This window comes from Bacillus sp. AY2-1 (assembly GCF_008368965.1).
Taxonomy (GTDB): Bacteria; Bacillota; Bacilli; order Bacillales; family Bacillaceae_G; genus Bacillus_A; species Bacillus_A thuringiensis_S.
In genome coordinates this window covers 1-57671 of record NZ_QPEL01000075.1, presented here as the reverse complement: position 1 = coordinate 57671, position 57671 = coordinate 1, and the positions used below count along the sequence as shown (strand labels likewise).

Below are 57671 nucleotides of genomic sequence, written 5' to 3'. Positions count from 1 at the left end.
GAAGGAGAAAGAGAAATTTACAAATACAAAAGCGATTATAGGTTCAGGTATGAATCCAGGTGTTGTTCAATGGATGGTTGTTGAACTTATGAAGGAACGACCAAATGAAAGGCCAAGAGCATGTTATATTGTAGAACATGACACGTCGTTTTTGAATGATACAGCGCTTATAAAGCCACATACACTTTATGCTTCATGGGCAGTAGAGCGATTTTTAGATGAAGCAATCTGGAGTTATCCGATGTATATGAGTCAACATCGCCCTCTTTACTTTTATGAAGATGTATATGCTTCAGAGTATAAAGTGAAGTTGGGAGAAAAAGAATTCTATGGTTGTTTAATGCCACATGAGGAAGTATTAATTTTAGGGAAAAACTTTAATATGGAAGTTGGTTTTCTTTACCGAATTAATGAGTATACAACAAATATAATTAGACAGAATTTAGACCAAGTAGAAGATTTATGGAACTGGAATCGTAAAGTGTTTAATCCAGCGGAAGAAGAGGTTGCTGGAGAGGACTTGGTCGGTGTGTTACTCGTTTATGAAAATAGTGAGACATATATGTATAATGTGATGAATAGTAGCCAAGTTTTTCGTAAATATAAAACGAATGCAACGTATTTTCAGGTAGGGTGCGGGATTTATGCGGGCTTGTCCAGTTTACTTTTAGATCGATTTGAACAAGGTGCTTATTACGTCGAGGAGTTGTTATTAAATACAGAAAGTAAGTACGGTGAGTATTTAAATTTATATATGAAGGATTTTGTAATGGGGCATAATAATTTTACTGATGGATTGTTACATGACAGGGTAAGATGGGTGTAATTTGTTACCAAAAGGAAGGAGAGATCTCCTTCCTTTTAGTATTATAAGGTTAAATATTGCCCTGAAAGCAATTTCATACTTATACTTTAAGGAGATAACAATGAAAGTTTTTTGTATCGATCAAGGGGAGTTTTTATATGAACAAATACAAGAGCTTGATTTATGAAGAAAGAAGAGCCTTAAAGGTATTTATATTATTATTCTATATTATATTCTTTTTATATGACGCTATATATTATTTTGTGTATCCTGCTATGAATATTAGTGGAACAGCGGTAGGTTGGCCAGAAGGTAGTCTTGGGATAGGTGTGCCTATATTTGTAATAGCAATATTTCCTATTTCTATATACCTTCAAAAAAGAGGGTATGTATATTCTGTAAAATATTTATTTTTATTTGGGTACATGTTTATCAATCTTGTTAATAATTTAATGATTTATTTGCGAACGGATAGACCTTTTGAACATGGTAGTATGGTAGAAATGTTATTAATTTTATTTGCCCCAGTTTTCGTGAATAGAAAATACTTTTATTTAGTTTCCTTTAGTGTAATTGGAAAGTACGTATTTTTCACATTGCTATTACAAGATTTAAAAGTGGTAATTCCACTTGTTTTATGTATATTCTATTTCATTATTTCACATTCTTTATTAAAACGGTTTCAATCTTATGTAAGAACAGTGGTTGAAATGATGAACAATATGAAAGAGACGGAAAATTTAGCTGTGATTGGAACTATGTCTACAACAATTGCCCATGAAATTCGAAATCCGCTAACAGCGTTAAAAGGGTTTACGCAAATGCAAAAAGAAAGAAATCCAACTGATACGATGAGCTACGACATTATGCTACAAGAAATTGAAAGAATTAATGGATTTGTTAGTGAATTGATGTTGTTAGGAAAACCAAAGCCAACAAATTATGAAAGGTGTAATATACGAGACATCCTTCTATATGTTGTGCATCTAATGGAAAGTTATGCAACGCAATATAGAGTTAAATGTCATTTACAAGTAGATGGGAATTTACCGGCTATAAACGGTGATGATAAGCAATTAAAACAAGTGTTATTAAATATCATTAAAAATGGAATAGAATCAATGCCAGAGGGCGGAGAAATTCATATCCGTGCATATCAAAAAACGCAAGGACATTTGTGTATTTCTGTTGAAGACCAAGGATTTGGTATAGAGAATGAAAAATTAGAAAAAATTGGCAAGGCGTTTTACACAACAAAGGAGACTGGTACAGGACTTGGATTAATGATTACATATAAAATTATTAAGGAACATCAAGGGAGTATCACGATCCAAAGTAGTCTAGGAGTAGGAACGAAAGTAGAAATTTTTCTGCCGACCGTTTAATGTATTGGGAGAAAAGATTTTTCAGAAAAGTGTTCTTGTTGTGTAAATATAAACATTTTATAAAATGTTTCAAGAAGGGTTTTTTTTATAAAATACTTCGTTTATAATGGAGGAAAATATCGACATGAGATTGATTGCTCATGTAACGGTTCAGTAGTGTTATGAAAAGATAAGAAGGGGTGCACGCGCATCCTTTTTTCTATGCAGATATTATGAAAGAGGTGGTATGATGGAATTAACATTAAATTCGACTGTATGTTTACACACGATTCAATTTCGAAAAGAGCAAAAGAATTATATTGTAAAAGATACAATTACAGGAGAAAAATATGAAATGCCGCCACTTTGGATTGATGCATTGGCAATGATGCGTGACGGTTTTTTATTGGGAGAAATTGAGGAGAAATTAAAAGAAGAGTATCCATCTGAAGAAGTGAATATGTTAGCATTCACGAGGCAACTGTTAGAACTAGAACTTGTTGAAATGGTAGATGGAGAAGAGATAGCTTGCACAAAGAAGAAAGAGATAGATTGTTTAGCTTGGGTGCGTCCTCGTGTGGAACAATTCTTTCTTAATTTAAATAGAAAATATAGAAGCAAAGACCAGTAGTGGCCTTTGCTTTTTTTAATCCCGCTATTTGCCGGGCCGTAAGACCCCCACTTCAAAATTCAGCGGAAGCAAAGAAGTTAGGTGTGGGATGAACAAAACCTCCACTGATTAAAGGTTCACTTTATAGGTTGTGTTTAAAATATAACAGCAAATGCTCTTGCGAAAGCACCGTCACTATTTTTAATTTTTAAAGGTGCTGCTGAGAAAAAGAAACGTTTTGCTTTGATAGCATCTAGATTTGTTAAGTTTTCAATTAAATAAATATTATTCCCTAGTAATATGTGATGAATCGGTGATGTTTCTGTTGTGACTTCATCAGGAGAAATGAAATCTAAACCGATAGATTTTACTTTTAATTGAACTAATTCTTCAGCTAATTCTTCAGAAAGATAAAATGCTTCTTTCTCATAAGCTTCTGTATTCCATTTGGTGGATAGATTAGAATGAAAAATAACAATATCACCTTCTTTTATGTCAGTATTATGCAATACTGCCTTAGGTAATTTTCGCTCTTGAATATGTGTTACATCTATAAGAACAGCTTCACCTACAAATTGATCCAGCGGTAATTGATCGATGGTCGTTGCGCCTGAAATAAAATGCGCAGGGGCATCACAATGCGTGCCAACATGAACGACAGAATGAAAATCTGTAACTTGATAGCCTGATTCTTCAACACTTGTAACAGCTTCTAGTTGTATTTTAGGTGTTCCAGGAAATTGAGACATATTATTTTCAAATGTTTGCGATAGATCAATTACTTTCATTTTACATACCTCCAATATATGTTTTTCAAATAATAAAAAGCTCATCCTTCAGTATCAAGAAAGATGAGCTTTACATGCTAGTTGAGTTTTATCTTCCAAAATGCAATGCATTTTGCAGGAATTAGCACCTATTCAGTTTGTATAAACTGAGGTTGCTGGGCTTCAAAGGGCCGGTCCCTCTGCCTCTCTTGATAAAGAAGTATTTAATTTTGAAATCGGAATTTTCCGATAGTTAAATTGTAATTCATTTCCTTTTTTCGTGCAATACAAAATAGGTATTCACCCAAATAAAGCTGCTCGCATATTGTAGCTTATGTAAATAGAATGCTGCGAAGGAGTGAGTGCAGTGACAGGAAATGTATTGAATTATTATGCTGGTGGTAATACAGCTAGGGGATTTCACAATTTATACGAAGAGAATTTAAAAGGATTAGACAGATTATTTATCTTAAAGGGTGGCCCAGGAACGGGAAAATCTTCTTTAATAAAGGCAATAGGTCGGGAATGGGTTGAAAAAGGATATGATATTGAATTTTTACATTGTTCTTCTGACAATAAATCGGTTGATGGTGTAATTATCCCAAAATTAAAAGTAGGAATTGTTGATGGGACATCGCCGCATGTTATTGAGCCAAAAATGCCAGGAGTTGTTGAAGAATATATAAATTTAGGAATTGCTTGGGACTCAAATAAACTAAGAAAGCAGAAGTTAGAAATTGAAAGATTTGTTTCAGAAGCAAGCAAAGCTTTTCAGTCTGCTTACGCACATTTTAAAGAGGCATTGGTTATACATGATGAGTGGGAGAAGATATATATTGATAATATAGATTTTAATAAAGCAAATGAACTAACCGATCAGCTAATCCAGAAATTATTTGCAGATAAAAGCGGGAGACAATCGCTTGTAAAACATCGTTTTTTAGGAGCTGCTACACCGAAAGGAGCAGTTGATTTTGTTCCTAATTTAACAGAAGGGTTACCACATCGTTATTTTATAAAAGGGCGCCCAGGCTCTGGAAAATCAACGATGCTCAAAAAGTTAGCTAAGGCAGCTGAAGAAAAAGGGTTTGAAGTTGAAGTATATCATTGCGGATTTGACCCGAATAGTCTTGATATGGTTATCGTAAGAGAATTAGGATTTGCAATTTTTGATAGTACCGCACCACATGAATATTTTCCAAGTCGCGAGGGTGATGAAATTATTGATATGTATGCCCTTATTGTTACGCCAGGGACGGATGAGAAATATGCGAAGGAAATTCGTGATGTCTCCATTCAGTATAAAGCAAAAATGAATGAGGCGATGTCTTTCTTAGCGAAAGCAAAATCGGTTCGTGATAAATTAGAACGAATTTATATTGCTGCTATGGATTTTTCAATAGTAGATGCATATAAAGAGGAGATTCAAAAAGAGTTTGAACGAATTGCTGCTACTGTAATTGAAAAGCAACAATAGACGTTTCATTAGGCTGTCAGTAATTTCTGACAGTTTTTTTAGTATGTAGTAAAATTAATAGTGTATTGTCGAATTTCCAAGGAAATAATCAAAAAATGGAGTTGTTATGAAATGAGAGAGAAAATCGAGTTGGAGTTAGAAAGAATTGAAAAAGAGAATGATGTGAAAATTTTATTTGCGGTGGAATCAGGGAGTCGTGCTTGGGGGTTTCCATCAAAAGATAGCGATTATGATGTTAGGTTTATTTATATACATCCAGTAGAATGGTATTTATCAATTCATGATAAACGAGATGTAATTGAATATCCAATTAGCGATGATTTAGATATAAGTGGTTGGGATATTAAAAAGGCATTGCAACTATTCGCGAAGTCGAATCCAGCTTTACTTGAGTGGATTCGATCACCAATTTTTTATTCGAAAAACTCTAATTTTCCAGAACTACTTCAACAGATGAGTGAGAAGAATTTTGATCCAAAAGCAACGATATATCACTATTTACATATGGCGTCGAAAAATTATCGTGAATTTTTGCAAGGTGAGAATGTAAAGCTGAAAAAGTACTTTTACGTATTACGTCCCATTTTAGCTTGTAAGTGGCTAGAAGAGAAAGCAACTTTACCTCCTGTAGAGTTTGATCGATTGATTACAGAATTATCATTAGAACGTAGCGTATTAGATGAAATTGAAAAGTTGTTAATAAAGAAAAAAGCAGGTACTGAATTAGATGTTGGATTGAAAATTAAGGTGCTAAATCAATTTTTAGAAGAACAAATTCATTACTATCAGGAATATGTAAAAGGAATTGAAAAGGGATCAGGAATCGATATTGAGAGTTTAAATACATTGTTTCGAGATATGTTGTTTGAAGCATATGAAAAAGAGCACAAGTAAGTTTGTGCCCTTTTTATTTTGTAGGAATGAAGAAAACAGATATAGCTGCGATAAGACCTGCAAAGGAGAATAAGTAAAAATTCCATGCTAAGTCATATTGCATTGTCATAATAATACCGACAAGAATTGGGCCAGCAATTGCACCAACTCGGCCAAGCCCCAGTCCCCAGCCTAAGGAGGTAGCTCGGATATGTGATGGGAAGTATTGTGTTACATATGCATTTAATATTTGAGTAATACCGACTGATCCAATACCAGCAAGGCCAATTAAAAGATAAATGATTGTAACAGATGGTTTGATTGTTAATAGTCCGATACATATAGCTGCCATAAGATAAGAGATGCTAATAACAATTTTTGCTCCTATACGATCAGCAATTGCTCCAGCGAATAATGCGCCGATAGCTGCGGTAATATTTAGCATAAGTAGAAATGACAGACTAGACCCAAGAGGATATCCTGCCTGGCGCATCATCTGTGGTAACCAAGTGTTTAAACCGTATATTAAAAACATTCCCATTATATAAGTGATCCAAAAAAGTAGCGTTGCTTTTATGTATTCTTTTGAGAATAACGTAGTAAATCCATTTTTCTTTTGTATAGTAGATGGAGCTTGATGAGTTTTATTTTTCACATGAAATTCAATTGGAAAACGATTAAGAATTTGGTTCACTTCTTCTTGGCGATTACGTGATAATAAAAATTGAATGGACTCAGGTAAATAGCGAATAATGAAAGGAATGAGGAGTAGTGGAATCATTCCGATACCAAACATAATTCTCCATCCGAAATCTTCTAACATAAATATAGACAAAATAGCACCTAACACGATACCTAAAGGATAGCCAGTAAACATAAGAGCATAAATAAAAGATTGCCTTTTTTTGGGTGAATATTCAACAGTAAGTGCTGAAGCTGTTGGGATAACACCGCCTAATCCGATTCCTCCTATAAATCGAGATAATCCAAATAACTCAGGAGAAGGAGCGATAGCCGCTAAACCCATTGTGATAGAAAAAAGTGCTAAACAGCATATAAGCGTCCATTTACGTCCAATTAGATCTGTAATCGTTCCAACTAGAATAGCCCCAATAAACATCCCAAATAAAGCATAGCTTGCAATTGTGCCAGCGTGCGATGGTGATAGCGCCCAGCTTTTGTCTTCTAGGAGCTTTGGTAGAACGGCACCGTAAATACCTAAATCATATCCATCAGCTAAAATGGCTAGCCAACAAATAAAAACAACAAGTTTTGTAATAGAGCTTGAAAAGATAGTTTCTGTAGATTCTAGATGAGGTGGAGCTGAAGGTTGCATAATATTCCCCCCCTTTTTAATTTGTAGATGAATATATTATTTCATTTAATGTTAATATTTTCCTCCCTGTGTTGAAATTTATCTGAAAAGGTTTTATAACAAATAAAGAAGTTCAACAGTAATTATGTTGAACTTCTTTATTTGTTCACTCATTATCAACTCGTTTTAACGGTTTATCTAATTTAGATTTTAAACAGGTTGAACTTCTTTATTTGTTCACTCATTATCAACTCGTTTTAACGGTTGATCTGCTGGACCTTCAAGAACGTCTCCTTCAATTGAAAAACGAGAACCATGGCAAGGACAATCCCAGGTACAATCACCATTATTCCATTCAACTTCACAGCCGAGATGTGTACAAGTTGTATCGACGATATGTAATTTTCCTTCTTTGTCCTTATAAGCACCTGCTCGTTTACCGTTAACATGTACGACAGATCCTTCACCAACTTCGAGATCTTCTGGCTTACGTAATGCGGTTTCGATCTTTCCTTCAATTAAATGTTTCGCAACATCAATGTTCTGGGAGAGGAACGTTTTTATATCTGGATTTGCATGGAAGCGTGATGGTGCATACAGTTCTTTATAGGGACTGTGGACTTTTAGGATGGAGTCCTTCAGTAGCTGAGCGGCAGCAGTTCCAGTTGTCATTCCCCATTTGCGATATCCAGTTGCAACAAATATATTTGGATTTCTTTCGTTAATATGTCCGATATAAGGAAGCTTATCTAGAGTGATTAAATCTTGTGCTGACCATCTATAAGGAACCTCGTCTATTCCAAAAGTTGCTTCAGCAAAAGAATAGAGTGCTTCATAATGAAGCATCGTATTTATTCCTTGTCCTGTTTTATGACTTTCTCCGCCAATTAAAATTAATTTCTCTCCATTGTTTGTTATATAGCGTAAGGAGCGCTTTGGATCATCAATACTTAAATACATGCCACCTGGATAATCTGTTTTGGCTTTTATTGCAAGAGCGTAGGAGCGTTCTGCGTACATTCGCGTAAAGAAAAAGCTATTCGCATCATAAAAAGGAAAATGTGAACAAGAGACAACATATTCACAAGTGATATGATGGCCCTCTTTTGTAATTATTTGTGGATAATCTCCCTTTTCCACATCCATAGCTGTTGTTTGTTCGTAGACCTTTCCACCCATCTCCACAAACTTTTCTAAAAGTGTTTTTAAATAAAGAAGGGGATGGAATTGTGCTTGATTTTTCATGACAAGTGCAGATTGTACTGGAATAGGAATCGATAGAGATTGAACATAATCACAAGGTATATTTAATTTTTGATAAGCTTCATATTCTTTCGATAAATTTCTTAATCCGTTATCAGTAGTTGTATATAAATATGAATCTTCATTTGAGAAATTACAGTCGATTTTATATGTTTGAACAGTTTCGTTTATGAATTGTAGAGCCTGATTATTTGATTCATAGTAAAGCCCGGCCTTTTCTACACCGAAGTGATTTATTAATTCATCATAAATAAGATCATGTTGTGCTGTTACTTTCGCTGTTGTATGCCCAGTCGTCCCGTTTAAAATACGACCAGAATCAATTAAAACAACATCGATGCCTTCTTTTGCAAGTAAATAGGCAGTAGTAATACCTGTAATACCAGCACCGATAATAGCAACTTTCGCCTTTATATTTTCGGATAAACGAGGGAAAGTAGGAAACTGAGCAGATTCAATCCAATAAGATAGCGGCAGTTGTGGAAATGTATCACTTGTCATTGCTGAAACCTCCTGATTTTAGAACAATTTTCCTTTTAATATTTCCATATTATATGAAATTCATGTGTGTTGTTTTAGAAGAAGTCTATTTTTATTAAAAGAGGTTATAAATTATTTTAATATAATTAATTAGGTGGGGCATTATGAAGAAGTAGGATTTATATAAAACTAAATTCAAGTGATTCTGTTTGTTGATTACATAGAGATTTATTGAATGAGATAGGGTCTATGGCGTTTAAGAAAATGTCTATAGATAGTGGGTAAATCCTTATGGAATCTATACATTTTCTTTAGTGAAATAAAGTATGATTATAAAAATATAACCAACTTTTATTACTAGGTCATAAAAGTTGTTGACAATATAGAAATTCTATTGTTATGATTCATCATGTGGAAAGGTTGATAGAGAGTAAAAAGAGAAATGTTTTTCATTGATAATAAAAGCGAAAAATAAGTGACGATAGAGTGAGTATATTTTCCTTATAATACATGCTTTTTGGATCATTTAGTAAAATCAATCTGGAAGCAAGAATTGATATATGTAAGTTGCGCAAGGCGCGGCATAAGAAAGGGGCAAAAGGATGAAGGAGCTTCATACATTTGGGTGGTATGCAGCACGTGTATCACCACATTTGCCGAAAAAAGCATTTAAACCAGTGCCTACTCGTTTATTTGGTGGATTGGCTTATTTGCTTGTGGCATTGTCGGGATTAATATCGATTGGTGTATTTGAATTGAATGTGTGGGCGAATCTAGGAATTGCGATTGTTCTTGGATTATGTTTTGCTTCACTAGGATTTTTAGGGCATGAAATTTTACATGGAACTGTTGTAAGAAAGGCATGGCTTCGTGACTTCTTAGGAGCGATTGCATTTATGCCATTATCAACAGGGCCAAAGCTTTGGAGAAAGTGGCATAATGCAACGCATCATGTTCATACACAGCATGAAGAGAATGATCCGGATGCATGGCCGACACTTGAGAAACTTAAGAAGAGTAAGTTTTTGAGTTGGGTATATCGTATGCCTCTACATGTACGTTCATTCTTTAGTTTTCTGTCACTAACAATTCAATTTACATTGCATTCGACTCGAATGTTCTTTCATTTTATAAAAGAGTTCAAGTCATCCAATCAAAAATCTGTATGGCTTCAACTTCTTTTGCCTTGGACAGTTTGGATTAGTTTATTGTTTATTATGGGACCTGGAAAATGGTTATTTGCATATGTCATTCCGTTGTTAATTGCTAACTTTATTGTAATGGCATATATCGCAACAAATCACCGCTTAAATCCAATTGTTCCAGTAAATGATCCGTTAGCAAACTGCTTATCAGTAACAGTGCCGCGCTGGGTAGACGTTTTGCATTTCAATTTCTCATATCATACAGAACATCATCTGTTCCCTGCTATGAGCTCTAAATACTATCCGTTAGTAAAAGAGAAGATTAAAGAAATGTGGCCGGAACGTTATCACGAAATGCCGATGACAAAAGCATTGGCAGCACTTTGGAATACACCACGTGTGTATTATCACGGAAGTGAATTAGTTGATCCGCATAGAGAGCATTTCTACGGTTCTTTAGGAAATGGCTTAGACCCTCATAATATTTCATATCGTGAGGAACATATAGAAGAAAAAGAGAGTATTAAAAAAATAAATCAGTAAAAATTAATATATTTTTGCAGTGAAAAAGCAAGCCATCTCAGGCTTGCTTTTTCTTATAAAGAAACTTCCTTTTTGTTCTTTTTATTGACTTGGAAGGAGTTAGTTTCTTTTCGTTGTAATCGTTTTTCTAAAAGATTAACAAAATAAGTAAATAGAAGAACAAGTACGAGATAGTATGCACCAACGATTATGTAAGTATCTAATTGTTGGAAGTTACCTGCTGCAATTGATAAACCCGATCCCCATAATTCGGACATTCCTACATAAGCAACAAGTGAAGAATCTTTTAATCCGATAATAAATTGGTTTCCTAGAGGAGGAAGAGACAGACGAAATGCTTGTGGTAATATAATTCGTCGCATAGCTAAAGGATAAGGCATGCCTAAAGAGCGAGCTGCTTCTAATTGTCCTCGGTCAACGGATTGAATAGATCCACGGAAAATTTCCGTAATATATGCACCGTTATGAATTGCTAAAGCGATTGCTCCTGCCCAAAAAGGGGTGAAAACAACAACAGATGTAATTCCAAAATAGAGAATGGCAATTTGAACAATTAAAGGTGTACCACGAATAATAGCAATGTAGACATGAGCGATACTATTTAAAACTTTATTGTTAGAGATTCGAAAGAAAGCGAATAATAATCCAATTAATGAACCGAGTACTAGGGAAGTTAATGTTAATTGTAATGTGACAATAGTAGCTTTTAAGAGTGTGGGATAGGAAGAGATAAAAATTTCAAACATGCGTTTCACCTCATATTGTATAGATTTTAGTAGAGAATGAAATGCCCCACATAAAATGAACACTTAATCAGTGGGGCACTGTTTATGAATCTTTTGAATGGCTAACTTACTTACTTCGTTTTTTCCTCTTCACCAAGAATATTACGTCCGAACCATTTTTTACTGATCTTATCATACGTACCATCTTTAATGATTTCATCTAACGCTTTATTTACTTTCTCAACCATTTCTTTATTATCTTTGCGAATAGCAATTCCCATTTCATCAAGATTTAATGGTTTTCCGGCTTCTTTTATATTCGATTTTCCTTCTTTTATCATACGTAGACCAACCATTTGATCCGTAATTACTGCGTCAACACGCCCAGGCTCTAAATCCATAAGAGCAGTAATATCACTGTCATATTCTGTGATTTGATCTGTATATTTTGCAACAAGATTTTTAAAGGTACTAGCTTTTACAACACCAATTTTCTTACCTTTTAAATCTTCTGGAGAAGAGATAGCGGTATTCTTTTTAGCTACAAAAATTTGGGCGCCAGAGCGATAGTACGGATTTGAGAAACTAACAGCTTTTAAGCGCTCCTCTGTAATTGCCATACTACCCAGTATTACATCATATTTCTTCGCTTGAAGACCTTGAATTAGCGTTTCCCATGGGTTTGTAACTGGCGTAGCCTTCATGTTCATCTTTTTAGCAAGAGCTTCACCGATTTCTACATCAAAACCGACAAGTTTGCCGTCATTTTCTTTATAGTTAAAAGGTTTGTATAATCCACTCATCGCATAGCGAAATTCTTTTTCACCATTTGATGAAGTAGTAGAACTTTCTTTGCTACAAGCTCCTAGTATGAAGGATGTACATAGTGTAATGCTCGCAACAATGGTTAATAGTTTTCTTTTCATAAAACCCCTCCTATATATTGATCATACGGATGGTTTTTTAGTATGTTATTGAAATATTTTATTTGGATGATTAGTTGTGCACCGTATGAATGTATTCCTTTTCGTTTGAAACAGAAGTTACATTATAAAACGTTGCGTAAAAATTGTTTCGCTCGTTCATGTGATGGAGCTGAAAAGAATTGTGCTGGCGGAGCATCTTCTACAATCTTTCCATCGTCCATAAAGATGACGCGATCAGCTACATCTTTTGCGAAATTCATTTCATGAGTAACAATAACCATTGTCATCCCTTCTTCAGCAAGTTCTTTCATAACTTGCAATACTTCTCCAACAAGTTCAGGGTCTAAAGCTGAGGTAGGCTCATCAAATAGCATAATCTTAGGGCTCATTGCAAGAGCTCGTGCAATGGCAATGCGCTGTTTTTGACCACCTGAAAGAAGATGAGGAGTTACATCCGCTTTATCTTGAAGGCCGACTTTTTGGAGAAGTTGATTTCCAATATCCTGTGCATTTGCTTTCTCTAATTTTTTTACATGAATAGGTGCTTCTATGATGTTTTCTAGTGAGGTCATATGAGGAAAGAGGTTAAAGTGCTGAAAAACCATACCGACATTTTCACGGACTTTATTTAAATTTGAATGCTTTGGATCAATTCGCTCACCTTGTAAGTGAATTTCGCCTTCATCGTACATTTCTAAAAAGTTAAGACAGCGAAGTAATGTACTTTTACCAGAACCACTGGCACCAATTAAAACAACAACTTCTTTTTCTTTTACTTCTAAATCAATTCCTTTTAACACATCAAGTGAACCGAATGATTTTACTAGATTTCGAACTTGAATCATACAAAACCCCCAGTTAAAAATATATTTTACAAATGTTGCCCCGTATTTCTGTTATTAGTCATAAATTGTCAGAATCCTTTATTTTTTTCGTGCAATTTGATATTCAAAGAAATAATATTTTTAAAATCTCTATATCCTTCTATAATGAAAATATGGATAATAATATATAGGTAGTATTTATATTGCTTATAAAAAGGGGGAAAGGGAAGATGGAAAAAGAAAGGAAAACATTTTCTTTTGGATTACGTACACAACTTATGCTATTCACTACAGTTTTAGCTTTTATTACATATTCAACAAGTATATTTTTTATTTACGTGATATACGATTATTTTCAAAGTTATGTAAGTCAAACTGTATATAATATTATCGTTATGTTATTAGGGGTAGTATGGTCTGGAATTTTAGCATATGGAGCAGCCGTATTTTTAATTAAACCACTTCGCAAGTTAGAGGAAGCGGCAAGAAAAGCAGCTGAGGGTGATATTCGTGAAGATGTTCCATTACCGAAGACAGATGATGAAATTAAATCTTTAAGTGTTGCATTTAATATGATGTTAGGAAACTTAAGGGGCATGGTAAAAAATATTGATACAACATTTTCTTATACAAACAATCAAGTACAGCAGATTAGAAAACAAACAGGAGAAGCAACGAGACAAGCGCAAGGTGTATCTGAGACTCTTGCAGAGATTTCTTCAGGCGCTGAGCAATCAGCAGCATCAATTCAAGCAATTGTTTCTGCTGTTGATACAACGACGTCTATTGCAAGTGAAGTAGAAGAAAAAGCGAAGCAGTCTGATACGTTGTCTTCAGAAATGGTTCAAGCTTTAGGGCATAGTACTCGTGTCTTTACGTCTTTAATTCAAGGTATTCAAACATTGGCAAAAGAAAATGAAGATTCAATGCAAAATGTACAGAAGTTAGAAGAACGAATGAAACAAGTAGAACATATTGTGTCTGTTGTGAGTGCGATTGCTAGCCAAACGAATTTATTAGCACTAAATGCTTCTATTGAGGCAGCTCGCGCAGGAGAGCATGGAAGAGGTTTTGCGGTTGTTGCGGAAGAAGTACGTAAACTTGCTGATGAAAGTGATCATTCTGCAAGAAACATATCTCAGTTATTACGGAATATGCAAGATGAAGTACAACAAGTTGCAATGAAAATGACAGAACAAGTGAAAATAGCTAAAGAAGAGGCGAAACGTGGGGAAGCTACGGAATTAATTTTAAAAGAAATGTCATCAAGTGTTATGGAAGTAGCCGATGCAACTCAGCAAATTAGTAGTTATATGAATGAACAAGTGAGCCACATTCATCAAACAGGAGCACAAACAAAAGCTGTAGCAGCAATTGCTGAAGAAACGTCAGCTGGTTCGCAAGAAGTGGCGCGTGTGACGCTACAACAGTCTAAAAATATGATAGTAATCGATCAATTATTAAAAGATTTAGAGAAGCAAGCAACTGATTTGAAACAAACAATTGAACGATTTTCAATGTAAAAGGAAGAACAGAATGCTGTTCTTCTCTTTTTTATTTAGTTTGATTTAATATTTACAGTTAAACTATGAACGTTTCCGCAACATTCTTTTCTCTCCCTTTCGGATGAAAATTATAGCGAGCTATAATATTAAAAGGGGTGTCTTTTATGAAAAAAGAAAAAAGACAACGGTTAATTAAACAATTTGTAAAGGAGTATGAAATAGATAAGCAAGAAAGATTAGTAGAATTGTTAGCAAAAAAAGATGTATTAGTAACACAAGCTACGGTTTCTCGCGATATTCGTGAGTTAAACTTAACGAAGGTACCTTCTCAAGAAGGATTAATGATATATAAAGTTTTCTCAGAAGAGCATTTACAAACTGATATAAAGTTAAAGAAAAAATTACGAGAAGTTGTTGTGAAAATTGATTGTGTAGATCAATTAATGGTTATTAAAACATTACCTGGTAATGCACATGTTATTGGTGTTTTATTTGATGAGTTAGATTGGAAAGAAAAAATAGGGTGTATATGTGGAAATGATACATGCCTTATAATTTCACAGTCGAAATCAGATAGGGAGATTATAGAAGAAAGATTAAATTTAATTATTTAGATGTAAAAATCCTGTTTTTAATAAAATTAAAAACAGGATTTTTGTTTAAATACGGAAGTTGAATATTCAACATATATGCGTAATATATGTGTTTTTTATTGAAAAAGCGAGAGAGTTTGTTATAAAAATACAAATTCGTATGATTTTAAAAAAATAACTTGTTTAATATTTCACAATGATAATGTGGATGCTTTCACAAAGATGAAAGTGCAGAGCATTTATTATGTACTTGTAAGACATCAAACATATTTAAAAGGAGGTACAACAAATGAAACATCCGATACATGTTACTTCAGAAATTGGGGAATTACAAACGGTTTTATTAAAACGACCGGGTAAAGAAGTGGAAAACTTGACGCCAGATTATTTGCAGCAATTATTATTTGATGATATTCCATACTTACCAATTATTCAAAAAGAGCATGATTATTTTGCACAAACGTTACGCAATCGGGGTGTTGAAGTTCTTTATTTAGAAAAACTAGCCGCTGAGGCGTTAGTAGATAAAAAACTTCGAGAAGAATTTGTTGATCGTATTTTAAAAGAAGGACAGGCTGACGTAAATGTTGCACATCAAACTTTAAAAGAATATTTACTTTCCTTTTCAAATGAAGAATTAATTCAAAAAATTATGGGCGGTGTACGGAAAAACGAAATTGAAACAAGTAAGAAGACACATTTATATGAATTAATGGAAGATCATTATCCGTTTTACTTAGATCCAATGCCTAATTTATATTTTACTCGTGATCCAGCAGCTAGCGTGGGCGATGGCTTAACGATAAATAAGATGAGAGAACCAGCGCGTAGACGTGAATCATTATTCATGGAGTACATCATTAAATATCACCCAAGATTTGCAAAACATAATGTACCAATCTGGTTAGATCGTGATTATAAATTTCCAATTGAAGGTGGCGACGAGCTAATTTTAAATGAAGAAACAATTGCGATTGGAGTGTCTGCTCGTACTTCAGCTAAAGCAATTGAACGTTTAGCTAAAAATCTCTTTAGCCGACAAAATAAAATTAAGAAAGTGTTAGCAATAGAAATTCCAAAATGCCGAGCATTTATGCATTTAGATACAGTATTTACAATGGTTGATTATGACAAGTTTACAATTCATCCAGCCATTCAAGGGCCAAAAGGGAATATGAATATTTATATTTTAGAAAAAGGATCAGATGAGGAAACTCTTAAAATTACACATCGTACTTCTTTAATGGAAGCATTAAAAGAGGTATTAGGCTTAAGTGAATTAGTTCTTATTCCATGTGGAGGAGGAGATGTAATTGCTTCTGCTCGTGAACAATGGAATGATGGCTCGAACACATTAGCAATCGCACCAGGTGTAGTTGTTACATATGATCGCAACTATGTATCCAATACGTTATTACGGGAGCACGGTATAGAAGTAATTGAAGTGCTAAGTTCGGAATTATCTCGTGGTCGTGGGGGTCCACGTTGCATGAGTATGCCAATTGTTCGTAAAGATATTTAGTATAAATAACGGAGAAAGTAGGGATGAAGTATGTTAATGACTAGACCAAATTTAAAAGGAAGAAGCTTTCTAGCAGAAAAAGATTTTACACAAGAAGAATTGTTATATTTTCTAGATTTGGCAGCAGAATTAAAAGAGAAAAAGAAAAATGGTATCCCGCATCATTATTTAGAAGATAAGAATGTAGCGCTCTTATTTGAAAAAACCTCCACTCGTACGCGCTGTGCATTTACAGTAGCATGTACAGATTTAGGGGCGAATCCTGAATATTTAGGGAAAGGTGATATTCAGCTTGGGAAAAAAGAATCCGTAGAGGATACAGCAAAAGTGTTAGGGCGTATGTTTGACGGAATTGAGTTTCGTGGATTTAATCATGAGACTGTAGAATCTTTAGCACAAAATTCTGGTGTGCCAGTTTGGAATGGATTAACAGACATGTGGCATCCAACACAAACACTAGCAGATTTATTAACAATTAGAGAACATGTAGGGAAGTTGAAAAATGTGAAGCTCGTTTACGTTGGAGATGGACGAAATAATGTTGCTAATAGCTTACTAGTTGGTGGAGCAATCGTTGGAATGGATGTACGTATTTGCACACCAGAATCTTTATGGCCTGCACAAGAAGTAATTGATTTAGCAAAAAAATATAATGAACAGGTAATGATAACAAGTAATGTGGAAGAAGCTGTTGCGAATGCAGATGTAATTTATACAGATGTATGGGTGTCTATGGGGGAAGAAGAAAAATTTGCTGAACGTGTCGAGTTATTGAGACCTTATCAAGTAAATATGAAAATGATTAAAGAAACAGGGAATGAAAACGTGATTTTCTTACATTGTTTACCTGCATTTCATGATGTTGAAACGATGTATGGCGAAGAAGTTTACGAGAAATATGGGTTGAAAGAAATGGAGGTAACTGACGAAGTATTCCGCAGTAAACATTCAAAAGTATTTGATCAAGCTGAAAATAGAATGCATACAATTAAAGCGGTTATGGCAGCTACTTTAGGAAACATGGAGTAAAGAAGAAAGGGAGTCTTCCTTTCTTCTTTCTCCTCCTTTAGACACTATCATTCACTATTGCTTTTGTATTGTTATTGCAATTAAAGAGAGGTGAGTGGAATGGGTGAAGATAAGAAATTAGGGTTGTTTACACTAACGGCTCTTGTAGTTGGGTCTATGATTGGCGGTGGAGCCTTTAATTTAGCGAGTGATATGGCAAAAGGTGCTGGTGCTGGAGCCATTATTATTGGCTGGGTTATAACAGGAATTGGGATGATTGCACTTGGATTATCTTTTCAAAATCTAACTGTAAAACGGCCAGATTTAGATGGTGGTATTTTTAGCTATGCAAAAGCAGGATTTGGTAATTTTATGGGATTTAATAGTGCGTGGGGATACTGGCTATCTGCTTGGCTTGGGAATGTAGCTTACGGTACATTATTATTTTCTTCATTAGGATATTTCTTCCCGATCTTTGAAGGCGGTCAAAATGTAGAATCCATTATTGGTGCAAGCGTATTATTGTGGTGTGTTCACATGTTAATTTTACGTGGAGTTCAATCAGCAGCACTTGTGAATTTAGTAACTACAATCGCAAAATTAGTACCTGTATTTGTATTTATTGTCATAGGAATCTTCGCGTTTCATATTGATACATTCTTAGATGGATTTTGGGGGCAAACTGGTTCTTTTTCATGGGGAGCAGTTGGCAGCCAAGTTAAAAGTACAATGCTTGTAACTCTATGGGTATTTATTGGGGTAGAAGGGGCGGTTGTTTTATCCAGTCGAGCAAAAAATAGAAGTGATGTAGGGAAAGCAACCGTTATTGGCTTAATTGGTACACTCATCATTTACATTTTAATCACATTATTGTCTCTTGGACTTATGCAGCAAGCAGATATTGCTGGTTTGAAAAATCCAGCTATGGCTTATTTATTTGAAAGTGTTGTTGGAAAATGGGGTGCTATCTTTATAAATTTAGGTTTGGTCATCTCTGTATTAGGTGCTTGGTTAGGTTGGACTTTGCTCGCTTCTGAAATTCCATATTTAGCGGCTAAAGATGGAGTATTTCCAAAATGGTTCGCAAAAGAAAATAAAAATAAGGCTCCAGTAAATTCATTATGGATAACAAATGGTTTAATTCAAATATTCTTGTTAACATTCGTCGTTTCTGATCAGGCGTATAACTTTGCATTCTCTTTAGCATCTTCAGCCATTTTAATTCCATATGCTTTTTCAGCATTTTATCAACTGAAGCATAGCTTAAAATCTGAAGAAGTAGATCGAAATAAAAATATAATAATTGGTTTGATAGCAAGTATTTATGGTGTGTGGTTAGTTTATGCAGCTGGTTTAGAGTATTTATTATTAACAATGACTTTATATGCGCCAGGTATTTTTATTTTTTACAATGTTCAAAAGCAAAAGAGTTCGAAGCAAATATTTACTCGAGTGGAATTAGCATCATCCGTAGCAATTGGTGCTTTAGCATTCTTTGCGATTTATGGATTAATTACAGGCAGTATTACTTTATAAAGCGCTGTGAAAGCGAAATGAACTGGAGGGCTGAAATATGGCACGAAGAAAAATTGTAGTTGCACTAGGGGGAAATGCGATACAGTCTGGAGAAGCTACTGCGGGAGCGCAGCAAGAAGCGTTGGAAAAAACGGCGGAACAACTTGTGAAAATAATGGAAAATGATGTGGATATAGTAATTGCGCATGGAAATGGCCCACAAGTGGGGAATATTTTATTACAGCAAAAAGCTGCAGAAACGGAAAAGACACCTGCAATGCCATTAGATACTTGTGGGGCAATGAGCCAAGGGATGATTGGATATTGGATGGAAAATGCGATTGAAAAGGCATTAAAAAAACGGAATATACAAAAAGATGTAGCAACGGTTATAACGCGCGTTGTTGTGGACAAAAAAGATGAGGCATTTAAAAATCCAACTAAACCAATTGGTCCTTTTTATACAGAAGAAGAGGCCAGAAGATTAATGGATGAAACAAAAGCAGTGTTTAAAGAAGATGCTGGTAGAGGATGGAGACGTGTTGTTCCATCACCGAAGCCTGTAAGTATTCATGAACATAAAGTGATTAATTCTTTGGTGGAAGATGGAAACATAGTGATAGCTGTTGGCGGGGGTGGAATTCCAGTAATTGATTCCGAAGAAGGGTTAGAAGGAACTGAAGCGGTTATCGATAAAGATTTCGCTGCGCAGAAATTAGCAGAATTAGTAGATGCCGATACGCTCGTTATTTTAACTGCAGTTGATCATGTGTATGTAAATTATAATCAACCGAATCAAAAAAAATTAGAGCATGTCACAGTGAATCAATTAGAAGAATATATTGAAGAACAACAATTTGCTGCGGGAAGCATGCTTCCAAAAATTGAAGCTGCTATTAATTTTGTTAATACAAATCCAAAAAGAAAAACAATTATTACGTCTTTAGAAAAAGTATATGAAGCACTAGAAGAAAAAGCTGGTACTATTATTTCAAAACAGAATGTATGCATGTATGTTTAAATTATTATGTACGCTACTTAGTAGTAAAAAAAAGAATGAGGTTAATAACTTCATTCTTTTTATTTATTAATATTTTTTGTACTCATTGTTCATAAAGTTTTCATGATGAAATCTGAATATATAAGTTAATTATGATAAAATTCAAATTGAATACGCTTTCTTGATTTTTCGCTCCAACATACAGCAAGAGAGAGGGAATTTTATGAATAGACGGAACGTAGTGAAAGACTTAAAGCAGTTCGAATTATTTGCTCATTTAACAGAAAAAAAATTGAAAGGCTTAACAGAGTTTGTTTATTGGCGAACTTATAAAAAAGGTCAATTTTTATTTTTAGAAGGGGATTCAAGGGAAAGAATTTACTTCATGTTAGATGGTTTTGTAAAGTTAGAGCGGGTTAATCAAAATGGGAACTTATTATACGATGACTATGTAAAGCGGTATTCTATTTTTCCTTATGGTGGTATGTTTACAGACAGAGGATATAACTATACAGCAGAAGCAATGACGGATGTGGAGGTATATTATATTCCAACGGTAATCTTTGAAGATATGGTAAAATCCAGCAGAACGCAATTGATGTACGTTGTTCAGCAATTATCATCTATATTAAAATTGAATGAAAATCGAGTGCAAAATATTACAATTCCTAATGCACAAGATCGTGTTATCCAAACGTTAAATTATTTAATGCAGGATTTAGGAGAACAGAGTGGGGAAAAGATTGTAATTTCATGTCCACTTACAACAATTGAAATATCCAAAATATCTGGAACATCTCGAGAGACAGTTAGCAGCGTATTAAAACAATTAAAAAATGATAGCATTGTTACAATTTTAGATAAAAAAATTACAATACACAATCCAACATATTTTGAAGAAATCTCAATGTGAAAATTGTATATTGATTTTTTAATTCATAATGTATATTAATAAGGTTCTTTATATATTTATAAGGAACTTTTTTACGTTATCCTCTATAAAAAGATTGTATAGTATGGTAATAATAGCTAAAATCGATAATAAAAAACAAAGTGAAGGGGAGAAAGAATGATTCGTATTGAGTATGATCGATTAGTAGCTATTTGTTACAGTATAGGGGTTTTGTTATTATTAAAAATTCCAAATGATAATGAATTAATTGGGGAAAAACTATTCAATGTCTATAAGGTTCCGATACATACGTATGTTTATATGGATTATAAAGTCTCAAATATATTGATTGTTTCTTTCATACTACATGTAATTGCATTTATATTATTTTTAAAATGGCTAGGAAAAAAGGAGTCTAGTACATTTAGAAAAATGAATAAGATAAAAGTAGTAGGCATTAGTATTTTGATTGTAATGATGCCGTTTATTTTAAATACAATCCTCCAGACATTGAATAAAACATGGTACTATGCAGGAAAAACAGGGGTAGAAGCAATAGAATATAAAAAAGAAGATAGCCAGTGTAGAATGGAGAAAAATGGAGATAATATCCAACCGAAGTGCATTGTTACTTTAAAAAATTATCGTAATCATTCACAAGCATTAAAAGTTGTTTTATATGATAATGCAAACGAGAATTCAAAAAGCTATCCAGTACCGAAACCAGTCTATTTACAAAAACATGAGACAAAGCAATTCGAATTTCAAGTTCCTGTTTCTTATAATAGAGGTATGGAAAAAGATAAAGTACCAAATATTAAATTACATTCATTGCATGAAAATGATACGAAATACAATTAATCTGTAAGTAAAAGTTTATGAGTAGGAGCAAGAATTTGAAACGATATAGAAAATCAACTTGAATCATCCAACATACTGTGAGGTAACGGTATATTGGATGATTTTTTTATGTTATCCTCTTTTTCACGTATGAAAAGGAGGAATACTTTGTTGGAAATGAAAAACATCACAAGGATCATACATAGTTTTTACTTTACGCAATCTGTGAAAGTTAGAGCCATAATAACTAGTTTGCCAATTTTTAATGTCGATATCGGGCCAGTTCACATAGTCACCTAGTGTATAAGGATCTAAGCTTTCTCGTAAATCTTTAACCCAGCGTATATTTCGGTTTTCTTCATCATCGCATTTCCAAGAGGTAATGTATTCTTGGGCAATAATTGCTTTACGATGAAAATAAGCCGTTTCATTCGGCGAAATATTTTCAACAGCACCTATGAGCGATTGATGCCAAATACTAGCATCTTTATTTGGGGCATGAGAAAGAAAGTATTGCATGAGTTGAATGCCTTTAAGGGGAATAGGTTTATAGACATAGGAACCAGAGCGCTTGAAATTTTCAGGGATGTTACCGCCATTAAAAAATTCGACAGCCTTTATATAAGGAACTTCTTCTATAAAGAGAGAGGGGCTGCCAGTTTCAAGAAGAGGGGATAATAGGGAATGGAGTTCAGAGGGAGAACCGACAAACTCGCCTTGTGCTTCGATTTTATTTCGTTGCTTGGCGAATAATTCGATCGATGAAGTGAGACGTTCATCTATATAAGGTGCCCAGTTTTGCCACGCTTGAAATGCAGCAATAAAGTCTTCCCATTCCCATGTAATTGAGAAAATTGATACATTTTTTACGGGGTGGACTCGAAAAGTTAAGGAAGTGATAATTCCGAAGTTTCCACCACCGCCACCACGGCATGCCCAAAAAAGGTTAGAGTTTTCTTGTTCATTTGCACGAATGGGTTTTGCACCAAATTTTCCACACGCTTGTACCATTTCCACTTCCATTAATTGATCACATGTTAATCCAAATAAGCGTGAAAGCATACCAATACCACCGCCAAGTGCTAATCCAACAATTCCAACGCTTGCACTTGTACCAGCAGGAATTGTAACACCGTAATTCCAAAGTTCTTTATAAACAGTGCCAAGATTTGCACCAGCCTCAATTGTTGCTGTTAATTTCTCTGTATTAACAGTAATGCGATGCATTTCACTCACATCAATAATAAGTCCTCTATTTAAAAGAGAAAAATTTTCATAGCTATGACGTCCACTTCTTAACCGAAATGGTATATGACGTTCACGTGCCCATTTTAAGGCGTTACAGATATCCTTGTTATTTTGACAAAAAACAATAATACAAGGGAGTTTTGGAATACTTAAATTTAAATTCATTCGGGCTACATTGTAGTCAGGATCTGTGGGAACAACGATACGACCTGTTAATTTTGTTTGCTTCAATTTCTTACTCCTTTCCAAAATAATCAGAGCTTTTTATTAATATATGAAAAATGTCTGTAATACGCGTGGACAAGGAGAGGTGAAGAATGAGATTTACCTTTGTGAGAAATAAATAAAGCATAAGAATAAAGAATCTACATAGAGTTCAATGAAAACAGTTGCAAACTGTTCATATTTTGTTATGATAGTGTTACGAAAACGTTTGCATAAAATTCCGATGGGATGCAAAAGGAGAGAATGACTATGAATAAGACATGGTGGAAAGAAGCGGTTGCTTATCAAATTTATCCACGAAGCTTTATGGATTCAAATGGTGATGGTATTGGAGATTTACAAGGTATTATTGCAAAACTGGATTATTTAAAAGACTTAGGTATAGATGTAATTTGGATTTGTCCAATGTATAAATCGCCTAATGATGATAATGGTTATGATATTAGTGATTATCAAGATATTATGGATGAGTTTGGTACAATGGCAGACTTTGATGCTTTACTAGATGAAGTTCATAAGCGTGATATGAAGCTAATTATTGATTTAGTTATTAATCATACGAGTGATGAACATCCATGGTTTATTGAATCACGTTCATCTAAAGATAATCCGAAGCGTGATTGGTATATTTGGCATGATGGTAAAGATGGTGCGGAGCCAAACAACTGGGAAAGTATTTTTAATGGTTCGGCATGGGAATATGATGAAGAAACAGAACAATATTATTTACATCTATTCTCACGTAAACAACCAGATTTGAACTGGGAGAATAAAGAAGTTCGCGAAGTACTATATGATACGGTTAATTGGTGGCTTGATAAAGGTATTGATGGTTTCCGCGTTGATGCAATCAGTCATATTAAAAAAGAAGAAGGCTTTAAGGATATGCCAAATCCAAAAGAGTTAAAATATGTGCCATCTTTTGATAAACATATGAATGTGAAAGGTATTCAACCTTTATTAGAAGAGCTAAAAGAAAATACATTCTCTAAGTACGATATTATGACTGTTGGTGAAGCAAATGGCGTTAAGATTGAAGATGCTGAGCTTTGGGTTGGAGAAGAGCAAGGTAAGTTCAATATGGTATTCCAGTTTGAACATTTAAGTTTATGGGATGCAGAGAAGAAGAAAGACCTTGATGTTGTAGGATTGAAAAAAGTATTAACGAAATGGCAAAAAGGATTAGAAAATAAAGGATGGAACGCTTTATATATTGAGAATCACGATAAACCACGTATCGTTTCAACATGGGGAGATGACAAACAATATTGGCGTGAAAGTGCAACAGCTCTAGGGGCGATGTATTTCTTTATGCACGGTACACCGTTTATTTATCAAGGCCAAGAAATTGGTATGACAAATGTTCAGTTACCAAATATTGAAGATTACGATGATGTAGCAATTAAAAATTTATATCGCGAGAAAATTGCAGAGGGCGTACCACATCAAGATATGATGGAGATTATATGGGCTTCTTGCCGCGATAATTCACGTACACCTATGCAGTGGAATGATGAGATGAATGCTGGTTTCACAACAAGTACACCTTGGTTTAGCATGAATCCAAATTACAAAGAAATTAATGTTGAAAAGCAAAAAAATGAAGAAAAGTCTATTTTCAATTTCTATAAGAAAATGATTGCCCTGAAAAAAGAGCACGATGTACTGAACTATGGTACGTACGATTTACTTTTAGAAGACGATCCACAAATTTATGCATATACACGTACGTTACAGGATGAAAAAGTCATTGTAATTAGTAATATCTCAAAAGAGGAAGCTGTGTATAATGAGGGTTCATTTGCACTAGAACGCAAACGTTTGCTTTTAAATAACTATGAAGTTGCGGAACATGAAGAAGTAACAACAATTGCTTTAAAACCTTATGAAACAAGGGTTTATCGCATTTCATAATAAAAAAGGATGCTCTTTGAGCATCTTTTTTTATGAAAAAAAATAAATTTCTATTGCAAAGTGAAAACGCTTTTATTAAAATAGATTTATGAAAACGGTTGCGTAAAGATAAAAATAAAGTAATATAAGGAATCGTTTTCATAAAGGGAACAGAAATTATAATTTAAATCATTATGTTGTTATAAATAAAGGGGAGGAAGAACAGATGAAAATTACGTCTTTTGATTTTTGGCAAAAGTTCGGGAAAGCGTTATTAGTTGTTGTAGCTGTAATGCCAGCAGCCGGTTTAATGATTTCCATCGGTAAGTTAATTGGGATGTCTGCTGGGGATGTTAACGCAGTTCATACAATTGCTCGCGTAATGGAAGACATCGGTTGGGCAATCATTACAAATCTACACATTTTATTCGCAGTAGCAATTGGGGGATCTTGGGCGAAGGATCGTGCAGGCGGTGCATTTGCAGCACTATTAGCATTCGTCTTAACAAACCGAATTACAGGAGCTATATTTGGCGTAAACGCTCAAATGTTAGCGGATTCAAAAGCGACAGTTTCTTCAGTAATAGCAGGAGATTTACTTGTAAAAGATTATTTTACTTCTGTACTTGGTGCACCAGCATTAAACATGGGAGTTTTCGTGGGGATTATCACAGGTTTCTTAGGAGCTAATCTATATAACAAATATTATAACTATAATAAACTGCCACAGGCATTAGCATTCTTTAATGGAAAACGATTTGTGCCATTCGTTGTAATTCTTTGGTCTACAGTTACTGCGATTGTATTATCAATTCTATGGCCATTCATCCAAAGTGGGTTAAATGAATTTGGTCGCTGGATTGCAGCTTCAAAAGATAGCGCACCAGTTGTTGCACCGTTTGTATATGGAACGTTAGAGCGTTTATTATTACCATTTGGTTTACACCATATGTTAACGATTCCGATGAACTATACAGAGCTAGGTGGAACATATACGATGCTAACTGGTTCAAAAGTTGGACAAGTTGTAGCAGGACAAGATCCATTATGGCTTGCATGGATTACAGATTTAAATAATTTATTAGCAAATGGAGATACGAAGGCATATAACGATTTATTAAATAACGTTGTACCAGCTCGTTTCAAAGCTGGACAAGTTATCGGCTCAACAGCAGCGTTAATGGGGATTGCATTTGCGATGTTCCGTAACGTTGATAAAGAAAAGCGTGCAAAATATAAACCAATGTTTTTATCAGCAGCATTAGCAGTATTCTTAACAGGTGTAACAGAACCAATTGAATTCATGTTCATGTTTATTGCTCCAGTATTATATGTTGTATATGCTATTACAACAGGACTTGCATTCGCGCTAGCTGATTTAATTAACTTACGTGTTCATGCATTTGGATTTATTGAGTTAATTACTCGTACACCAATGATGGTTAATGCAGGTTTAACAAGAGACTTAATCAACTTTGTTATTGTTTCATTAGTGTTCTTCGGTCTTAACTTTACACTATTTAATTTCTTAATTAAAAAATTCAATTTACCAACACCAGGGCGTGCAGGTAACTATATTGATAATGAAGATGAGGCATCAGAAGGAACAGGAAATGTACAAGACGGTTCATTAGCAACAAAAGTTATCGATTTATTAGGTGGAAAAGAAAATATTGCTGACGTAGATGCTTGTATGACACGCTTACGTGTAACAGTAAAAGACTTAGATGTTGTTGCACCAGAAGCACAGTGGAAACAAAATGGTGCTTTAGGGCTTATTGTAAAAGATAAAGGTGTACAAGCGGTATATGGTCCGAAAGCTGACGTATTAAAGTCAGACATTCAAGATATGTTAGGTGCGTAATAATATGAAATTGCTAACTTTAAACTGTCATTCTTGGCAAGAAGAGAATCAAATAGAAAAGATACAATACCTTGCTAAAGTAATTCAAGAAGAAGAGTACGATGTCATCGCATTACAAGAAGTAAGTCAGTCCATACAAGCTGAAAATGTATGCGGTAACAAGAAAAAAGATAATTTTGGACTTTTACTATTAGAAGAGTTAAAAGCGCTACATGTAAAAGATTACAATATTACTTGGGATTTCTCTCATATTGGTTATGACGTGTACGAAGAAGGATTAGCGATTATAACGAAGCATAATATTATAAAAGAAGATACGTTCTTTATTTCAGAAAACGAGGATACAACGTATTGGAAAACGCGTAAAATTGTAAGTACAACAATTGCTTATAATGGTAAGGATATAACGTTTTACTCTTGCCATCTCGGTTGGTGGAATGATGAAGAAGAGTCATTCAAAGGTCAATTCGATCGTTTGATGGAGCGTGTAGATAGCAATAAGCTCGCCTTCTTAATGGGGGATTTTAATAACAATGCTCGCTTGGAAGGCGAAGGTTATGAGTATATGATGCAAAAAGGGTTGTATGACACATATGAATTAGCAATAGAGAAGGATGAAGGAACGACTGTCCAAGGCGAGATTGCTGGTTGGGATGAAAATAAACATAATTTGCGAATCGATCTAATATTGTGTAACCAAAGTAAAAAAGTTCATTCTTCAAAAGTTATTTTTAATGGTACAAACAGAAATGTAATTTCAGATCATTTCGGTGTAGAGGTTCAATTGGATATATAATAGAAGAAATCCTCACAGAGAATAAAAGCTGTGAGGATTTTTTTAGGAATACAAGTATTTCCAAGAGAAAATACTTGTATTTTTTATGACATTTCATATATATTTGTTATTATTGAATGTAAAACCGATTTGGTCATTTTGTATTCATACTTTGACTCACTTCGTTATATAATGAAGTAAGTGAAAGTTAATGGGAAAAAATAGTACGTTTTTGGTTAATACACGATGTAGAAAGTGATATAATTGCAAAATGCATGTATCATTTTCTAAAGAAGGAAAAATATATAATTAGGTGATAACTTCTATGAAACAAATTTGGCGTATTTATAAGACAGATTTACGGAATGTAGCCAAACATTGGGCTGCAATTGTTATTGTTTTAGGATTAATGATTTTACCATCGTTATATGCATGGTTTAACATTAAAGCTTCTTGGGATCCATATGGAAATACAAAAGAGGTTCCCATTGCAGTTTCTAACCAAGATGCAGGTTCTAATTTAAGAGGGAAAGATATTAATATCGGGAAAGAGATTGTAGACTCCCTTAAGAAAAACAAAAATCTTGGCTGGAAATTTGTAGATGAAAAACAAGCGATTTACGGAGTTGAGCGTGGGGATTATTATGCAAGTATTACGATTCCAAAAGACTTCTCTGAAAAAATTGCAACTGTTCTGGATGAAAATCCTAAAAAACCAGAACTGGATTACTATGTGAATGAAAAAGTAAACGCAATTGCACCGAAGATTACAGCAAAAGGTGCATCAGGTATTACAGAAGAAATTAGTAAAAACTTTGTAAAAACAGCAAACGGTGAGATTTTTAAAATTTTCAATGATCTTGGAATCGATTTAGAAACAAATTTACCAAGTATCGAAAAAGTAAAAAATCTTGTATTTAAGTTAGAAGCGCAGTTCCCAGAAATGAATACACTCATGGATAAGGCATTAGATGATGCAACTCGAGCGGAAGATGTTGTAAAAGTAGCGCAAAAAGAGTTGCCGGTTGTAGAGAGTGTTATGAATGATGGGCAAGAAGCATTAGGGAATTTAGATAAGTTCTTTGCGAGAAATGATGAAACATTGCAACGTGCTCCAGGAACTATTAAGAATAATTTAATGGTAATGCAGCAGGGATTGGATGCTGCAGCGAAAATTACGGATTACTTAAAAAATCCGGCATTTGACTTTAATCTGACATTGCCAGATCCAGCTAAATTACCAGTCTTACCTAATATAACTATTCCACAAATACCAGAGATTCCAGCATTACCACAAGTGAATGGTGAAGGGTATAAAAATATTGCTAAAAATATTGATCAAACTGTAAACACTGTTTTCAATTCTACTCGTGTTGGAACGGCATATGTAAAGAGTGTTATGGATGGCCTTCAAAATAAAGGCGTGGATCCAGCTGTAGCACAGAAAAATGTGCAGGATGCTTCAAAGCTCCTCCAAGAGCGTATCGATAGTGTTTCATATTTGATTGATTTCTTTACAGCTTTCAAGGAATCAGCTTCCACGGAATTCGGTAAACAGTTCTTTGGAAACAGAGTGGAAAGTTTAACGGTGCTTAAAAATTCTATGGTGGATGCTAACAATAGGGTTAAGCATGTAGGAGATTTAATTAGTTCCGGACAAGAAGTTAAACAAGATGTGCGAGATGCTGTAAATCAAAAATTAGATGCAGTAAATAATTTAGTAAATCAAGCTGAAAAGGATTATAATGCAACGTTTGTAGCTGATTTTGAAAAAGCAGTAAGTACAGCTGAGCAACTGAAAAGTAAGGCTGAAAATGCGCAAGAAAATGCACAGCAGCTTAGAGGCAATTTAAATCAAGATATAAATAAGGCTAATGAGATATTAAACAATGGTAGAGAGAAATATGATAAAGCTGTAAATGATTACAGCAGATTAAAAACAGAGCTTGAAAAAGCAAGAGAAGACTTAAGTAACAAAGGTGTTAATGGATTAGATTCTACAAAAGTAGCCTTAAATGATTTGAATGGGCAGTTCAAAGCAAGTTGGAATTTAGTTAATGACATGATTCCAGTTCTGGAAAGTACAAATAAAGTGTTAGCTGATGTGAATAGTGATAAAAACCTTAATGGTACAATTTCTAAGTTAAATAAAGCAAAAGATGGTTTACAAAAAGGAATGGAGTTAACTGATAAAGGAATTGACGCTATTAATAAAGGTCAAAAACCAGCAGCAGATGTTATTGAAAGTATTAATCAAGTGTCTAAAAGTGTTTCGGGCCAAATTGGTGACATTTTAGCTAAATATGACTCAGAAATCACTCCAAATTTCAATGCAGCAATTGCTCGCACAAAAGAGATGTCTAAAAACACATCTCAAATTTTAAAAGAGGCAGACAAAAAGCTTCCAGATGTTAAAAAATTACTAGAAGATTCATCAAAAGGTTTAGTAGATGGTAAAAAGAAATTAGCAGACATTAAAGCTGAAATGCCAGCTACTGAGAAAAAGATTAAAGAATTAGCAGATAAAATTCGTGATTTTGAATCTGAAGAGGATTTAAAAGACATCATACGCTTATTGAAAAACGATGTTGAGAAGCAAAGTGATTACTTTGCGAATCCAGTAAATTTAAAAGAAAATAAATTATTTGCGATGCCGAACTACGGTTCAGCGATGTCACCATTCTATACAGTGCTTGCATTATGGGTAGGCGCATTATTAATGGTTTCATTATTAACGGTAGAAGTACACGAAGAGGGCGCAAATTATAAGAGCCATGAAATTTACTTCGGACGTTTATTAACATTCTTAACGATAGGTCTTTCACAAGCGTTTATCGTATCGATGGGAGATATATTCTTACTCGGTACGTACGTAGTCGATAAGTTCTGGTTTGTGTTATTTAGTTTATTTATTGGAGGAGTCTTCGTTTGTATCGTATACTCACTCGTTTCTATTTTCGGAAATGTTGGGAAATCGATGGCGATCATTTTACTTGTACTACAAGTAGCAGGATCGGGCGGAACATTCCCAATCCAAATGACACCAGCGTTCTTCCAAGCGATTTATCCGTTCTTACCATTCACATACGCAATTAGCGCAATTCGTGAAACAGTTGGCGGAATGCTTTGGGATATCGTAACGCGTGATTTACTTGTGTTAAGTGCTTTCGTAGTAGTTATGATTGTTGCTGCGTTATTACTGAAAACACCAATTAACAAATCAAGTGAAAAATTTGTTGAGAATGCAAAAGGAAGTAAAATCATTCATTAAGAAAAGGTTCCTACCGAGAGCGGTAGGAACCTTTTTGTTTAATCGAACTTTAATTTTTTTAATGCTTCCGCAAATGGGTTGTTTAATGGTTCTTCCTCTTTGTTCTGTTGTTTCATATATTTTTGAACGTCGCGCTTATCAGCTTTGTTTCCAGATTCTTTTTTACGTCTTTCTTGGAATGTAGAAAGTTTTTCGCGATAGCCACATTTACATGCGAAAATTTGGCCAGCGCCTTCACCACGTAATTCTAGTTTCTTCTTACATTGCGGACAGCGAGCATTTGTTGTACGAGATACATTTTTACGATGACCACATTCACGGTCTTGGCATACGAGCATTTTTCCCTTTTTTCCATTTACTTCTAGCATTGGTTTACCGCAATCTGGACAAGACTTCGTCGAAATGTTGTCATGTTTATATTTCTTATCACTCGATTTAATTTCAGAAACAATTTCTTTCGTATAGTTCTTCATTTCCGAAATGAATACTTCTTTTTTCAATTTACCTTTTGCGATAGCCTCAAGTTTTTGTTCCCATTCACCAGTTAGTGTAGGAGATTTTAATTCTTCTGGTACTAAATCAAGTAACTGGCGACCTTTTGAAGTAATGTGAATATCTTTACCACGTTTTTCAATTAAGAATGAATTGAATAGCTTGTCGATAATGTCTGCGCGTGTCGCTACAGTACCTAATCCACCAGTCGATTTTAACGTATCAGCAAGTTGTTTATTTTGCGTATCCATATATTTTGTAGGATTCTCCATTGCTGAAAGTAAAGTTGCTTCATTAAAGCGTGCAGGTGCTTTCGTTTGGCCTGATGTTTGCATAAGTAACTTTACAGTTAATGTATCGCCCTTTTCAATGTGAGGCAGAAGCTGCTCTTTTACGTCATCAGTTACATCATCGTCTTCAAATCGATTTTCGTATACTTCCTTCCAACCAGCATGTAAAATCGTTTTTCCGCGTGCAATGAACGTTTCACTACCAACTTTGGTACGTAATGTTAGTTGCTCGTATTCGAATGCTGGGAATAAAACAGCTAAGAAACGTTTTACAACTAAATCATAAATTTTGCGTTCTTTATCTGTGAATGCTGAGAAGTTAACGTATCCTTCTGTTGGAATAATCGCATGATGATCGCTTACTTTACTATCATCAACAAATGATTTGTTAGGTTTGATAGGCTTTTGTAATACTTTATGTGCGAAGGGACGGTATTCTCCAACACCACATGCTTTTAGACGTTCTGGAAGTGTTCCAACGATATCAGATGAAATGTAGCGTGAATCTGTACGAGGGTACGTTAGTACTTTATGCTGTTCATACAATTTTTGCATAATATTTAATGTTTCTTTAGCAGAGTAACCGAACTTTTTATTTGCATCACGTTGCAATTCAGTTAAATCGTAAAGACCAGGAGAGAATGACTTCTTCTGTTTCTTATCAATTTCCACAACAGTAGCATTATGTTTATCTAAACTTTTTACAATACCATCGATTTTTTCTTTATTAAAACTACGGCTATTGCCATTTGCATCTTGCCAAGTAAGTTTGAGCTTCTCCATTGTTTGAGCTTCGATGCCGTAGTAAGTTTGAGCTTTGAAGTTCTTTATTTCATCCTCACGACTAGCAATCATAGCGACAGTAGGCGTTTGTACACGGCCACAATTTAACTGAGCATTAAAGCGAGTTGTTAAAGCGCGAGTTGCATTAAGACCGATATACCAGTCAGCTTCTGAACGCGCAACTGCTGAAGCATATAAATTGTCATATGCCTTACCTGGTTTTAAATTTGCAAAACCATCTTTAATTGCTTTATCGGTTACAGAAGAAATCCATAAACGTTTGATTGGTTTATTTAGCTTAACTTTATCGATAATCCAGCGTGCGACTAATTCCCCTTCACGTCCAGCGTCTGTTGCTACAATAATTTCATTTACATCTTTTCTAAGTAGCTGACTTTTTACAGCATTAAATTGTTTACCAGTTTGTTTAATAACCGTTAATTTCAAACGCTCAGGTAGCATCGGTAAATCTTCTAAATTCCACTTTTTATATTTCACATCATAACTTTCTGGATCTGCTAATGTAACGAGATGACCTAAAGCCCAAGTTACAATATATTTATTACCCTCAAGATAGCCGTTTCCTTTTTTATCACACTTCAGTACACGAGCGATATCTCGTGCAACGGAAGGTTTTTCAGCGATTACAACGCTTTTTGACATATTAAAAACATCCTTTCAAATTTCCATAAGTTAAATATAGCATACATCTTCTTGAGATTCAGTTTCGCTCCATATTTGAGCTGTTTTTAATGGAGTGAACAAAATCCCAACTGATTAAAGTTTCACTTTATCAGTTGCTTCTATATTAAATAGAAAAGTAAAGAACTTGTTATTTTACTAGAATAAGAGTAGACTTTGAAGTAGATGAATAAGAAACACATGGGAGTTTGTGGATACAAACTGAGAGGATGACTACTAGTCCGTCATTGACCATTTGAACCTGTTGGATAATGCCAGCGTAGGGAGAGTGTAAAAGCACATGTTCAGGCACTTTGCGTACGCGCAAAGTGTCTTTTTGTGTATCTCCCATCATTATAGTTAGGAGATGAAAAGGATGAATATGAAAGAAATTAGTAAAGTAGTGGATTTGGTGAGAGAATCTAATCCACTCGTTCATAATATTACAAATGTTGTTGTAACAAATTTTACTGCTAACGGTTTGTTGGCACTTGGGGCATCGCCTGTAATGGCGTATGCAAAAGAAGAAGTAGCAGAAATGGCGAGCATTGCTGGAGCGTTAGTATTAAATATGGGGACACTTCGTCCTGAAGAAGTAGAAGCGATGTTACTCGCGAGTAAATCAGCAAATGCGAACAATGTGCCAGTACTGTTTGATCCAGTTGGTGCAGGAGCAACTTCGTATCGAACAGAAGTTGCGAGACATATTCCGGCTGAAATCGATTTAGCGATTATCCGCGGAAATGCAGCTGAAATAGCAAATGTTATTAATGAAAAATGGGAAATTAAAGGGGTAGACGCTGGTACTGGAAAGGGCAATGTTGTAAGCATTGCAAGGCAGGCAGCAGACGAATTGAATACAGTTGCGGTCATTACTGGAAAAGAAGATGTTGTTACAGATGGAGAGCGAACTGTTCTTATTCGAAACGGTCACCCTATTTTAACGAAAGTTACGGGAACAGGGTGTTTACTAACTTCAGTAATAGGAGCATTTGTAGCAGTTGAAAAAGATTATGTAAAGGCAACTGTAGCAGCATTAACGTTTTATGGTGTAGCTTCGGAACTGGCAGCTGCTAAAACAGTAGAAAAAGGGCCAGGTAGTTTCCAAATTGAATTTTTAAATCAATTAGCGAATACAACTTCAGCTGATATAGAGAAATATGGGAAGATTGAGGAGTTAGAGTAAGGGGGATGAAACACATGATGCGCATTGAAACAAAGAAAATGTCTAACCTATTGCAAGTGTATTTTATTATGGGAAGTAATAACTGCACGAGGGATCCTTTAGCTGTATTGAAAGAAGCGTTAGATGGTGGAGTGACACTTTTTCAGTTTCGCGAGAAGGGGGAAGGTTCTTTAATCGGAGGAGATAGAGTGCGCTTTGCAAAAGAATTGCAGACGCTTTGTAAGGAATATAGTGTTCCTTTCATTGTAAATGATGATGTAGAATTAGCCATTGAATTAGATGCAGATGGTGTTCATGTAGGACAAGATGATGAAGGGATTACATCTGTTCGTGAAAAAATGGGAGATAAAATTATCGGCGTATCTGCTCATACAATTGAAGAAGCACGCTTTGCAATCGAAAATGGAGCAGATTATTTAGGCGTTGGACCTATTTTTCCAACGAGTACGAAAAAAGATACGAAAGCGGTTCAAGGAACGAAAGGATTAGCTTATTTTAGAGAACAAGGAATTACAGTGCCAATCGTTGGTATTGGTGGGATTACAATTGAAAATACAGCGGCAGTTATAGAAGCGGGTGCGGACGGTGTTTCAGTTATTTCAGCAATTAGTTTAGCTGAATCTGCGTATGAAAGTACGAGAAAATTAGCTGAAGAAGTAAAGAGAAGTTTGTAGAAAAGGACATGTAGTATTTTAAGTGCTACATCGAGAAGTAGACTGCCCAAAAAATTTAAACAAACATTTGATTAAAAAAGCACAAACCTTTTTAAATAAGGGTTTGTGCTTTTTCTTTAAAACATAATAGAAATTAAAAGCATTCCAATTCCGATAGAAGTAAATGTTGCAATTAAGCCTGGAATCATAAAGCTATGATTTAATACGTATTTACCGATACCTGTTGTACCAGTACGGTCAAAGTTAATGGCAGCAACGATTGTCCCGTAGTTTGGAATGAAGAAATATCCGTTTACTGCAGGGAACATCGCAATCAGTAGTGCTGGTGGAATACCAAGGGATAGTCCAAGTGGCATTAAGGCACGTACTGTTGCTGCTTGGCTGTACAGTAAAATAGATAGAATGAATAGTGCGATGGCAAATAGCCAAGGTGCACTTGTTACTAAATGCTGAATAGATCCTTGAATCATATTTAAGTTTCCATTAAAGAAAGTATCTCCCATCCAAGCGATACCGAAAATAGCAACAACTGCTGTTGCTCCTGCTTTAAAGACGTTACCAGACACAATGCTTTCTACATTTGGTTTACAGAAAATAATAATAAGAGCCGCGATAGTTAACATAACCATCTCAATTGTGTTCGGCATGGAAAGACGGGCTAACTTCCCATCAACTATCCATCCTGGACGAAGTGCTTCAAATGAACCAAGAAGTACAACAAGGAAGGTTCCTACAAGGAAAAGGATAACTGATAATTTGGCGCCCTTTACACCTACAAATTCTTTTTTCTCTTCAAGCTTAGGAATCATTCCTTCTTTTAATCGTTTTAAGTATTCAGGGTCTTCATTTAATTCTTTTCCCATCTTACTAGCAACGAATGCTGCTAACATACAAGCAATGAAAGTAGAAGGAATACTCACTTTTAAAATATCTAATAAAGTGATTTTATAGTCAGCTAACATTGCTAAAAGAGCAACTGTGGCAGCTGAAATTGGGCTAGCTGTAATTGCTTGTTGAGAAGCGATTACGGCAATCGACATTGGGCGTTCCGGTCTAATCCCTGATTCACGAGAGACTTCTGCAATAACAGGAAGTACAGAATAGGCAACGTGACCAGTACCTGCACATAGTGTGAATAAATAAGTAACAATTGGAGCAAAAAAAGTAATACGCTTTGGATTTTTTCGTAATGCCTTTTCAGCTAGATGAACAAGATAGTCCATTCCTCCAGCAGCTTGCAAAGCACCAGCAGCAGTAATTACTGCCAAAATCATAAGCATTACATCGATAGGAGGCGCGGTCGGTTGTAAGTGGAAGACAAAAACGAGTATTGCCATACCAACTCCACCCATTACTCCTAAACCAACTCCGCCTAGGCGTGCACCAATAAAAATACAGAGTAACAAGGTAAGAAATTGTAGCCAAAACATGATAAACTACCTCCGAAATTCATTAGTTAAGATATATTCGAATAGTTTAATTTGAATGAAAATTAAATAAATACCCGAAGAAATCCTTGTTATTTATACATTTTTTATTATATAACACAAAAAAAGTAACATTCACGTACTTTTTGAAATTATTTCGAAAAAGCAATGCGTTAAAAATTTGTATTTATATCTCTAAATAAGTAGACATTTTGATTTATATGTTGTAATCTTTGAAAGAGAATAAATTAATTCTCATAGAACTCCCATATCGTTCAACTCGTTCAGCGAGAAAGGCAAACTGATGGAAACATGAGGACGCAAAACTACAGGAGCTAAGGTCGAAAGGCTATGCTAGCCAGTTACCGGACGGATAGGGTTGGTCTTGGCCAATGCTTTTACATTGGCTTTTTTTTATTCTCGAATATATTGAGAATCATTTTCAAACAAAATATTCGTATATTTTGTTTTTTTTGTTATGTTAATTAAGGAAGGTGGATATTAATGAAAAAATATTGGCATAAGTTATCGTTCCTTCAAAAGAACGTCTTATTAACTGTATTAGTTATTTTGACACTTGTTGGAAGTATGGGTGCGTTAAGTTTCAACATGTTTCAAAATAGTATGATGTCTTTATTTGAAAGGCAGTCTATTGAAACAGGAGAAATAGTATTGAAAAAATTGGATGTAGAATTAGTTAGAGACATGGCGAAAGATCCTACAGCCGAAAAAGTGAAAAAAGAAAAGTTAACAGAGAAATTAGATGAAGTGTCAAAAGAATTGAAAAGTGTTGGACAAACGTATGTTACAGGAGCAAAGCCGAATGAAAAGCGAGAATTACAACTCGTTGGTTTGACTACAGAGTTAACAAATGCGTTCCCTATAAAGCCGGGAGATTATTATGAACAACCCGCTCATTGGATGAAGGCATACGATAAAGTGATTGATACGAAAAAGGCCCAAATGACAGAAGTATATGAAGATGAAATAGGTTCGTGGGTGACAATATTAGAACCAATTACAGATGGAGAAAACAATATTGTTGCAATTATTGCGGCTGACTTAGATGCTTCCATTGTTCCTATTACAAAAGAGAAGTTTATGATACAGGGCTTACTCTTTATCATTATTTCATTAGCGATTGCGACTATTACTCAATTCTTTATCGTGCGTCACTCGTTAGCGCCATTAAAAGATTTACGAGAAGGGTTACGTAAAATTGGTGAAGGTGACTTGAGTATTAAATTAAAAGAAAGACCAGATGATATTGGAATTATTAATGTTTATTTCAATAACACGATTGAAAAGTTTAAAGGGATTATAGATAAAGTAAGGCAAACTGCTGAGCAAGTTTCTTCTTCTTCACAAGAATTGTCGGCGAGTACAGAGGAAAACAGCATGGCAGTTCAAGAGATTGCAAGTTCTATTGAAGGTTTAAGAGTAGGGGCACAGTCTCAAAAAACTTCAGTACAACAATGTTTAGGGATTGTACATGGAATGGAAGATAAGGTAGAAGAGATAACTGGGGCTGCGAAACAAGTTGCGGTTGCTTCTGAAGGTATGGAGCAACATTCAATTGAAGGTAATGAAGTGATTGGACAAATTATTAATCAAATGAGTTTAATTCAAAATGCAGTACAAGATTTATCTTCCATCATTTATTCGTTAGAAACAAGGTCAAAAGAAATTAGTGATATCGTAACTGTAATTACAGGTATTTCAAATCAAACAAATTTATTAGCTTTAAATGCTTCTATTGAGGCTTCACGTGCTGGAGCAGCTGGGAGAGGGTTTGCAGTTGTTGCTGATGAAGTACGAAAATTAGCAGAACAAACGGAAGCGTCTGCTAAAGATATAGCGAAATTAATTGGTGAAACACAAGCTGAGACAGAAGATGCTGTAGTTTCAATGCAAAAAGGTTCAAAAGAAGTAGAAACTGGAATTTCACTTGTTCAAAGTAGTGGAGATTTCTTCGAAAAAATCTCCAAATCAGCGCAATCTGTTACAGATCAAGTAAAAGCTGTTTCGGGTAATTCGAGTGACATTTTACAAAATAGCCAGAATATCGTTCAAGTCGTAAATGAATTATCACATATTGCAAATACTTATGCCAACAGCAGTAGTAATGTTGAAGAAAGCATGAAAGAGCAAGAAATATCAGTACAAGATATTGCAGAATTAGCGACTTCTTTAAGTTGGCTTTCTCAGGAATTACAAGAGCTTATCGGTGAGTTTAAAAGCGAATAAGGAGAAAGTTCAATTCTAATCAAAGGGGATATCTCCGCTACTGATTATGAATTGAACGAATCTGCCCGTTAATAAGGGATGAAAAAGGTGTGAATTTTCACACCTTTATTATATTTAAGAGAGGAATTTACATAAATATGAAATTAGCAATTTCTTATAATGAGATGGTAAAAGAATTTTTAGGGAAAGTAGAAGGAAGTATTAAAATACCTAAAGATGTGCAAGGAACGGAACTTAGGATAAAAAGGAAAACTGAACTATTTCCAAATTTGACTCACATTGTAGATTTAATAGGAGCGACTGCAACGTGGTTATATCATATTTCTAAAGAAAAACATATTGTCGTGCTTTATCATGTAAGAGGAAGTTTATTTCCGATTACTATTGAAGTTTCTAATTTTCTCTCCTATGAAAGTGTGGATTTACAGATTGAAGAGCAACTGGAACAAATTAAAGAAATGAATGAGGAAGAAATAGAAGAGTTTCAAAACGGTAATACATTATATGAAATGTCACCTATTATTATTGGTGAAACATATTATGAGCTACAAGACACGAATACATTACAATTTGTATTTAGTAAAAATATGCAAAGTGTAGAAATAATATTTAATAGTGTTAATTGGAAGGAAACAACGATTACTCGTTATGCACAACAAATACAAGGTGTTTTAATTGGTACATCACAAAATAAGAATAATTATATAAAAAATTTTAATATTATTACAGAGGCCGAGATGGCACTTTATAGTCAAGTGAATGATACGACAGCAGTATATCCTGAGAAAAGTATCGTCGATATGTTCTATAATACTGTTACTCAATTTCCAAATCGTATAGCTTTATCTTCAAGGGAAGGTACTTTAACTTATGAGGAGCTAAATAAGAAAAGTAATCAAATAGCTCATATGTTAATTAAAAACGGCGTCCAATTAGGAGACTATGTTGGAATATTTATGAAACGTAGCATAGACACAGTAGTAAGTATGGTAGCTATATTAAAAGCTGGTGCAGCGTATGTTCCGATTGATCCAGATTATCCAGAAAGTAGAATACAGTACATTATTCAAGATAGCCAAGCGAAAGTTATATTGATGAAAGAGACGCCTATAACATGTGATGGGGTTCAAACAGTTTCAATGTATGATAGTGAAACTTGTGAAGATATAGATGTAAAGTTGTCTATTCATTGTGATGATGTAGCTTATATGATTTATACATCTGGTTCAACAGGGAATCCAAAGGGAACGATGTTAGCACATAGAGGCGTTGTTAATCTGTACACTTGGATGCAAAAGCAATATGAATTGACAGAAGAGGATGTATTTGCCCAATTTCCTTCCTTTAGTTTCGATGCTTCTGTATGGGAGTCATTTGCTTCTTTATTCTGCGGAGGAAACTTGTATGTATTATTAGAGGAAGAGCGATTGTCTGTAGAAGCATTTGCACATGCAATCTATAAAGTGAAAGCAACTTCGATCTTGGCATTAGCAACAATTTTTGTTCGACAAGTAGCAACTTATTTAGCAGAAGAAGATATATATAAGCTAGCTTCCCTAAAAAGAATTGCGATTGGCGGTGAAATGTTGCCTGTAGAAGTTATTAAATTGTGGAGAGAAAGAATAGGTACAAATGTTGAAATTCATAATGTATACGGACCGACAGAATGTACAGTAGTGACGACAACTTATAAAATACCTAGTCAGTTAAATGAGGATGTTGCGAGTATTCCCATTGGTAAACCATGTTCTAATTATCAAGTTATGATTTTGGATGAGAATATGAATCTTTGTCCAATTGGTGTACCTGGTGAATTATATATAGATTCAGTAGGATTAGCAAAAGGGTATTTTAATAAACCTAATAAAACAATTGAAGCTTTTATTCCGAACCCTTTAAATCCTATAGTTAATATATATAAAACAGGTGATATCGTTAAGTTGCTAGAGGATGGAAATATAGAGTTTTTACATCGGAAAGATGATCAAGTAAAAATTAGAGGACATCGTATTGAACTAGGAGAAATCCAAAGTAAAATTTCTCAAAATCATAATATAAAAGAAAATGCTGTTTTTGCTAAGAAGAGTAAGGAAGGTAGCCAATATTTAATCGCGTTCTATACAACTTTAAATAAAAAAGAAATACCAGAATTAGTTTATCAGTTACAAGAGCAATTACCAGATTATATGGTGCCATCTAAACTAATTTATATTAATGAATTACCACTTACACCTAATAAAAAGATTGATGTTAAGAAGTTAGCTCAGTTAGAAGAAAAGTATGAACCGGTTCGTCTACAAGAATATGTTGCACCTTCTAATAAAGCAGAAAAACAAATAGCGAACGCTTGGGCGGAAGTATTAGGAATTTCAAAAGTTGGAGTGCATGATGATTTCTTTACAATTGGTGGACATTCATTGAAAGTATTACGAGTCTTAACATTGTTAAAAGAAGATTTCTCACATTTAACAATTCAAGATTTCTTTAAAGAAAGAACGATATATGGATTAGCTCGAATTGAGCGAGAAGTAAAAGTAGAGAAAGAAGAAGTATTTCGTGAATATAAAGTGATTCACGAACCGGATACTATTACGTATGCAAACGTTTTGGAAGAAACCCAGATTTCAAATGTCTTTTTAACAGGAGCTACTGGTTATTTAGGATCACACATATTATATGAATTGCTGAGAGATACATCTGCTACTATTTATTGTTTAGTAAGACCAACCAAAGATGTGCAGCAAAGAATTATAGATACATTAACAGGTTACTTTAATGATATATGTGAAGAATGGTTACAGCGTATACAGGCCGTAGCTGGTGATCTGGGAGAAGAGTATCTTGGGATGAGCGAAGAAGAATTTATGTTCATCAGTTCTAAGATGGATACGATAATTCATTGCGGTGCAGATGTAAGACATTTTGGAGATGTAAAACAATTTGAAAATATAAATGTCCAAGGAACTAGCCGTATGCTAGCATTAGTGGAAAAAGATGCTACATTCCATTTTATTTCTACGATTGGTATCCCGTTAGAATTAGCAGTAGATCAATGGGATACATACATGAAAACTGGTGATTTTAATTACAGTGTAGACTTAGAGAATGTATATTCAAATAGTAAACTACAAGCGGAAAACATTGTTCGTGAAGCAATGAAAAATGGTTTGCGCGGAAATATTTATCGTGCAGGTAATTTAGCATGTCATTCAGAAACAGGTTCGTTCCAACAAAATATTGAAGGAAACGCATTTTATCGTCTTATTAAAACAATGCTATTAATTGGAAAAGCACCAAATGTGAAGTGGAAAGTTGATTTCACACCAATTGATTTTGCTAGTAAATCAATTGTAACGTATGTACAAGATTCACAAATAGATGGAGAAACATTGCACATCTGTCATCCACATCAAATTGAGTTTGAACAATTTATACAGCTAATTGGAGAGTGTGGATACAATCTTGAACTGGTTCCACTTTCAGAATATGAAAATGCCGGACTTGAATTAGCAAAGGGAAATGAAGTAATAGCAGAGTTAATTGCTTCTCAAGTTGCAGGAGATGGAGCGCAGCAATCTGAAATTGTAATGGGTACGCGTAGAACGAATGAATGGATTAAGAAAAAAGAATTGAAAGTACCAGCAATTAATAAAGAATTTATACAGCAGTTATTAGCTCATGGTGAAAAAGTTGGTTATTTTCCAAAAATAATGAAATGATTATGCATGCTTTTGTTTGTTCAATAAAATAAATCATGCTACAATGAAAACGAATTAAGGACCGGGGAGCCAATTGGCTGAGAGGATGTAAGTAAACATCGACCCTCAACCTGATCTGGATAATGCCAGCGTAGGGAGTTACTTAAAGTGATGTAGCATATGTTATTCTATAATAACTTGCATACAAGGCTTTCCTACGCAGTAGGAAAGCCTTTTCTTATTTTTGAAATTTAATTTTATAAGGGGGATTTTATTATGTCACAACAAGTTACAATGTCATTTTCAGTAGTACCACAAGCGAAAACGAAAGATGTATATTCTGTTGTCGATAAAGCAATTGAAGTTGTGCAACAATCGGGAGTTCGTTATGAAGTAGGGGCAATGGAAACAACTTTGGAAGGAGAATTAGATGTACTTCTTGATGTCGTTAAACGTGCACAACAAGCTTGCGTCGATGCTGGAGCAGAAGAAGTGATTACTTCTATTAAAATCCATTATCGTCCAAGCACTGGTGTAACGATAGATGAAAAGGTTTGGAAGTACCGTGATGAATATGCAAAACCAGAAGCAATCTAAACTTATTACAACTATTTGGCTTATCCTTCTCATTGCGATATGGGAAGGATCTGTTTCATTATTTAAAATCGAACCGTGGATTTTACCAAAGCCTTCTGCCATTGTTCAAGAATTAATTGGGATGAAAGATTTACTATTACCAAATACGATGCAAACACTGCAGGAAGTTATAATTGGACTATTCTTTGCAACTTTATTGGGGACGAGCATCGCAATTATTATGGACGTTATACCTTTATTTCGTATTTTAATAAATCCATTGCTCGTTATTTCGCAAACAATTCCAATTGTTGTACTTGCACCACTATTTATTATTTGGTTTGGATATGGGATGTTGCCGAAAGTAATGGTCGTAATACTCGTTTGTTTCTTCCCAATTGCGCTTAGTATTTTAGAAGGTTTTCAAACAGTAGATAAAAACATGTTGAAGCTGTTACAAACAATGAAGGCGACGAAATGGCAAGTTTACCAGAAAGTAAAATTTCCAGCAGTGCTTCCATACTTTTTCTCAGGCTTAAAAATTGCAGTTACATATAGCGTAATGGGGGCAATTATCGGAGAATGGCTCGGTGCAAGTGAAGGATTAGGCGTTATGCTTACGAGGGCTACAAAATCTTTTTTGACTGCCCGAGTATTTGGTGTTGCAGCAATCATCGTTATGGTGACATTGTGCCTGTATTTTATCGTAGAGTTTATGGCAAGAATAACAGCACCATGGATATATAGAAAGGACGGCAGAAAATGAAAAAAGGTTTGAAAGTTATGTTAGCTGCCTTAGTAGCGGTAGGTGTGGCTGGATGTAATCCGGCGAAGAAAGAAGAAAGTAAAAGTAAAGATCAAAAAGTAAAAGTAGTATTAGATTGGTTTCCAAATACGAATCATACTGGCTTATATGTAGCACAAACGAAAGATTATTACAAAAAGCAAGGATTAGATGTAGAAATTATTCAACCGGGTGACAATGTAACAGTAGAGCAAATGATAGCATCAGGAAAAGCTGACTTCGCAATAAGCGCACAAGAAAATGTAACGTTGGCTCGTGTGGAAGGGATTCCTGTTGTATCTGTCGGAGCGATTATTCAGCATAACACTTCAGCATTTGCATCACTTAAGAAAGATAATATGACGTCACCGAAAGATTTTGAAGGTAAACGTTACGGCGGCTGGGGAGGACCAGCAGAAGAAGCGACATTAAAGACGATTATGGATAAGCATCAAGCTGATTTTAATAAAGTTGAAAAAATCATCTTAGGACAAACCGATTTCTTTAAATCAATCGGCCGTGATGCAGACTTTGAATGGATTTATTACGGATGGGATGGAATTGAAGCGAAGCGCCAAGGAAAAGAGTTAAATACGATTATGGTGAAAGACTTAGACCCAGCGCTTGATTTCTATAGTCCTGTTATTATTACGAGTGAAAAACATACGAAGCAAGATAAAGACTTTGTGAAAAAGTTTATGAGTGCAACAACAGAAGGTTATAATTTTGCAATTAAGGAACCGAAAGAAGCTGCTGATATTCTAATTAAAGCTGTTCCAGATGTAAATAAAGATTTAGTTCAAGAAAGCCAGAAATGGTTAAGTACGAAGTATCAAGATGATGCGAAAGCATGGGGAGTACAGAAGGAAGAAATTTGGACGAATTACATGAATTTCTTATATGACAACAAAGTTATTAAAAAGAAAATCGATGTAAAAGATGCTTTTACAAATGAATTCCTTCCAAGTGAAAAATGAGCGGATTACAAATAAAAAATATAGTGAAATCTTTCGACGGAAAGAATGTATTAGAGAATATTAGTGCCTCTATACAAGAGGGAGAGTTTGTTTCCTTTGTAGGACCGAGTGGTTGCGGGAAAAGCACATTATTAAACATGATTGCAAATGTTGAAAAACCAACAAGTGGGAACGTAACGTATAAAGATAAGCAAGTACAAGAGCAAGATGTTGTTAGTTATATGCCACAACAAGATTTATTACTACCGTGGCGATCAGCTTTGCAAAATATCGTTCTTCCGTTAGAAATTGAAGGAAAGCCGAAAAAACAAAGGCTGACAGAAGGAATGGAAGCATTAAAGCAGTTCGAACTAGATGAATATGCAGACCATTATCCAGATGAATTGTCTGGTGGTATGCGTCAAAGAATTAGTTTTCTGCGCACATATTTGTGTGAAAAGCCAATTATGCTGCTTGATGAGCCTTTTGGAAAGTTAGATGCATTTACAAAAATGGAAGTACATAGCTGGCTTTTAAACTCTTGGCATCAAGAGAAGCAAACAATCGTTATGGTTACACATGACTTAGATGAGGCAATCTTGCTTTCAGATCGCGTATTTATTTTATCTCAAAGACCAGCGTCAATAGTTGGCGAGGTACAAGTGAAATTACCTAGACTGAGAACGATGGATATGTTAACATCACTCGAATTAAAAAAGGATAAAGAAGAGATTTTAAGTGTGTTAGCTCCTTATATGAAAAAATAGAAAAAGCTGATGTTTTAATTTTAGACGAACCGACTAATCATTTGGATGTAGAAACTAAGATGGCTTTAAAAGAAGCGTTACAACAATATAAAGGAACGGTTTTAATTGTCTCACATGAACCTTCTTTCTATGAATCGTGGATAACAAAAGTATGGAATATAGAAGAGTGGAATGCTGAACAATATGAATAAAGAAAAGACATTAGCTTTTATGAGCTAATGTCTTTTCTTTGTGATTAACATGATTTTCGAGAACTCTTACATGAGAATTGTATGAAGAAGCACTCTTATGGTGCGCTTATAAGCGTGCTTTTTCTTTTGTTATATTTATAATAATACGAAAGCCTTTCCCTAAAAGGTGACTATCTTTCTTTATATATATAGATAGTTCAAAGTGGAATGAAAATAATTCCTATATGTAAAGAATAATGTGGATATTATAGGAAGACAATAGAAATTAAAGGGAATTCATGTAAAATTCAAATTAACTTCATATCAACTTCATATTGGAAACTAATTATAATAGGTTATTGTGATGCTTTTTATTTTTCATAAAATTAAAAGTTTGAATTTAGGAAGTATTGCTCAAACCTAAATTCAAACTTTAGTGAAATAATTAATGGATATTACGTCTAGTTTTCGCTAATGACGGCATTTAAAAGTTCGGCAGGATTACCCGTTCCTGCACCACCAATTGTAATTGATCCACCAGGAGGAATTTCGCCATTCCATCCTGCGTTCGTAATTACATAATGATTATTTGTTTTACTACTAATTTTAGAATCCCAAACTTGTGTTAAATTGCCGCTATAATCAAATTCTAATTTCCAATTTTTAATAGGGGTCGTTCCATTATTTTTGATTATAATCGAGAAGTTATAACCGCTGCCCCAATTCGAAGTGACTGAAAATGTAGCAGTGCCATTTCCATCAGGAGGTGTCGTATTAGCTTCATCTGTTTTGACAGTAAGAGCGGTAGGTTGTGATTTATTTCCAGCAGCATCTTTGGCAATTACTGAAAATGTGTATTCCGTATTAGGTTTTAAGTTTTTAATTGTAATGCTATTTGTTGTTGCACTCCATTTTTCTTCTCCGGCAGTAATTTCGTATTCAGTAACGCCTACGTTATCAGTGGATGCAGTCCAGCTTAATTGAACTGAGCTTGAAGTTTTATTCGTAACTATAATGTTTTTAACATTCGTTGGTGGCTCAGTATCTTTTTGGTTAATAGGTCCACCAAGTAATTCTTTTACTAGCGTATCAAGTAATTTTGGACCACTACAACTATATTTTGGACTTGTACGGCAATCTCCGCTTAGTTCCCAAAACATTGCTCCACTTAAACCTTTCGTCTTTATATAGTCTGTTTTATATTTCATAGATTCATTGTCATCGTAGCTAATAAATGTGCCTGTAGTTGCATTATATAAATAAGGTACTTTAGCTGTGTCATTCCAGTAGCGTACAAAACCATTTTTATTAACGTAATTGGCTGCTAAATCACCGTAATCATATACACCTGTGTCACCGGTAGAATAATCATCCCAAGTACCTTTAGAAGCAAGTTTCCCATCACTACCTGGTTTGCAAGGTTGATATTGTCCGTTATTTTCTTTACCACAACTTTTCCAGCCACGTCCGTAAAAAGGTACGCCTAATACTAGTTTATCCACTGGAACACCTTCATTTGTATAAACATCTATAGCACCATCTACGTAAAAATTCGTATTTGCTGCTGGGTCATTTGGATCCTTATATAGAGCTGCATTATGATTAGAAGTAGCTTCCCATCCGCCGTGGAAATCATATGTCATAATATTAATCCAATCGAGTATTTGAGAAATTTTCTTTAGCTCTGTATGATCAGCGTAGCGTTGGCTTGCGCCTGAAGCGATTGTTAGTAAATATTGTTTGCCATCTTCAGCACCTGCTTTATTCAAAGCATTTCGGACGTCTTGAAGAAGGAGAGTGAAATTTTGTTTATCTTCAGGACGATAACTACCACCAGGAATCGTTTCAACGCCCGGATATTCCCAGTCTAAATCCACGCCATCAAACCCATATGCACGAAGAAAAGATACTGTAGATTCAGCAAATACTTTTCTTGTTTTTTCATCAGCGGCCATATCAGAAAAGCGGTTAGACCAAGTCCAGCCACCAACGGAAATAATTGTTTTTAAGTGAGGATATTTAGCTTTTAATCGTTTTAGTTCTCCGAAATTTCCGCAACGGGCATATTTATCGCAATCTTCCCAAGTTGTCCCTGAACCAGGATACGATTTGGTAACATCAGCCCATGGTTCACCGAGTACGAGAGTACCATTAGGAACCTCTTTATTTTGCAATGGTACACCAGATTCTTTACAGTTCCACGTTTGTTTATTTGGATTATCAGGATGAGTAGAAGGGTTTCCATGTTTTCCATTCCAACAAATATCCGCGAAAGCATAGTTAAGGTGAGTAAGTTTTGATGCATCAATGTCAGCAACTTGATAATTACGTCCGTAAACGCCCCACGAAGGAAAGTACCCAACAATTTTTTGACTTTGCTTTGGTGAATCTGCTAATGCGAGATTTGGAGTAATAAAATTTGTGAGAAAAAGAGGTAAGAAAAGTAGTAGAGATAGTAATAGCAGTGTGAATTTTTGAGACCTCATAGCCATTTCTCCTTTCAAAATAAAAAATATATTTAAAGGCATACGCCAATAAATCAAAATGAATCTAGACGTATGAAACGTCTAGATAAAATGATCAGACATCACGAAGTCTATACAAGGGAGCTGGGGGTGATTAAATCGTAACAAATGTAAGATTTAGTGTAAACGCTTTATTAAGTTAAAACATACTTTCTCAATACAAAAAGGCTTGAATACAAACTATATATGAAAACGAAAGATCGGTATGGGAGGAAAAAGCTTATTATAAATAAATTTGAGAAAAAATTGTCTGGAGTCAATTATTAAAGACGTAGAAAGATAAGGAAATATCATGTAAAATAATAGTAAAAATATGTAAAGGAGGGAATGGTGTGGATGTGTTTTTGAACATTGCTGAAGAAAAAATTCGACAAGCAATACGGAATGGTGATCTTGATTATCTTCCGGGAAAAGGAAAACCACTACAATTAGAAGATCTTTCAATGGTACCTCCAGAACTTAGAATGAGTTATAAAATTTTAAAAAATGCGGGAATGATTCCATCAGAAATGGAACTACAAAAAGATATATTAAAAATAGAGGATCTAATTGCTTGCTGTTATGATGAAGAAGAGAGAAAGAAATTACGAGAAGAGTTAACAGCAAAAACGCTTCGTTTTCAGCAGGTAATGGAAAAGAGAAGGATTAAAGATAGTTCAGCTTTTTGTATGTATCAAGATAGAGTATTTCATAAATTGCGTTAAGAGGGATAAGATGCATAAATTTAAAACGATAGAAGAATTAGCGACATATATTGAAGAACAACAATTGGTACTTCTGTTCATTAAAACAGAAAATTGTGGTGTTTGTGATGTTATGTTAAGGAAAGTAAATTACGTATTAGAGAATTATGATTACGTAGAGAAAATAGAGATATTACTACAAGATATGCAAGAGATTGCGGGGCGATATGCAGTATTTACAGGACCAACAGTTTTATTATTTTATAATGGAAAAGAGATCCTTCGGGAATCGCGCTTCATTTCACTTAAAAATCTAGAGAGAACCATTCAATTATTCGAGGAATAAGGGAGGCTTTTATATGGAATTTATTATTGTCATACTATTATTTGTTGTAGTTGGAATAATCGTAACAGCAGTTCGATCGAACAAAAAGAAGGTAAATCTTACAAAACAAAATAACATTCATAATTCATCTAACAGCTCATCACCATTATTTTTCTTTGCTGGATCTGATAATGATAGCTCGCATGATGGCGGTTCACATGATTGTGGAGGGTCTTTTGGGGGAGATAGCGGGGGAAGCTGCGGTGGTGGTGATTGATGAAAATGCGCCTTATATAGGCGTATTTCTTTTTAAACAAACGTTTGATTAGTTGGCTTACATATGCATAAACACAGTTAAACAAACGTTTGATTAATATTTTTAACATACTAAGGGGAATGGAAATGAAAAGGGAACCGAGAGTGAAAAATAAGGGGAAAGTAGTGTTATTTTTATTAGCTGCGGGAGGCGTATTTCTTGTTAAATTAACATTTAAATTTGGAACAATACATATGATTCGAACTTGGTTTGAAAGTACATTTTCTTAAATAAGGAATATAGCCTCTTGCGATAGAGGTTTTTGATTTGTTATTATTAGACTGAACGGTCGGTTTAAAGAGGTGTGAATATGAGAAGAAGCGCAGAAGAGATAAAGAAAGAAATTGCATATAAAGCAGAAAGTCTATTTTCACAGAAGGGCTACGCAGCTACATCTATGGAAGAGATTTGTGAAATTACAGAGCGAAGTAAAGGAAGTATTTATTATCACTTTAAAAGTAAAGAAGATTTATTTTTATTTGTAGTGAAACAGCATACGTATGATTGGCTTGAAAAATGGAATGAAAAAGAGAAGTTGTATAGCACTAGTACTGAAAAACTATATGGTCTCGCGGAATATCATGTAGAGGACATACAGCAACCAATTTCAAATGCAATAGAGGAATTCTCTATGAGCCAAGTTGTAAGTAAAGAGATTCTGGATGAACTGTTAGCTTTAACTAGAGAATCATATGTTATGTTTGAGAAATTAATTGAAGCAGGTATACAGTCTGGAGAGTTCCGTGAAGATAATACTCGTGATCTTATGTATATTGTGAATGGATTATTATCAGGGCTTGGAGTACTTTACTACGAGCTAGATTATAAAGAGTTGAAGCGTATTTATAAAAAGGCAATAGATGTATTGTTAAAAGGAATGGCAGCTGAATAATAGGTCAGTTGCTTTTCTTAAAGAATAAATTAGACCGAACGGTCGGTTTGTGAAAGGGGAATGAAAATGAACGCTTTATTTAAAAACCGAGCATTTATGCTCGTTATGGCATCTGATATTTTACAACAATTTGCAATTTGGATTAGAAATATGGCTCTTTTATATTTCATAATGGAGCGGACAAATAATGATCCAGTTTCAGTGTCTCTATTATCTGTCATGGAGTATGCACCTATCTTTATTTTCTCGTTCATTGGTGGTGCATTAGCAGATCGTTGGAATCCGAAAAGAACAATGGTTGCTGGAGATGTGTTAAGTGTACTGTCTATTATAGGAATTGTCGTATTGTTAAAATTTGATTATTGGCAGGCTATATTTTTTGCAACACTCATTTCCGCGATTGTAGGTCAGTTTTCTCAGCCCTCATCTTCGCGTATATTTAAGCGCTATGTAAAAGAAGAAGAGGTAGCAAATGCGATTGCATTTAACCAAACATTACAGTCATTATTTATGATTTTTGGACCAGTTGTAGGATCAATTGTGTATACACAACTTGGCTTATTTACGTCACTATATAGTTTAATCATTCTATTTTTGTTATCGGCTATCATCCTTCCATTTTTACCAAAATGGGTTGAAAAAGAGCAAGTGGCGAGAGATTCATTAAAAAATGATATAAAAGAAGGTTGGAAGTATGTTCTTCATACGAAAAATTTACGTATGATTACGATCACTTTTACTATTATGGGTTTAGCTGTTGGATTAACAAATCCATTAGAGGTGTTTCTTGTAATAGAACGCCTTGGAATGGAAAAGGAAGCGGTTCAATATTTAGCAGCAGCTGACGGAATAGGTATGTTAATCGGTGGTATTGTTGCTGCAGTTTTCGCTTCAAAAGTGAATCCGAAAAAGATGTTCGTATTCGGTATGAGCATATTAGCGATGTCATTTTTAGTAGAAGGGCTATCTACATCATTTTGGATTACTAGTTTCATGAGATTTGGAACAGGTATTTGTTTAGCTTGTGTTAATATCGTTGTCGGTACGCTTATGATTCAACTTGTACCAGAAAATATGGTTGGAAGAGTAAACGGGACGATTTTACCACTGTTTATGGGGGCAATGCTAATTGGAACTTCACTAGCTGGAGGATTAAAGGAACTAACTTCACTAGTTATTGTGTTTTGTATAGCAATGGCACTTGTTTTATTAGCGATAGGGCCAGTTCTACGCATGCAAATAAAGAAAGAAGATGTCGTTAATAAAGAGAAACTAACAAATTCGTTAGCTTCGAAATAACTATTTTAAGGGAGCAAAATTGCTCCCTTTTTCTTTGAGGAACTTTTGACAACTATATGAGCCAATTATATACTGATGTTGTAAAAACGATTTTACAGGTTAGGAGCAATGGTGTGAAAAATCAAATCTATGAATTACGCACTGAAAATAATATTTCACAAGGCGCATTAGCTGATAAATGCAAGGTTTCTAGACAGACGATAAATGCAATTGAGAATAATAAATATGATCCAAGCTTAGCGTTAGCATTCCGTTTAGCTGAAGTATTAGGAACAACTGTTGATAAATTATTTTTGTACAAGCAGTAGAGTCGTTTATTATAAGGCGCACCGTTAAAAATAAAAAAGATCCTCTTCTCATGAGAAGAGGATCTTTTCTTATAGCGTTTTAGTCTTTGGACTAGGTGGTGTAACGGATGTATTATTTTCTGGAACTCTAGTTAATAAGAATCCACCGATAATAAACAGAACAATAATACTAAGAACACCAGCGTTTGTTTTTCCTGTTAATTGCGTTGTAACACCGACTAATACCGGGCCCATAATTGCGGCGAACTTACCAAAGATATTATAAAATCCGAAGAATTCATTAGCAGATTCTTTTGGTACTAGTTTTGCAAAGTATGAACGACTTAGTGCTTGAATACCACCTTGAGATGTAGCAACTAACATTGCTAAAATCCAAAAATCAAGTGTCGTTTTTAAGAAATAAGCATATATGCAAATGATGATATAAATAATGATACCGACATATAGCATTTTTTTACCTGTAAATGTTGCTGATAATTTTCCATATAATAAAGCAAATGGACAAGCGACAATTTGTGTTACAAATAATATGATTAATAGATTAGTTGCACTGATACCGAGATCTGTTCCGTAAGCGGTGGACATGGTAATAATTGTATCGACCCCATCAATATAGAAAAAGTAAGCGATTAGGAACATGAATACAGTTTTATATTCTTTAATATTTTTAAAAGTAGCAGCAAGGCGTTTGAAGCTCATTGTAATTGGTCTAGGGTGACGTTCAATATAGTGCTTTTGCTCTACGTTTTTTAGCATTGGAATTGTAAATAACCCCCACCAAAGAGCTGTTATCGCAAATGAAATTTGACTAGCGATACCAACAGATAAAGGGATAGTTCCTTTTTGAGAAAGAATAATAAGAGCGATACAACCGATGAAAGGAATAGTACTCCCAATATAGCCTAATGCGAAACCTCGCGTAGAAATTCGATCCATTCTATCTTCAGAAGTGACATCTACTAAAAATGCATCATAAAAAATGTTTGCTCCAGCAAAACCGACTAAGGCGAGCATATAGCATCCTAATAATAAGTACCACTGAGATGTTGGAACGACTGCTAACATACTTGTAAATACGATACCGAGTCCAAAGAAGAATGTGAAAAATCGTTTTTTAAATCCTTTATAATCAGCAACTGTGCCGAGAATAGGAGCAAGTATAGAAATTAAAAGTGTAGCGAACGAGTTTGCATATCCCCAATATGCTGTTGAAGTTGCCCCGGATAGTCCAGCTTCTTTTGCAGCTGCTTTAAAGTAAATTGGAAATAATGCAGTTGTAATGACGAGCGAATATACCGAGTTCGCCCAATCGTATAATATCCAGCTTTTTTCTTGTCTGGACATTTTTTTCATATAATGTTCCCCCTTAAATTTGTTTTACTAACAGTGTACAAAAATAAAAATTATAAAAAGAGAAACAGTGATGAATTTTACATAACTTTTACATATATACACAGTTCTTTACAATTGGAGTAAATCCTCTACAATTGCTCCGTCTGTTTCACCTAAGTGTAAACCGAGTAGTCTAGCGATAGTTGGACCTTCATCAATAAGCCTCATGTACGGGACGGTAACGCCGCTTTTTATTCCTTTCCCAGCAGCGATAAAAATTGTTTCATAGTTAGGTTTTGTTGGAGAGTATCCATGCGTACCAAATGTATATTTTTTACTAGGCGTAACATCTTTTTCAGTAATTTCTTTTATAAAATCTCCTGTATAGTTTTCAGTGAAATAATAACCCTCTTGTGCTTCTAACATAAATAAACAATTACCATCTGCACCGCGGTCTTTCGCAGCTTCATCATGAAGTATAAATTCAATTCCATTCTGTTTATTTTGCAGCAGTTCTTCAAGGAGTAGTTGTACTTCTCGAATTGTATCCGTATCATTTTTGTCTTTCACATATACATAGGCAGAGCCATCACAACTTTGGCAATAGGCTTTCCAGTCTACTAATTTGCCTTTTTTATTAAGAGATATAAGTCCTCTTTGATGGAATAGCACATTTAATTGGATGGATTTGTTTTCACTTAAAGCGCTATGATCACCAAGGGCAATAATTGTACTTTCTTCGTATAGATCACTGTCTTTTAAAGTTTGAATAATTTTCCCTAGCCGCTCATCATGTCTATGAATTGCAGCTATTGTTTCGTTAGATTCAAAGCCATGATAATGTCTTTGCGTGTCTAAATCAGTGAAATGTACGAACATAACATTAGGCTTTTTCGTCTGAATGGTGTGTACAGCAGAGGCGAGGACGAAATTATCCAGCTCTGGTTGTGATAAACCATTTCTTATATGGCCGAAACGACGATTTAAATCTAATTGGTATAGTGGGCTACCGCTAAATAAGGAAACTAACACTTGATTTTGCCACGGTCTATTGGGGAAAATTTCTGGTAAATTGTAATCAATGTTTGCTCTCCCAGTAACAGGCCATAGAAGGGCAGCTGTCGTTAAATTTGCTTTACGTGCTTCATCATACAATGTTGTTCCTTTTATCGATTTTCGGTACCAATGCCAATCAGGTGATTCACGCCCTGGTTGAAGTAACGTATTGCTAACAACACCGTGCTTGTTAGGGTAATTACCGGTTACGATTGTTGAGTGGCTTGGATATGTTACAGAAGGATAAATTGGTTCTACTTTTTCGACAACCGTGCCCTTTTTTATTAGAGATTGGAAATGAGGTAGTTTTTGTAGTATAGGAAAATCTAAAGCTGATAAACAGTCGAATGATAAAATAATGACGTGGTTTGTTAATGCTTTATCCATAAAGTTCCCTCCTGATTATATAAAACCTATTCTTATATATTACTATTAATACCTAGTAATAAAAATATATTTTTAAGTGGAAATTCATTATTTATTTTCAGAAAAAATAAACATATAATTAAGTATAAGGGAATCTATGGAAGGAGGAAACACTATGGATTGGTTAGATGGATTTGGTATCTTTTACATCATTGGCGGAATCACGATTATCCTTGTATTTGCTATTTCATATTTACTAAAGAAACGGTTTCCAGACAAACAGTTCGATATTATATTTGCACTTAGTTTAATACTTCTTTGCTTAGCGTCCTTTCCCGTTACCATGATGGTTATTGGTGGGTGGGAAGGAATGGGATATGGATTTATTGGTTTCTTCGTTCTACTAGGGACACTTATTGGTATGATTGCACATCAACTTGTAAAAATCTCTCGAAAAAGCTACGTATAAAACTGCAAAAAACGAAAAGAATATATAATAATAAGAAAATTAGCTATTGTTTTAAAAAAGAATTTGTATTATGATAATCAACAAATTTATTTCGTTATAACGATGAAAAAGGACTAGTACATGTTCAACCTTTTTAGCAGAGAGAGAATCCGCCAGGCTGAAAGATTCTTAAAAAGGCAATATGGAACCTGCCTTTGAGTTCTGCATATGCAGCGGGAATTTCCCGTTATCAAGAAGAGAGCATATACAATTTTTGTGTATGAATCAGGGTGGTAACGCCGGCAAAGCTCGGTCCCTATTTAGGGACGCGGGCTTTTTTGTATTTTCTAGAAGGAGGAAGACTGACTATGGCAAAAGAACAAGTGCAAGCCATTACGAAGATGGAAGAGGACTTTGCGCAGTGGTATACCGATATTGTAAAAAAAGCCGAACTGGTTGATTATTCAAGTGTAAAAGGGTGCATGATTTTACGTCCATATGGTTATGCCTTATGGGAGAATATGCAGAAGGTGATGGATGAGAAGCTAAAAGAAACTGGCCATGAAAATGTATATATGCCAATGTTTATCCCAGAGAGTTTATTGCAAAAAGAGAAGGATCATGTTGAAGGGTTTGCTCCTGAAGTAGCATGGGTTACGCATGGCGGAGATGAAAAGTTAGCGGAAAGACTTTGTGTACGTCCTACATCTGAAACTTTATTCTGTGAGCATTTTTCAAAAATTGTGCAATCCTATAATGATTTGCCAAAATTATACAACCAGTGGTGTTCAGTAGTTCGTTGGGAGAAGACAACTAGGCCATTCCTTCGTACGACAGAATTTTTATGGCAAGAGGGTCATACAATCCATGAAACAGCAGAAGAATCGCAGGCTGAAACATTAAATATTTTAAACTTATATGCTTCTTTCTGTGAGGATTATTTAGCGATACCAGTTATTAAAGGACAAAAAACAGAAAAAGAGAAGTTTGCTGGAGCAAAGGCAACTTATACAATTGAAAGCTTAATGCATGATGGGAAAGCACTTCAAACAGGAACATCCCATAACTTTGGAACGAATTTCTCTGAAGCATTTGATATTAAATTTTTAGATCGTAACGGTAAGTGGCAATATGTACACCAAACATCTTGGGGTGTATCAACAAGAATGATAGGTGGGCTAATTATGGTTCATAGCGATAATAATGGACTTGTAATGCCACCAAAAGTTGCTCCAGTGCAAGTTGTTATCGTACCAATTGCTCAGCATAAAGAAGGAGTTTTAGCGAAAGCAACAGAGTTACAAGGACATATTCAAAAAGTTGCACGCGTGAAAATAGATGCTAGTAATAAAACACCGGGCTGGAAATTTAATGAGTATGAAATGAAGGGCATTCCAATTCGATTAGAAGTTGGGCCTAAAGATATTGAAAAGAATCAAGTTGTACTTGTAAGAAGAGATACGAAAGAAAAAGAATTTATATCAATGGATCAATTAGAAGAACGTATTCCAGCACTACTTGAGGAAATTCATGACTCTTTATTTAATAAGGCAAAAGTATTTCGCGATGAGAATACGTATAGTGCGACGAATTTTGAAGAGATGAAACAAGTAGCTGATGAAAAGCAAGGATTTATTAAGGCAATGTGGTGCGGAGAATTAGCTTGTGAAGAGAAACTAAAAGAAGAAGTTGGAGTATCTTCACGTTGTATGCCTTTTGAGCAAGAGCATTTAGCTGACGAATGTATTTGTTGTGGTAAAGAAGCTAAACAAATGGTGTATTGGGGAAAAGCGTATTAATAATCCTTCTGATAGGTGATAAAAAGGACTTTAGGCTGCATAATAAAATGCAACCTAAAGTCCTTTTAGTTTTTACAATTTATTTCATGTATTTTTTAGTGGAAGGATGTGTTTTATTTTGCGTTTTTACGGCGAATAAATAGTAACATACCAATTAGGAATGTTGAAAGCCCCATTAAAATAGATGCAGGATAATGTGTTGCCGTATTCGGTAACTTATCGCCTTGTTTTTTCGCATTATCTTTTACATTGCCACCTTGAGAGCCGTTTCCACTGCTATCGCCTTTAACACGATTACCGCCTTTAGAGCCATTGCCACCAGA

Annotated in this window: 47 protein-coding genes, 3 pseudogenes, 4 riboswitches and 1 other annotated feature (1 of these 55 running past the window's edge); of the genes and pseudogenes, 37 read left to right on the top strand and 13 right to left on the bottom strand. The window is 34.7% G+C overall.

Going from position 1 to position 57671, the window contains the following annotated elements:
• The 3 genes from DN403_RS18580 to DN403_RS18570 form a co-directional block, all read left to right on the top strand.
• A protein-coding gene (locus DN403_RS18580; RefSeq protein ID WP_000434727.1) for a hypothetical protein crosses the window boundary here: on the top strand, positions 1-826 show its 3' portion. Its footprint begins 440 nt before the window's first position; only the last 826 of its 1266 coding nucleotides appear in the window; its start codon lies off the left edge, out of view; it ends in the stop codon at positions 824-826.
• 137 nt (positions 827-963) lie between these two features.
• Complete coding sequence (locus DN403_RS18575; protein WP_149185673.1) at positions 964-2190, top strand: ATP-binding protein; 1227 nt, start codon at positions 964-966, stop codon at positions 2188-2190.
• Positions 2191-2419: 229 nt separating this feature from the next.
• Positions 2420-2800, top strand: coding sequence for a hypothetical protein (locus tag DN403_RS18570; RefSeq protein WP_000424116.1), 381 nt, complete (start codon positions 2420-2422; stop codon positions 2798-2800).
• 134 nt (positions 2801-2934) lie between these two features.
• Here the strand turns inward: DN403_RS18570 and DN403_RS18565 are convergent, their stop codons facing one another.
• Positions 2935-3567, bottom strand: a complete 633-nt coding sequence (locus tag DN403_RS18565; protein WP_149185672.1) for a cyclase family protein — start codon at positions 3565-3567, stop codon at positions 2935-2937.
• An 85-nt stretch (positions 3568-3652) separates the two neighbouring features.
• Positions 3653-3765: riboswitch (SAM riboswitch) on the bottom strand.
• 148 nt (positions 3766-3913) lie between these two features.
• Here DN403_RS18565 and DN403_RS18560 point away from each other — a divergent pair.
• Positions 3914-5023, top strand: a complete 1110-nt coding sequence (locus tag DN403_RS18560) for a PRK06851 family protein (protein WP_000147472.1) — start codon at positions 3914-3916, stop codon at positions 5021-5023.
• A 111-nt stretch (positions 5024-5134) separates the two neighbouring features.
• Entirely contained in the window at positions 5135-5917 is a 783-nt protein-coding gene (locus DN403_RS18555) for a nucleotidyltransferase domain-containing protein (RefSeq protein WP_127725558.1), read from the top strand.
• A gap of 13 nt (positions 5918-5930) precedes the next feature.
• Here the strand turns inward: DN403_RS18555 and DN403_RS18550 are convergent, their stop codons facing one another.
• Positions 5931-7232 (bottom strand): MFS transporter, encoded by a 1302-nt coding sequence (locus tag DN403_RS18550; RefSeq protein ID WP_001183099.1) that lies wholly within the window; start codon positions 7230-7232, stop codon positions 5931-5933.
• Between the two features lie 216 nt (positions 7233-7448).
• Positions 7449-8975, bottom strand: a complete 1527-nt coding sequence (locus tag DN403_RS18545; protein ID WP_149185671.1) for an FAD-dependent oxidoreductase — start codon at positions 8973-8975, stop codon at positions 7449-7451.
• 581 nt (positions 8976-9556) lie between these two features.
• Here DN403_RS18545 and desB point away from each other — a divergent pair.
• Positions 9557-10642 (top strand): Delta(10) desaturase DesB, encoded by a 1086-nt coding sequence (gene desB, locus DN403_RS18540; protein ID WP_000661228.1) that lies wholly within the window; start codon positions 9557-9559, stop codon positions 10640-10642.
• Between the two features lie 53 nt (positions 10643-10695).
• Here the strand turns inward: desB and DN403_RS18535 are convergent, their stop codons facing one another.
• From DN403_RS18535 to DN403_RS18525, 3 genes are all read right to left on the bottom strand, one after another.
• Positions 10696-11451 (bottom strand): amino acid ABC transporter permease, encoded by a 756-nt coding sequence (locus DN403_RS18535; protein WP_003255986.1) that lies wholly within the window; start codon positions 11449-11451, stop codon positions 10696-10698.
• A gap of 47 nt (positions 11452-11498) precedes the next feature.
• Positions 11499-12293 carry an ABC transporter substrate-binding protein gene (locus DN403_RS18530; protein WP_000823756.1) on the bottom strand — a complete coding sequence of 265 codons (795 nt, stop codon included), beginning with the start codon at positions 12291-12293 and terminating at the stop codon, positions 11499-11501.
• Positions 12294-12415: 122 nt separating this feature from the next.
• Positions 12416-13138, bottom strand: coding sequence for an amino acid ABC transporter ATP-binding protein (locus tag DN403_RS18525; protein WP_000616926.1), 723 nt, complete (start codon positions 13136-13138; stop codon positions 12416-12418).
• A gap of 209 nt (positions 13139-13347) precedes the next feature.
• On the opposite strand from DN403_RS18525, the pseudogene DN403_RS32320 reads away from it, so the two are divergent.
• From DN403_RS32320 to DN403_RS18485, 9 genes and pseudogenes are all read left to right on the top strand, one after another.
• A pseudogene (locus DN403_RS32320) lies at positions 13348-13698 on the top strand (HAMP domain-containing protein); the annotation flags it as partial.
• A 369-nt stretch (positions 13699-14067) separates the two neighbouring features.
• Positions 14068-14640: pseudogene (locus tag DN403_RS32315) on the top strand (methyl-accepting chemotaxis protein); the annotation flags it as partial.
• Positions 14641-14786: 146 nt separating this feature from the next.
• Positions 14787-15236: an arginine repressor gene (gene argR, locus DN403_RS18515; protein ID WP_000711826.1), complete on the top strand. Its 450-nt coding sequence runs from the start codon at positions 14787-14789 to the stop codon at positions 15234-15236.
• 268 nt (positions 15237-15504) lie between these two features.
• A complete protein-coding gene (arcA, locus tag DN403_RS18510; RefSeq protein WP_000682331.1) occupies positions 15505-16737 on the top strand; it encodes an arginine deiminase in 1233 nt (410 codons plus the stop codon).
• Positions 16738-16767: 30 nt separating this feature from the next.
• Entirely contained in the window at positions 16768-17766 is a 999-nt protein-coding gene (gene argF / locus DN403_RS18505) for an ornithine carbamoyltransferase (RefSeq protein WP_000930283.1), read from the top strand.
• 99 nt (positions 17767-17865) lie between these two features.
• Complete coding sequence (arcD, locus tag DN403_RS18500) at positions 17866-19281, top strand: arginine-ornithine antiporter (RefSeq protein ID WP_000503413.1); 1416 nt, start codon at positions 17866-17868, stop codon at positions 19279-19281.
• 37 nt (positions 19282-19318) lie between these two features.
• Positions 19319-20281 (top strand): carbamate kinase, encoded by a 963-nt coding sequence (gene arcC / locus DN403_RS18495; RefSeq protein WP_098829329.1) that lies wholly within the window; start codon positions 19319-19321, stop codon positions 20279-20281.
• A gap of 202 nt (positions 20282-20483) precedes the next feature.
• The gene (locus DN403_RS18490) at positions 20484-21173 is read left to right on the top strand and encodes a Crp/Fnr family transcriptional regulator (RefSeq protein ID WP_001081906.1); all 690 of its coding nucleotides are present in this window, start codon (positions 20484-20486) and stop codon (positions 21171-21173) included.
• A gap of 156 nt (positions 21174-21329) precedes the next feature.
• Entirely contained in the window at positions 21330-22013 is a 684-nt protein-coding gene (locus DN403_RS18485) for a hypothetical protein (protein ID WP_000619192.1), read from the top strand.
• Positions 22014-22136: 123 nt separating this feature from the next.
• Here the strand turns inward: DN403_RS18485 and DN403_RS18480 are convergent, their stop codons facing one another.
• The gene (locus DN403_RS18480) at positions 22137-23471 is read right to left on the bottom strand and encodes an FAD-binding oxidoreductase (RefSeq protein WP_000814907.1); all 1335 of its coding nucleotides are present in this window, start codon (positions 23469-23471) and stop codon (positions 22137-22139) included.
• A gap of 243 nt (positions 23472-23714) precedes the next feature.
• Here DN403_RS18480 and DN403_RS18475 point away from each other — a divergent pair, with 243 nt between their 5' ends.
• The 4 genes from DN403_RS18475 (at position 23715) to DN403_RS18460 (ending at position 31268) form a co-directional block, all read left to right on the top strand.
• Positions 23715-25379: a glycoside hydrolase family 13 protein gene (locus DN403_RS18475; protein ID WP_001044700.1), complete on the top strand. Its 1665-nt coding sequence runs from the start codon at positions 23715-23717 to the stop codon at positions 25377-25379.
• Between the two features lie 205 nt (positions 25380-25584).
• Positions 25585-27222: a PTS transporter subunit IIBC gene (locus DN403_RS18470; RefSeq protein WP_149185670.1), complete on the top strand. Its 1638-nt coding sequence runs from the start codon at positions 25585-25587 to the stop codon at positions 27220-27222.
• Positions 27223-27226: 4 nt separating this feature from the next.
• The gene (locus DN403_RS18465) at positions 27227-28018 is read left to right on the top strand and encodes an endonuclease/exonuclease/phosphatase family protein (RefSeq protein ID WP_000771994.1); all 792 of its coding nucleotides are present in this window, start codon (positions 27227-27229) and stop codon (positions 28016-28018) included.
• 304 nt (positions 28019-28322) lie between these two features.
• A complete protein-coding gene (locus tag DN403_RS18460; RefSeq protein WP_149185669.1) occupies positions 28323-31268 on the top strand; it encodes a YhgE/Pip domain-containing protein in 2946 nt (981 codons plus the stop codon).
• A 38-nt stretch (positions 31269-31306) separates the two neighbouring features.
• On the opposite strand, the gene topB is transcribed toward DN403_RS18460, so the two are convergent.
• The gene (gene topB, locus DN403_RS18455; RefSeq protein ID WP_149185668.1) at positions 31307-33496 is read right to left on the bottom strand and encodes a DNA topoisomerase III; all 2190 of its coding nucleotides are present in this window, start codon (positions 33494-33496) and stop codon (positions 31307-31309) included.
• Between the two features lie 209 nt (positions 33497-33705).
• A riboswitch (TPP riboswitch) is annotated at positions 33706-33818 on the top strand.
• Positions 33819-33890: 72 nt separating this feature from the next.
• Here topB and thiM point away from each other — a divergent pair.
• On the top strand, positions 33891-34700 hold the full coding sequence (gene thiM / locus DN403_RS18450) for a hydroxyethylthiazole kinase (RefSeq protein WP_065224794.1): 810 nt from the start codon (positions 33891-33893) through the stop codon (positions 34698-34700).
• Between the two features lie 14 nt (positions 34701-34714).
• Entirely contained in the window at positions 34715-35374 is a 660-nt protein-coding gene (gene thiE / locus DN403_RS18445; RefSeq protein WP_000984531.1) for a thiamine phosphate synthase, read from the top strand.
• A 116-nt stretch (positions 35375-35490) separates the two neighbouring features.
• On the opposite strand, the gene DN403_RS18440 is transcribed toward thiE, so the two are convergent.
• Positions 35491-36804, bottom strand: coding sequence for an anaerobic C4-dicarboxylate transporter family protein (locus DN403_RS18440; RefSeq protein WP_000498704.1), 1314 nt, complete (start codon positions 36802-36804; stop codon positions 35491-35493).
• 282 nt (positions 36805-37086) lie between these two features.
• Positions 37087-37171, top strand: a riboswitch (cyclic di-GMP riboswitch).
• 134 nt (positions 37172-37305) lie between these two features.
• Here DN403_RS18440 and DN403_RS18435 point away from each other — a divergent pair.
• From DN403_RS18435 to DN403_RS18405, 7 genes and pseudogenes are all read left to right on the top strand, one after another.
• The gene (locus DN403_RS18435; protein WP_000761081.1) at positions 37306-39048 is read left to right on the top strand and encodes a methyl-accepting chemotaxis protein; all 1743 of its coding nucleotides are present in this window, start codon (positions 37306-37308) and stop codon (positions 39046-39048) included.
• A 137-nt stretch (positions 39049-39185) separates the two neighbouring features.
• A complete protein-coding gene (locus tag DN403_RS18430; RefSeq protein WP_149185667.1) occupies positions 39186-42767 on the top strand; it encodes a non-ribosomal peptide synthetase family protein in 3582 nt (1193 codons plus the stop codon).
• Positions 42768-42819: 52 nt separating this feature from the next.
• Positions 42820-42921, top strand: a riboswitch (TPP riboswitch).
• A gap of 101 nt (positions 42922-43022) precedes the next feature.
• The gene (locus DN403_RS18425) at positions 43023-43343 is read left to right on the top strand and encodes an MTH1187 family thiamine-binding protein (RefSeq protein ID WP_000082906.1); all 321 of its coding nucleotides are present in this window, start codon (positions 43023-43025) and stop codon (positions 43341-43343) included.
• Positions 43315-44088, top strand: coding sequence for an ABC transporter permease (locus DN403_RS18420; RefSeq protein ID WP_149185666.1), 774 nt, complete (start codon positions 43315-43317; stop codon positions 44086-44088). The genes DN403_RS18425 and DN403_RS18420 overlap by 29 nt, the downstream gene beginning before the upstream one ends.
• A complete protein-coding gene (locus tag DN403_RS18415) occupies positions 44085-45083 on the top strand; it encodes an ABC transporter substrate-binding protein (RefSeq protein WP_149185665.1) in 999 nt (332 codons plus the stop codon). The genes DN403_RS18420 and DN403_RS18415 overlap by 4 nt, the downstream gene beginning before the upstream one ends.
• Positions 45080-45829 (top strand): ABC transporter ATP-binding protein, encoded by a 750-nt coding sequence (locus DN403_RS18410; RefSeq protein ID WP_000016082.1) that lies wholly within the window; start codon positions 45080-45082, stop codon positions 45827-45829. The genes DN403_RS18415 and DN403_RS18410 overlap by 4 nt, the downstream gene beginning before the upstream one ends.
• Positions 45826-46020, top strand: a pseudogene (locus DN403_RS18405) (P-loop NTPase family protein); the annotation flags it as partial. The gene DN403_RS18410 and the pseudogene DN403_RS18405, both read left to right, overlap by 4 nt.
• A gap of 440 nt (positions 46021-46460) precedes the next feature.
• Here DN403_RS18405 and DN403_RS18400 read toward each other — a convergent pair.
• The gene (locus DN403_RS18400; protein WP_149185664.1) at positions 46461-48485 is read right to left on the bottom strand and encodes a glycosyl hydrolase family 18 protein; all 2025 of its coding nucleotides are present in this window, start codon (positions 48483-48485) and stop codon (positions 46461-46463) included.
• 371 nt (positions 48486-48856) lie between these two features.
• On the opposite strand from DN403_RS18400, the gene DN403_RS18390 reads away from it, so the two are divergent.
• From DN403_RS18390 to DN403_RS18360, 7 genes are all read left to right on the top strand, one after another.
• Positions 48857-49228 (top strand): DnaJ family domain-containing protein, encoded by a 372-nt coding sequence (locus tag DN403_RS18390; RefSeq protein WP_016078589.1) that lies wholly within the window; start codon positions 48857-48859, stop codon positions 49226-49228.
• Between the two features lie 10 nt (positions 49229-49238).
• Entirely contained in the window at positions 49239-49553 is a 315-nt protein-coding gene (locus tag DN403_RS18385; protein WP_016078590.1) for a thioredoxin family protein, read from the top strand.
• A gap of 13 nt (positions 49554-49566) precedes the next feature.
• Positions 49567-49809: a hypothetical protein gene (locus DN403_RS18380; protein WP_000394363.1), complete on the top strand. Its 243-nt coding sequence runs from the start codon at positions 49567-49569 to the stop codon at positions 49807-49809.
• A 125-nt stretch (positions 49810-49934) separates the two neighbouring features.
• The gene (locus tag DN403_RS18375; protein ID WP_000817987.1) at positions 49935-50078 is read left to right on the top strand and encodes a hypothetical protein; all 144 of its coding nucleotides are present in this window, start codon (positions 49935-49937) and stop codon (positions 50076-50078) included.
• A gap of 80 nt (positions 50079-50158) precedes the next feature.
• The gene (locus DN403_RS18370; protein WP_001254432.1) at positions 50159-50740 is read left to right on the top strand and encodes a TetR/AcrR family transcriptional regulator; all 582 of its coding nucleotides are present in this window, start codon (positions 50159-50161) and stop codon (positions 50738-50740) included.
• Positions 50741-50806: 66 nt separating this feature from the next.
• A complete protein-coding gene (locus DN403_RS18365; RefSeq protein WP_149185663.1) occupies positions 50807-52039 on the top strand; it encodes an MFS transporter in 1233 nt (410 codons plus the stop codon).
• Between the two features lie 56 nt (positions 52040-52095).
• On the top strand, positions 52096-52347 hold the full coding sequence (locus DN403_RS18360; RefSeq protein ID WP_002023181.1) for a helix-turn-helix transcriptional regulator: 252 nt from the start codon (positions 52096-52098) through the stop codon (positions 52345-52347).
• A 69-nt stretch (positions 52348-52416) separates the two neighbouring features.
• Here the strand turns inward: DN403_RS18360 and DN403_RS18355 are convergent, their stop codons facing one another.
• On the bottom strand, positions 52417-53700 hold the full coding sequence (locus tag DN403_RS18355; protein ID WP_016078592.1) for an MFS transporter: 1284 nt from the start codon (positions 53698-53700) through the stop codon (positions 52417-52419).
• A gap of 108 nt (positions 53701-53808) precedes the next feature.
• Positions 53809-55122: an alkaline phosphatase family protein gene (locus DN403_RS18350; RefSeq protein WP_149185662.1), complete on the bottom strand. Its 1314-nt coding sequence runs from the start codon at positions 55120-55122 to the stop codon at positions 53809-53811.
• Between the two features lie 154 nt (positions 55123-55276).
• On the opposite strand from DN403_RS18350, the gene DN403_RS18345 reads away from it, so the two are divergent.
• Together DN403_RS18345 and proS are read left to right on the top strand one after the other, a co-directional pair.
• Positions 55277-55570, top strand: coding sequence for a YesK-like family protein (locus DN403_RS18345; RefSeq protein ID WP_000383852.1), 294 nt, complete (start codon positions 55277-55279; stop codon positions 55568-55570).
• A gap of 93 nt (positions 55571-55663) precedes the next feature.
• Positions 55664-55870, top strand: a binding site (T-box leader).
• 47 nt (positions 55871-55917) lie between these two features.
• Positions 55918-57348, top strand: a complete 1431-nt coding sequence (gene proS, locus DN403_RS18340; protein ID WP_001040982.1) for a proline--tRNA ligase — start codon at positions 55918-55920, stop codon at positions 57346-57348.
• Between the two features lie 113 nt (positions 57349-57461).
• Here proS and DN403_RS18335 read toward each other — a convergent pair.
• The coding region (locus tag DN403_RS18335; RefSeq protein WP_149185661.1) for an LPXTG cell wall anchor domain-containing protein at positions 57462-57671 on the bottom strand (210 nt) is incomplete at its 5' end.

Excerpts from the sequence above, each read along its gene's own strand:
- arcD (WP_000503413.1), top strand. The coding sequence starts at position 17,866 with ATGGGTGAAGATAAGAAATTAGGGTTGTTTACACTAACGGCTCTTGTA.
- DN403_RS18470 (WP_149185670.1), top strand. The coding sequence starts at position 25,585 with ATGAAAATTACGTCTTTTGATTTTTGGCAAAAGTTCGGGAAAGCGTTA.
- DN403_RS18565 (WP_149185672.1), bottom strand. The coding sequence starts at position 3,567 with ATGAAAGTAATTGATCTATCGCAAACATTTGAAAATAATATGTCTCAA.
- arcA (WP_000682331.1), top strand. The coding sequence starts at position 15,505 with ATGAAACATCCGATACATGTTACTTCAGAAATTGGGGAATTACAAACG.
- thiM (WP_065224794.1), top strand. The coding sequence starts at position 33,891 with ATGAATATGAAAGAAATTAGTAAAGTAGTGGATTTGGTGAGAGAATCT.
- DN403_RS18545 (WP_149185671.1), bottom strand. The coding sequence starts at position 8,975 with ATGACAAGTGATACATTTCCACAACTGCCGCTATCTTATTGGATTGAA.
- DN403_RS18385 (WP_016078590.1), top strand. The coding sequence starts at position 49,239 with ATGCATAAATTTAAAACGATAGAAGAATTAGCGACATATATTGAAGAA.
- DN403_RS18485 (WP_000619192.1), top strand. The coding sequence starts at position 21,330 with ATGATTCGTATTGAGTATGATCGATTAGTAGCTATTTGTTACAGTATA.
- DN403_RS18370 (WP_001254432.1), top strand. The coding sequence starts at position 50,159 with ATGAGAAGAAGCGCAGAAGAGATAAAGAAAGAAATTGCATATAAAGCA.
- DN403_RS18375 (WP_000817987.1), top strand. The coding sequence starts at position 49,935 with ATGAAAAGGGAACCGAGAGTGAAAAATAAGGGGAAAGTAGTGTTATTT.
- DN403_RS18430 (WP_149185667.1), top strand. The coding sequence starts at position 39,186 with ATGAAATTAGCAATTTCTTATAATGAGATGGTAAAAGAATTTTTAGGG.
- DN403_RS18525 (WP_000616926.1), bottom strand. The coding sequence starts at position 13,138 with ATGATTCAAGTTCGAAATCTAGTAAAATCATTCGGTTCACTTGATGTG.
- DN403_RS18460 (WP_149185669.1), top strand. The coding sequence starts at position 28,323 with ATGAAACAAATTTGGCGTATTTATAAGACAGATTTACGGAATGTAGCC.
- topB (WP_149185668.1), bottom strand. The coding sequence starts at position 33,496 with ATGTCAAAAAGCGTTGTAATCGCTGAAAAACCTTCCGTTGCACGAGAT.
- DN403_RS18530 (WP_000823756.1), bottom strand. The coding sequence starts at position 12,293 with ATGAAAAGAAAACTATTAACCATTGTTGCGAGCATTACACTATGTACA.
- DN403_RS18435 (WP_000761081.1), top strand. The coding sequence starts at position 37,306 with ATGAAAAAATATTGGCATAAGTTATCGTTCCTTCAAAAGAACGTCTTA.
- DN403_RS18490 (WP_001081906.1), top strand. The coding sequence starts at position 20,484 with ATGAATAGACGGAACGTAGTGAAAGACTTAAAGCAGTTCGAATTATTT.
- DN403_RS18380 (WP_000394363.1), top strand. The coding sequence starts at position 49,567 with ATGGAATTTATTATTGTCATACTATTATTTGTTGTAGTTGGAATAATC.
- DN403_RS18550 (WP_001183099.1), bottom strand. The coding sequence starts at position 7,232 with ATGCAACCTTCAGCTCCACCTCATCTAGAATCTACAGAAACTATCTTT.
- argR (WP_000711826.1), top strand. The coding sequence starts at position 14,787 with ATGAAAAAAGAAAAAAGACAACGGTTAATTAAACAATTTGTAAAGGAG.
- DN403_RS18360 (WP_002023181.1), top strand. The coding sequence starts at position 52,096 with ATGAGCCAATTATATACTGATGTTGTAAAAACGATTTTACAGGTTAGG.
- DN403_RS18355 (WP_016078592.1), bottom strand. The coding sequence starts at position 53,700 with ATGAAAAAAATGTCCAGACAAGAAAAAAGCTGGATATTATACGATTGG.
- DN403_RS18420 (WP_149185666.1), top strand. The coding sequence starts at position 43,315 with ATGAATATGCAAAACCAGAAGCAATCTAAACTTATTACAACTATTTGG.
- proS (WP_001040982.1), top strand. The coding sequence starts at position 55,918 with ATGGCAAAAGAACAAGTGCAAGCCATTACGAAGATGGAAGAGGACTTT.
- DN403_RS18555 (WP_127725558.1), top strand. The coding sequence starts at position 5,135 with ATGAGAGAGAAAATCGAGTTGGAGTTAGAAAGAATTGAAAAAGAGAAT.
- DN403_RS18350 (WP_149185662.1), bottom strand. The coding sequence starts at position 55,122 with ATGGATAAAGCATTAACAAACCACGTCATTATTTTATCATTCGACTGT.
- DN403_RS18425 (WP_000082906.1), top strand. The coding sequence starts at position 43,023 with ATGTCACAACAAGTTACAATGTCATTTTCAGTAGTACCACAAGCGAAA.
- DN403_RS18415 (WP_149185665.1), top strand. The coding sequence starts at position 44,085 with ATGAAAAAAGGTTTGAAAGTTATGTTAGCTGCCTTAGTAGCGGTAGGT.
- DN403_RS18440 (WP_000498704.1), bottom strand. The coding sequence starts at position 36,804 with ATGTTTTGGCTACAATTTCTTACCTTGTTACTCTGTATTTTTATTGGT.
- arcC (WP_098829329.1), top strand. The coding sequence starts at position 19,319 with ATGGCACGAAGAAAAATTGTAGTTGCACTAGGGGGAAATGCGATACAG.
- DN403_RS18570 (WP_000424116.1), top strand. The coding sequence starts at position 2,420 with ATGGAATTAACATTAAATTCGACTGTATGTTTACACACGATTCAATTT.
- DN403_RS18475 (WP_001044700.1), top strand. The coding sequence starts at position 23,715 with ATGAATAAGACATGGTGGAAAGAAGCGGTTGCTTATCAAATTTATCCA.
- DN403_RS18400 (WP_149185664.1), bottom strand. The coding sequence starts at position 48,485 with ATGAGGTCTCAAAAATTCACACTGCTATTACTATCTCTACTACTTTTC.
- argF (WP_000930283.1), top strand. The coding sequence starts at position 16,768 with ATGTTAATGACTAGACCAAATTTAAAAGGAAGAAGCTTTCTAGCAGAA.
- desB (WP_000661228.1), top strand. The coding sequence starts at position 9,557 with ATGAAGGAGCTTCATACATTTGGGTGGTATGCAGCACGTGTATCACCA.
- DN403_RS18345 (WP_000383852.1), top strand. The coding sequence starts at position 55,277 with ATGGATTGGTTAGATGGATTTGGTATCTTTTACATCATTGGCGGAATC.
- DN403_RS18365 (WP_149185663.1), top strand. The coding sequence starts at position 50,807 with ATGAACGCTTTATTTAAAAACCGAGCATTTATGCTCGTTATGGCATCT.
- thiE (WP_000984531.1), top strand. The coding sequence starts at position 34,715 with ATGATGCGCATTGAAACAAAGAAAATGTCTAACCTATTGCAAGTGTAT.
- DN403_RS18465 (WP_000771994.1), top strand. The coding sequence starts at position 27,227 with ATGAAATTGCTAACTTTAAACTGTCATTCTTGGCAAGAAGAGAATCAA.
- DN403_RS18575 (WP_149185673.1), top strand. The coding sequence starts at position 964 with ATGAACAAATACAAGAGCTTGATTTATGAAGAAAGAAGAGCCTTAAAG.
- DN403_RS18410 (WP_000016082.1), top strand. The coding sequence starts at position 45,080 with ATGAGCGGATTACAAATAAAAAATATAGTGAAATCTTTCGACGGAAAG.